Annotated in this window: 53 protein-coding genes, 1 pseudogene and 1 riboswitch (1 of these 55 cut by a window edge); of the genes and pseudogenes, 22 read left to right on the forward strand and 32 right to left on the reverse strand. The window is 70.3% G+C overall.

What is annotated here, in order from left to right:
- Positions 1-269, reverse strand: a riboswitch (cobalamin riboswitch). This riboswitch is flagged as partial in the annotation.
- 37 nt (positions 270-306) lie between these two features.
- The 3 genes from V6M57_RS13085 (at position 307) to V6M57_RS13095 (ending at position 2,172) form a co-directional block, all read left to right on the forward strand.
- Entirely contained in the window at positions 307-519 is a 213-nt protein-coding gene (locus V6M57_RS13085; protein ID WP_332815436.1) for a DUF904 domain-containing protein, read from the forward strand.
- Position 520: 1 nt separating this feature from the next.
- The gene (locus V6M57_RS13090) at positions 521-838 is read left to right on the forward strand and encodes a cell division protein ZapA (RefSeq protein ID WP_332815437.1); all 318 of its coding nucleotides are present in this window, start codon (positions 521-523) and stop codon (positions 836-838) included.
- A 518-nt stretch (positions 839-1,356) separates the two neighbouring features.
- The gene (locus tag V6M57_RS13095) at positions 1,357-2,172 is read left to right on the forward strand and encodes a sulfite exporter TauE/SafE family protein (RefSeq protein ID WP_332815438.1); all 816 of its coding nucleotides are present in this window, start codon (positions 1,357-1,359) and stop codon (positions 2,170-2,172) included.
- Positions 2,173-2,220: 48 nt separating this feature from the next.
- Here the strand turns inward: V6M57_RS13095 and V6M57_RS18540 are convergent.
- Positions 2,221-2,949, reverse strand: a pseudogene (locus V6M57_RS18540) (alpha/beta fold hydrolase); the annotation flags it as partial.
- Between the two features lie 6 nt (positions 2,950-2,955).
- Positions 2,956-3,270, reverse strand: coding sequence for a hypothetical protein (locus V6M57_RS13100; protein WP_332815439.1), 315 nt, complete (start codon positions 3,268-3,270; stop codon positions 2,956-2,958).
- Positions 3,271-3,544: 274 nt separating this feature from the next.
- Between V6M57_RS13100 and V6M57_RS13105 the strand changes: the two genes are divergently transcribed.
- Positions 3,545-7,918 carry an ATP-binding protein gene (locus V6M57_RS13105; RefSeq protein WP_332815440.1) on the forward strand — a complete coding sequence of 1,458 codons (4,374 nt, stop codon included), beginning with the start codon at positions 3,545-3,547 and terminating at the stop codon, positions 7,916-7,918.
- Positions 7,919-7,977: 59 nt separating this feature from the next.
- Here the strand turns inward: V6M57_RS13105 and V6M57_RS13110 are convergent, their stop codons facing one another.
- The 6 genes from V6M57_RS13110 to V6M57_RS13135 all read right to left on the reverse strand — a co-directional run bounded on the left by V6M57_RS13110 (position 7,978) and on the right by V6M57_RS13135 (position 14,709).
- A complete protein-coding gene (locus tag V6M57_RS13110; RefSeq protein WP_332815441.1) occupies positions 7,978-9,144 on the reverse strand; it encodes an ABC transporter substrate-binding protein in 1,167 nt (388 codons plus the stop codon).
- Between the two features lie 25 nt (positions 9,145-9,169).
- Positions 9,170-11,026 (reverse strand): AMP-dependent synthetase/ligase, encoded by a 1,857-nt coding sequence (locus V6M57_RS13115; protein WP_332815442.1) that lies wholly within the window; start codon positions 11,024-11,026, stop codon positions 9,170-9,172.
- A 151-nt stretch (positions 11,027-11,177) separates the two neighbouring features.
- Positions 11,178-11,963, reverse strand: coding sequence for an ABC transporter ATP-binding protein (locus V6M57_RS13120; protein ID WP_332815443.1), 786 nt, complete (start codon positions 11,961-11,963; stop codon positions 11,178-11,180).
- The gene (locus V6M57_RS13125) at positions 11,960-12,760 is read right to left on the reverse strand and encodes an ABC transporter ATP-binding protein (RefSeq protein ID WP_332815444.1); all 801 of its coding nucleotides are present in this window, start codon (positions 12,758-12,760) and stop codon (positions 11,960-11,962) included. The genes V6M57_RS13120 and V6M57_RS13125 overlap by 4 nt, the downstream gene beginning before the upstream one ends.
- Positions 12,757-13,833, reverse strand: coding sequence for a branched-chain amino acid ABC transporter permease (locus tag V6M57_RS13130; protein ID WP_332815445.1), 1,077 nt, complete (start codon positions 13,831-13,833; stop codon positions 12,757-12,759). Before V6M57_RS13130 ends, V6M57_RS13125 begins: the two co-directional genes overlap by 4 nt.
- Entirely contained in the window at positions 13,834-14,709 is an 876-nt protein-coding gene (locus tag V6M57_RS13135; RefSeq protein WP_332815446.1) for a branched-chain amino acid ABC transporter permease, read from the reverse strand. It lies immediately after the preceding gene.
- A gap of 120 nt (positions 14,710-14,829) precedes the next feature.
- On the opposite strand from V6M57_RS13135, the gene V6M57_RS13140 reads away from it, so the two are divergent.
- Both V6M57_RS13140 and V6M57_RS13145 read left to right on the forward strand, forming a co-directional pair.
- Positions 14,830-15,627 carry a crotonase/enoyl-CoA hydratase family protein gene (locus V6M57_RS13140; RefSeq protein ID WP_332815447.1) on the forward strand — a complete coding sequence of 266 codons (798 nt, stop codon included), beginning with the start codon at positions 14,830-14,832 and terminating at the stop codon, positions 15,625-15,627.
- Positions 15,627-16,442 (forward strand): helix-turn-helix domain-containing protein, encoded by an 816-nt coding sequence (locus V6M57_RS13145; protein WP_332815448.1) that lies wholly within the window; start codon positions 15,627-15,629, stop codon positions 16,440-16,442. The genes V6M57_RS13140 and V6M57_RS13145 overlap by 1 nt, the downstream gene beginning before the upstream one ends.
- Here the strand turns inward: V6M57_RS13145 and V6M57_RS13150 are convergent.
- A complete protein-coding gene (locus tag V6M57_RS13150; protein WP_332815449.1) occupies positions 16,439-18,229 on the reverse strand; it encodes an acyclic terpene utilization AtuA family protein in 1,791 nt (596 codons plus the stop codon). The genes V6M57_RS13145 and V6M57_RS13150 overlap by 4 nt on opposite strands.
- A 242-nt stretch (positions 18,230-18,471) precedes the next feature.
- Here V6M57_RS13150 and V6M57_RS13155 point away from each other — a divergent pair, with 242 nt between their 5' ends.
- The 7 genes from V6M57_RS13155 to V6M57_RS13185 all read left to right on the forward strand — a co-directional run bounded on the left by V6M57_RS13155 (position 18,472) and on the right by V6M57_RS13185 (position 26,092).
- On the forward strand, positions 18,472-20,085 hold the full coding sequence (locus V6M57_RS13155; protein WP_332815502.1) for an acyl-CoA carboxylase subunit beta: 1,614 nt from the start codon (positions 18,472-18,474) through the stop codon (positions 20,083-20,085).
- Positions 20,086-20,101: 16 nt separating this feature from the next.
- Positions 20,102-21,256, forward strand: a complete 1,155-nt coding sequence (locus V6M57_RS13160) for an acyl-CoA dehydrogenase family protein (RefSeq protein ID WP_332815450.1) — start codon at positions 20,102-20,104, stop codon at positions 21,254-21,256.
- Positions 21,257-21,306: 50 nt separating this feature from the next.
- Complete coding sequence (locus V6M57_RS13165) at positions 21,307-23,298, forward strand: acetyl-CoA carboxylase biotin carboxylase subunit (RefSeq protein ID WP_332815451.1); 1,992 nt, start codon at positions 21,307-21,309, stop codon at positions 23,296-23,298.
- A 151-nt stretch (positions 23,299-23,449) separates the two neighbouring features.
- Positions 23,450-23,668, forward strand: a complete 219-nt coding sequence (locus tag V6M57_RS13170) for a DUF3079 domain-containing protein (protein WP_332815452.1) — start codon at positions 23,450-23,452, stop codon at positions 23,666-23,668.
- A gap of 210 nt (positions 23,669-23,878) precedes the next feature.
- On the forward strand, positions 23,879-24,961 hold the full coding sequence (locus tag V6M57_RS13175; RefSeq protein ID WP_332815453.1) for a helix-turn-helix transcriptional regulator: 1,083 nt from the start codon (positions 23,879-23,881) through the stop codon (positions 24,959-24,961).
- A 126-nt stretch (positions 24,962-25,087) separates the two neighbouring features.
- The gene (locus tag V6M57_RS13180; RefSeq protein WP_332815454.1) at positions 25,088-25,747 is read left to right on the forward strand and encodes a DsbA family oxidoreductase; all 660 of its coding nucleotides are present in this window, start codon (positions 25,088-25,090) and stop codon (positions 25,745-25,747) included.
- Positions 25,748-25,867: 120 nt separating this feature from the next.
- On the forward strand, positions 25,868-26,092 hold the full coding sequence (locus V6M57_RS13185; RefSeq protein WP_332815455.1) for a hypothetical protein: 225 nt from the start codon (positions 25,868-25,870) through the stop codon (positions 26,090-26,092).
- 34 nt (positions 26,093-26,126) lie between these two features.
- Here V6M57_RS13185 and V6M57_RS13190 read toward each other — a convergent pair whose 3' ends face one another.
- The 9 genes from V6M57_RS13190 to V6M57_RS13230 all read right to left on the reverse strand — a co-directional run bounded on the left by V6M57_RS13190 (position 26,127) and on the right by V6M57_RS13230 (position 35,109).
- On the reverse strand, positions 26,127-27,815 hold the full coding sequence (locus tag V6M57_RS13190; RefSeq protein ID WP_332815456.1) for an isovaleryl-CoA dehydrogenase: 1,689 nt from the start codon (positions 27,813-27,815) through the stop codon (positions 26,127-26,129).
- 41 nt (positions 27,816-27,856) lie between these two features.
- Positions 27,857-28,639, reverse strand: coding sequence for a PaaX family transcriptional regulator C-terminal domain-containing protein (locus V6M57_RS13195; RefSeq protein ID WP_332815457.1), 783 nt, complete (start codon positions 28,637-28,639; stop codon positions 27,857-27,859).
- A 66-nt stretch (positions 28,640-28,705) separates the two neighbouring features.
- Positions 28,706-29,173: a DM13 domain-containing protein gene (locus V6M57_RS13200; RefSeq protein WP_332815458.1), complete on the reverse strand. Its 468-nt coding sequence runs from the start codon at positions 29,171-29,173 to the stop codon at positions 28,706-28,708.
- A gap of 119 nt (positions 29,174-29,292) precedes the next feature.
- On the reverse strand, positions 29,293-30,813 hold the full coding sequence (locus V6M57_RS13205) for a malonate--CoA ligase (RefSeq protein ID WP_332815459.1): 1,521 nt from the start codon (positions 30,811-30,813) through the stop codon (positions 29,293-29,295).
- Between the two features lie 192 nt (positions 30,814-31,005).
- Positions 31,006-31,791 (reverse strand): enoyl-CoA hydratase/isomerase family protein, encoded by a 786-nt coding sequence (locus V6M57_RS13210; RefSeq protein ID WP_332815460.1) that lies wholly within the window; start codon positions 31,789-31,791, stop codon positions 31,006-31,008.
- 4 nt (positions 31,792-31,795) lie between these two features.
- Positions 31,796-31,960, reverse strand: a complete 165-nt coding sequence (locus V6M57_RS13215; RefSeq protein ID WP_332815461.1) for a hypothetical protein — start codon at positions 31,958-31,960, stop codon at positions 31,796-31,798.
- A 29-nt stretch (positions 31,961-31,989) separates the two neighbouring features.
- The gene (locus V6M57_RS13220; RefSeq protein WP_332815503.1) at positions 31,990-33,309 is read right to left on the reverse strand and encodes a malonyl-CoA decarboxylase; all 1,320 of its coding nucleotides are present in this window, start codon (positions 33,307-33,309) and stop codon (positions 31,990-31,992) included.
- Between the two features lie 26 nt (positions 33,310-33,335).
- Positions 33,336-34,166, reverse strand: a complete 831-nt coding sequence (gene lgt, locus V6M57_RS13225; RefSeq protein WP_332815462.1) for a prolipoprotein diacylglyceryl transferase — start codon at positions 34,164-34,166, stop codon at positions 33,336-33,338.
- 22 nt (positions 34,167-34,188) lie between these two features.
- On the reverse strand, positions 34,189-35,109 hold the full coding sequence (locus tag V6M57_RS13230; protein ID WP_332815463.1) for a LysR family transcriptional regulator: 921 nt from the start codon (positions 35,107-35,109) through the stop codon (positions 34,189-34,191).
- 121 nt (positions 35,110-35,230) lie between these two features.
- On the opposite strand from V6M57_RS13230, the gene ilvD reads away from it, so the two are divergent.
- Complete coding sequence (gene ilvD, locus V6M57_RS13235; protein ID WP_332815464.1) at positions 35,231-36,925, forward strand: dihydroxy-acid dehydratase; 1,695 nt, start codon at positions 35,231-35,233, stop codon at positions 36,923-36,925.
- A gap of 77 nt (positions 36,926-37,002) precedes the next feature.
- Positions 37,003-38,499, forward strand: coding sequence for an FAD-dependent oxidoreductase (locus tag V6M57_RS13240; RefSeq protein ID WP_332815465.1), 1,497 nt, complete (start codon positions 37,003-37,005; stop codon positions 38,497-38,499).
- Positions 38,500-38,577: 78 nt separating this feature from the next.
- On the opposite strand, the gene V6M57_RS13245 is transcribed toward V6M57_RS13240, so the two are convergent.
- The gene (locus tag V6M57_RS13245) at positions 38,578-38,820 is read right to left on the reverse strand and encodes a TIGR04438 family Trp-rich protein (RefSeq protein ID WP_332815466.1); all 243 of its coding nucleotides are present in this window, start codon (positions 38,818-38,820) and stop codon (positions 38,578-38,580) included.
- A gap of 117 nt (positions 38,821-38,937) precedes the next feature.
- Here V6M57_RS13245 and V6M57_RS13250 point away from each other — a divergent pair, with 117 nt between their 5' ends.
- Positions 38,938-39,243 carry a c-type cytochrome gene (locus V6M57_RS13250; protein ID WP_332815467.1) on the forward strand — a complete coding sequence of 102 codons (306 nt, stop codon included), beginning with the start codon at positions 38,938-38,940 and terminating at the stop codon, positions 39,241-39,243.
- 177 nt (positions 39,244-39,420) lie between these two features.
- Here V6M57_RS13250 and acs read toward each other — a convergent pair whose 3' ends face one another.
- Positions 39,421-41,406, reverse strand: coding sequence for an acetate--CoA ligase (gene acs / locus V6M57_RS13255; RefSeq protein WP_332815468.1), 1,986 nt, complete (start codon positions 41,404-41,406; stop codon positions 39,421-39,423).
- Between the two features lie 162 nt (positions 41,407-41,568).
- Here acs and V6M57_RS13260 point away from each other — a divergent pair, with 162 nt between their 5' ends.
- Complete coding sequence (locus tag V6M57_RS13260; protein WP_332815469.1) at positions 41,569-42,177, forward strand: YqhA family protein; 609 nt, start codon at positions 41,569-41,571, stop codon at positions 42,175-42,177.
- A gap of 259 nt (positions 42,178-42,436) precedes the next feature.
- On the opposite strand, the gene V6M57_RS13265 is transcribed toward V6M57_RS13260, so the two are convergent.
- Both V6M57_RS13265 and V6M57_RS13270 read right to left on the reverse strand, forming a co-directional pair.
- Entirely contained in the window at positions 42,437-43,276 is an 840-nt protein-coding gene (locus V6M57_RS13265; RefSeq protein WP_332815470.1) for a class III extradiol dioxygenase family protein, read from the reverse strand.
- Positions 43,277-43,292: 16 nt separating this feature from the next.
- Positions 43,293-43,658 (reverse strand): protocatechuate 4,5-dioxygenase subunit alpha, encoded by a 366-nt coding sequence (locus tag V6M57_RS13270; protein WP_332815471.1) that lies wholly within the window; start codon positions 43,656-43,658, stop codon positions 43,293-43,295.
- Positions 43,659-43,854: 196 nt separating this feature from the next.
- Here V6M57_RS13270 and V6M57_RS13275 point away from each other — a divergent pair, with 196 nt between their 5' ends.
- The 4 genes from V6M57_RS13275 to V6M57_RS13290 all read left to right on the forward strand — a co-directional run bounded on the left by V6M57_RS13275 (position 43,855) and on the right by V6M57_RS13290 (position 47,006).
- The gene (locus V6M57_RS13275) at positions 43,855-45,513 is read left to right on the forward strand and encodes an FAD-dependent oxidoreductase (RefSeq protein ID WP_332815472.1); all 1,659 of its coding nucleotides are present in this window, start codon (positions 43,855-43,857) and stop codon (positions 45,511-45,513) included.
- An 11-nt stretch (positions 45,514-45,524) separates the two neighbouring features.
- The gene (locus V6M57_RS13280) at positions 45,525-45,755 is read left to right on the forward strand and encodes a DUF2783 domain-containing protein (protein ID WP_332815473.1); all 231 of its coding nucleotides are present in this window, start codon (positions 45,525-45,527) and stop codon (positions 45,753-45,755) included.
- Between the two features lie 42 nt (positions 45,756-45,797).
- On the forward strand, positions 45,798-46,340 hold the full coding sequence (locus V6M57_RS13285; protein ID WP_332815474.1) for a VOC family protein: 543 nt from the start codon (positions 45,798-45,800) through the stop codon (positions 46,338-46,340).
- 282 nt (positions 46,341-46,622) lie between these two features.
- Positions 46,623-47,006: a hypothetical protein gene (locus V6M57_RS13290; protein ID WP_332815475.1), complete on the forward strand. Its 384-nt coding sequence runs from the start codon at positions 46,623-46,625 to the stop codon at positions 47,004-47,006.
- Positions 47,007-47,009: 3 nt separating this feature from the next.
- Here the strand turns inward: V6M57_RS13290 and V6M57_RS13295 are convergent, their stop codons facing one another.
- On the reverse strand, positions 47,010-48,017 hold the full coding sequence (locus tag V6M57_RS13295; RefSeq protein ID WP_332815476.1) for an aldo/keto reductase: 1,008 nt from the start codon (positions 48,015-48,017) through the stop codon (positions 47,010-47,012).
- Positions 48,018-48,199: 182 nt separating this feature from the next.
- On the opposite strand from V6M57_RS13295, the gene V6M57_RS13300 reads away from it, so the two are divergent.
- Positions 48,200-48,733, forward strand: coding sequence for a hypothetical protein (locus V6M57_RS13300; RefSeq protein WP_332815477.1), 534 nt, complete (start codon positions 48,200-48,202; stop codon positions 48,731-48,733).
- A 101-nt stretch (positions 48,734-48,834) separates the two neighbouring features.
- On the opposite strand, the gene V6M57_RS13305 is transcribed toward V6M57_RS13300, so the two are convergent.
- From V6M57_RS13305 to V6M57_RS13345, 9 genes are all read right to left on the reverse strand, one after another.
- On the reverse strand, positions 48,835-49,047 hold the full coding sequence (locus V6M57_RS13305) for a hypothetical protein (RefSeq protein ID WP_332815478.1): 213 nt from the start codon (positions 49,045-49,047) through the stop codon (positions 48,835-48,837).
- 145 nt (positions 49,048-49,192) lie between these two features.
- Complete coding sequence (locus tag V6M57_RS13310; protein WP_332815479.1) at positions 49,193-49,519, reverse strand: hypothetical protein; 327 nt, start codon at positions 49,517-49,519, stop codon at positions 49,193-49,195.
- Positions 49,520-49,711: 192 nt separating this feature from the next.
- Positions 49,712-50,269: a DUF1439 domain-containing protein gene (locus V6M57_RS13315; protein WP_332815480.1), complete on the reverse strand. Its 558-nt coding sequence runs from the start codon at positions 50,267-50,269 to the stop codon at positions 49,712-49,714.
- 51 nt (positions 50,270-50,320) lie between these two features.
- A complete protein-coding gene (locus V6M57_RS13320; protein ID WP_332815481.1) occupies positions 50,321-51,274 on the reverse strand; it encodes a Gfo/Idh/MocA family oxidoreductase in 954 nt (317 codons plus the stop codon).
- Positions 51,271-52,128 (reverse strand): class III extradiol dioxygenase subunit beta, encoded by an 858-nt coding sequence (locus V6M57_RS13325; RefSeq protein WP_332815482.1) that lies wholly within the window; start codon positions 52,126-52,128, stop codon positions 51,271-51,273. Before V6M57_RS13325 ends, V6M57_RS13320 begins: the two co-directional genes overlap by 4 nt.
- Positions 52,129-52,518, reverse strand: coding sequence for a protocatechuate 4,5-dioxygenase subunit alpha (gene ligA, locus V6M57_RS13330; RefSeq protein WP_332815483.1), 390 nt, complete (start codon positions 52,516-52,518; stop codon positions 52,129-52,131).
- Positions 52,519-52,520: 2 nt separating this feature from the next.
- Positions 52,521-53,444 (reverse strand): amidohydrolase family protein, encoded by a 924-nt coding sequence (locus tag V6M57_RS13335; protein ID WP_332815484.1) that lies wholly within the window; start codon positions 53,442-53,444, stop codon positions 52,521-52,523.
- A 124-nt stretch (positions 53,445-53,568) separates the two neighbouring features.
- Positions 53,569-54,252 carry a 4-carboxy-4-hydroxy-2-oxoadipate aldolase/oxaloacetate decarboxylase gene (gene ligK / locus V6M57_RS13340; RefSeq protein WP_332815485.1) on the reverse strand — a complete coding sequence of 228 codons (684 nt, stop codon included), beginning with the start codon at positions 54,250-54,252 and terminating at the stop codon, positions 53,569-53,571.
- Positions 54,253-54,386: 134 nt separating this feature from the next.
- Positions 54,387-54,958 carry the 3' portion of an amidohydrolase family protein gene (locus tag V6M57_RS13345; protein ID WP_332815486.1) on the reverse strand. Its footprint extends 457 nt past the window's final position, so only the last 572 of its 1,029 coding nucleotides appear in the window; the start codon falls outside the window, past its right edge; its stop codon occupies positions 54,387-54,389.

Here is a 54,958-nt window from a genome sequence, read left to right on the forward strand (position 1 = left end):
CCACCTCGTTGGCCGGTATCCGGGCTGGCGGAGGACGCTTCCATCGCCTTCCCGGCGGCGTGTGTTGCGGCACGCGCGCCAGTGGCTGCTGTGATGGAGCGGGCGCCTGCGCGGGCAGGCGCCTCCGCTTACCGTTGCGGGGGCAGCGCAGGTTGGCTCGCTCCAGGTGCGCGCCGCGGTGCGCGGCGCGTGGCGGAGCAGGCTCCCTGCTTCCCGTTGAACTGCGGCATGCGAACCACACCGCAAGCACCAACGCCGGCGATTCTAGGCGCAAGGGCGGCCCCAACCCTACAATCCCTTACAGCCATGGCCACTGCTTCCCAGGTCGATCAGGTCGCCGAGCGCGTCGAACGCCTGCTCGTGCGCTACGAGGAGCTGCAGCGCACCAACGCGCTCTTGCAGCAGCAGCTGGACGTGCTCACGCAGGAGCGCGATTCGCTCAAGTCCAGGTTGTCGGCGGCGCGCGCGCGCGTCGACGCGCTGCTCGAGCGCCTGCCGGGCATCAATTCGGCGGCCTGACATGCCCGCGACCAAGCAGATCGAAGTGCAGATCATGGGCCAGAGCTACCTGCTCGGCTGCCCGGAAGGTGGCGAGGGCCGCCTGCTGGAGGCGGTCGAGAAGGTCGACACGGCGATGTGCCGCATCCGGGATGCCGGCAAGGTCAAGGCGAGGGACCGCATCGCGGTGCTCGCCGCGCTGAACCTGGCTTTCGACGTGGCCGACCGCGGCATCGCGCCGCCCGCCCGCCCGCGGGGCGAAGGCGAGCCCGATCCGCGCCTGGCGCTGCTGCTGGAACGGCTCGATCGCGCGCTGGGCAACGATGGACGCTTGATCTGAGCGCCCACCCGCGTCCGGCAAGCGCGGACGACATCGATCCTGTCAAGCTCGACGGCCTTTTTCCGCGGTGCGCCGGTGTTTTGCGCCGGACGCCCCCGCCGGCGCGGACCAGCCCCTAGAATGACTTCCGTCTGCAGTGCGTGCCGGGCTTTATATTTCCTTGAACCAATGCTCATCGAGCTCGGGCCTGGAACATACCTGGCGAGCGTGAACGTCTCGCGTCAGATGATCCCAACGCCTGGTTGACCTAGCCCACCTGAACCCCCGGTTCAGGATGCCGGTCCGGTGGCAACTGCAGACACCCCGCTACGTTCGCTCAGAAAACGCTGCGCGTTTTCTGAGCGGTTTTCCAGCTAGATGACGAAGGCCGGAGTGAATCCGGTCTTCGCCGTCATGGAGGGGTCGCGCTGCATGTTATTCCGCGCGACCCGCAGCGGCGATCTGGAAGTCTCCAGATCGCCGCGCAAGCTCAGCGACAATCTCGCCGGTGCGCCGCAAAGGCGTGGAAAAAGTACGGCATGGATCTCGCTCTTCCCCTCATCCTCGAACTGGCTGCGCTCGGCCTGGCCACCGGTTTTCTCGCGGGGCTGCTGGGCATCGGGGGCGGGATGATCATGGTGCCGTTCATCACCCTGATCCTCGGGCAGCGCGGCGTGGGCCCCGAGCTGGCGGTGAAGATGGCGATCGCCACCTCCATGGCCACCATCATCTTCACTTCGGTATCCAGCGTGCGCGCGCACCACCGGCGCGGCGCGGTGCGCTGGGACCTCGTCAAGCGGCTGGCGCCCGGCATCGTGATCGGCAGCATGGTGGGCAGCCTGGGCGTGTTCGCGCTGCTCAAGGGCGACGTGCTGGCGGTCATCTTCGCCGCCTTCGTCGGCTTCTCGGCCACCCAGATGTTCCTGGACAAGAAGCCCAAGCCCACGCGACAGATGCCCGGCACCGCCGGTACCGTCGCGGCGGGCGGCGCCATCGGCTTCCTCTCAGGGCTGGTGGGCGCCGGCGGCGGCTTCATCAGCGTGCCGTTCATGACCTGGTGCAACGTCGCCATCCACAACGCCGTCGCCACCTCGGCCGCGCTCGGCTTCCCGATCGCGGTGGCCAACGTGGCCGGCTACGTGGCCAGCGGGCTGCGGGTCGAAGGCCTGCCGCCGGGTTCCTTCGGCTACATCTGGCTGCCGGCGCTGGTGGTCATCGCGCTGGGCAGCGTCAGCACGGCGCCGCTCGGCGCCCGCGCCGCCCACGCGCTGCCGGTCGGCAAGCTCAAGCGCCTCTTCGCCACCATCCTCTATTCGCTCGCCGCCTACATGCTCTACAAGGGGCTGGCCGGCTGAGGCCTCGCGCGCCTGCTGCGCCACCTCGCGCAGCACCTGCAGCACCAGTTCGGGTTGCGTCAGCTGCGGGAAGTGCCCGCTGCGCCGCGCGACCACCTGCCGGCCCAACGGCGACAGCTGGGCCAGTTCGCGCTGGCGCGCCTTTCTCCGCCGCAACGCCTCGGCCGGCACCAGCCAGGTCGGCGGTTCCCGGCCGCCGCTGACGACGGCCAGGGGCACGGGCGGGAAAGGCCCGGCGGACTCGACCTCGCGCACCGACTGCCCGATCCACTCGATCTCCGATCGCAGGTTGGCGCGCAGCAGGCGCTGGGGCACGGACAGCAGTTGCGCCAGCGCCCGGGCCAGCCGGCTCTCGTGCCCTTCGAAGACTTCGTGATCGCCGGGATGCGTGGCGTCCAGCAGGACCACGCCCGCGACCTGCGCCGGGTGGCGCCGCGCGAACAGCTGGGCATGCAGGCCGCCGAGCGAGTGGCCCACCAGCAGATAGGGCGGGGGCACGGCCAGCGCCGCCAGCAACTCGCCCAGCGAGGCCACGACGGCGCTGGCCGGCTGGGGCCTGCGCGCCGGCGTGCTGGCGCCGGCGCCGCAACGGTTCCAGGCCAGCGTGCGGCCGACCGACTCGATGCCGGGATAGAGCCGGCCCCAGCCCTCCAGGGTGACGCCGGCGCCGCTGAGCAGCACCAGCGCCGGCGCGCCGTCGCCCGAGAGCACGTATTCCAGCGCACCGCCCGGCAAGGCCAGTCGGCGCCGGCGCGGCAGCGATCGAGGCAGCAGCACCCCGGCTCAGGCCCCGCCGATGCCGCGGACCACCTTGCCGGTGCCCTCGCACTCGGGGCAGGGGCCGCCGTTGAGCTGGCCCGTGCCGCCGCAGGCACGGCAGAGATCCTCGCCGGTACTCGGCGTGCCGGGCGGCGCCTCGTCGCCGGGCGCCATCGGCGGCGTCGGCCCGGACGCCTGCGCACCGCTGGACGGTTGCGCCGCACCCGGGGACGCCGGCCTGCGCGACCCGATCTCGATCGAAGAGCCCGGGTCTTCCTCGCCGGCAACGGATTCGCTCAGGTCGATGGGGCCGGTTCCGGCGGTTCGTGGATCAGCCATGGCGTTCTCGCGGAAGGGTTGCCCCATGCTAGGCGCGCTGGCCCCGGCGCACCGTAGGACGGCACCGGCGGGCACCCTGCCCCGGTTGCACAGAGATACCTCAAGGCAGAGCTGCATCGCGCCTAGACTGCGGGCCTCGCCGAGCAAGGGGCCGCCGCCAGCTCTTCCGCCCGCCGGGCGCGAGCTGGCTCGGCGTTTGACAAGCCGTCGCAATCGGCAGACAAAAGCGGCTTCGCAGCGGCTGGGGCATCAAGCAGCGCCTTCACACCACGCCATGACCGAACCCACGGGCCTGCCCGAAGCGACCTCCGTCCACGCCGTGCCGGCGGGCGGATCGCTGCTGTCGGGTCCCACCGCCAAGGCCGAATCGATCGCCGACAGCGACCTGGCGGCGCTGGTCTCGGCGCACGACTGGGCGTCCACCCCGCTGGGCCCGCCCGAGCAGTGGCCGCAGAGCCTGAAGACGGCGGTGCGCCTGCTGCTCGGCTCGCGCTACCCGATGTTCGTGTGGTGGGGCCCGCGGCTGATCGCCATCTACAACGACGCCAACGCCGCCTTCATGGGGTCGCGCCACCCCTGGGCGCTGGGACGCAGCGCGCGCGAGACCTGGGCCGAGATCTGGCCGGTGATCGGGCCGCAGATCGATGCGGTGATGGAGCGCGGCGAATCGACCTGGAACGACCGCGTGCGGCTGATGCTGCATCGCAAGGGCTTCGCCGAGGAAACCTATTTCACCTTCTCCTACAGCCCCTGCTTCGACGACCAGGGCGAGGTCGGTGGCGTCTTCTGTGCCTGCGCCGACGAGACCGGGCGGGTGCTGGGCGAACGGCGCCTCAGGAGCCTGAGCGAGCTGGCGGCGGCGCCGCTGCACGCACGCAACCCGCGCGAGGCCTGCGAGAGCGCGGCGCGCGCGCTGGCCGGCAACGCGCACGACCTGCCGTTCGTGCTGTTCTACCTGCAGGACGGCGACACCGCGCGGCTGGCGGCGTGCGCCGGCGTGGACGACGCCCGGCTGGCCGTGCCGGAGATCCGCTTCGACTCGCCGCAAGGCCCGTGGCCGCTCGCGGCGGTCGCGCAGCGGCACGAGCCGCTGCTCGTGCCCGGGCTGGGCGCGCACGCCGAGGTGCCGGCCGGGCCCTGGCCCGGCCCTGTGCAGGACGCGATCGTGCTGCCGCTGCCGGCTTCCGCGCCGGGCGTTCCCGCCGGCTTCATGGTCGCCGGGCTGAATCCGCACCGTCCGCTGGACGGCGACTACCGCGACTACCTGGGACTGCTCGCGCAACAGGTCGCCAGCGCGATCGCAACGGCCCGCAGCTTCGAAGTGGAACAGGAGCGCGCGCGCGCGCTGGCCGAGCTGGACCGCGCCAAGATGGTCTTCTTCTCCAACGTCAGCCACGAGCTGCGCACGCCGCTGTCGCTGGTGCTCGGGCCGGTGGGCGACCTGCTCGATGCCGGCGTGCTGCCGCCGCCGGTGCGCGATTCGCTGCGCGTCGCCCAGCGCAACGCCCACCGCCTGCAGCGGCTGGTCAACACGCTGCTGGAGTTCTCGCGCTTCGAGGGCGGGCGCGTGCAGGCGCACTTCCGCCCGCTCGACCTGGCCGCGCACACCGCCGGGCTGGCGGCCTTCTTCCAGTCGGCCGCCGCGCGCGCCGGGCTGGCGCTGGACATCCGCTGCGAGCCGCTGCCCAAGCCGGTCTACGTGGACCGCAGCCTGTGGGAAAAGATCGTCTTCAACCTGGTGTCGAACGCGATCAAGTACACGCTGGCCGGCCGCGTGGAGGTGCGGCTTCGCCCGGTGCGGGGCGGCGTGCGGCTGGACGTATCGGACACCGGCGTCGGCATTCCGTCGCAGGCGCTGCCGCATGTGTTCGACCGGTTCTACCGCGTCGAAGGCGTGCGCGGCCGCAGCATCGAGGGCACCGGCATCGGCCTGGCGCTGGTGGCCGAACTGGCCCGCCTGCACGGCGGCACCGTGCAGGCGCAGAGCCGCCTCGGCGAGGGCAGCACGTTCAGCGTCGAACTGCCCTGGGGCAGCGCGCACCTGCCGGCCGACCAGGTCGAGGCCGCGGGCGAGCCGCCCGTGCTGGAGCCGCCGCGCGGCTGGCTGGACGAAGTCGACGGCTGGCCGGAAGCGGACGGCAGACAGCTGCCGGTGGACTCCGCCTTCGCGCCGCTCGGGGTCGCCGAGCCCGACCCGCAGCCGGCTTGGGGCCGCGCGCTGGTGCTGGTGGCGGACGACAACGCCGACATGCGCAACTACCTGGCCAACCTGATCGGGCAGGAGCACGAGGTGCAGGTGGTCGGCGACGGCTGGCAGGCGCTGCAGGCCATTGCCGCGCGCCAGCCCGACCTCGTGCTGACCGACGTGATGATGCCCGGCCTCGACGGCTTCGGCCTGCTGCGGCGGCTGCGCGAAGAGCCTTCCACGGCCGCCCTGCCGGTGGTGATGCTGTCGGCCCACGCCGGCCATGCCGCGCGCCTGCAGGCGCTGGACGCCGGCGCCGACGATTTCCTGGTCAAGCCCTTCCACGCGCGCGAGCTGCTCGCGCGGCTGTCGGCCACGCTGCGGCTGGCGCAGGTCCGCCGCGAGGGCCTGCAGCGCGAGCACGCCCTGCGCACCGAGATCCAGGACCTGCTGGAGAGCATCACCGACGCCTTCGTCGCGGTCGACGGGCAATGGCGCTTCACCTACGTCAACAGTGCCGCCGAAGGCATCTTCGGCCGCTCGCGCGAGAGCATGCTCGGGCGCAGCTACTGGGAACTGTTCCCGAGCGTGCTCGGCTCGGCGTTCGAGGAGCCGCTGCGGCGCGCCATGCGCGAGCGCGTCGCGCTGACCATCGACGGGCCGTACGACCCGCTGGCCGGCTGGTTCGAGGTCGGCGCCTATCCGCTGGCGTCCGGCGGGCTGGCCTGCTCCTTCCACGACGTGCTGCAATCGCGGCTGATGGAGCGCGGCATCCGCGAGAGCGAGTCGCAGCAGCGTTTCCTGGCCGAGTTCGGCGAACTCATGCAGCGCTTCACCGACCCCGAGTCGGTGCTCGATGCCGCCGTGCGGGCCCTGGCCGAACACCTGCAGGCCGACCGCTGCTGCTGGGTGCTGGTGGACGAGGACGAGGACAGCATGGACATCCGCGGCGAGTACCGGCGCGAAGGCATGCCATCGATCCTCGGGCAGGTCAGCCTGAAGGCGTTCGGTGGCGAGCAGCTCGCCCTGTACCGGGCCGGCCGGGCCTTCGTGGTCGACGACGTCGAAACCGATCCGCGCATCGCCGGCCGGCGCGAACCCCACCGCGCCCAGCACACGGCGGCCAACCTCTCGTCCGGCATCCTGCGCGCTGGTCGGCTGGTGGCCGGCATCGCGGTGCAGCAGCGGCAACCACGCACCTGGACCGAGTCGGAGGTGTCGCTGGTGCAGGCGGCCGCGCAACGCTGCTGGGAAGCCTTCGAGCGCGCCCAGGTCCAGCTGCGCCAGCGCGAAGCCGCGGAGGCGCTGGCGCAGGCGCTGGCGGCGCTGCAGCAGGTCGAGCGGCGCAAGGACCAGTTCATCGCCACGCTGGCCCACGAGCTGCGCAACCCGCTCGCGCCCCTGCGCAACGGCGTGCAGCTGCTCGAACTGGGCGGCGGCCCGGACGGCGGCGCCCGGGTGCAGGCCATGATGCGGCGGCAGATCGACCAGCTGGTGCGGCTGGTCGACGACCTGCTGGAGGTCTCGCGCATCACTTCCGGCAAGGTGGTGCTGCAGCGCGGCCGCCTGTCGCTGCACGAAGTGCTGGCCGGCGCGGCCGAGACCAGCCGACCGGTGCTGGACGCGGCGCGCCATTCGCTGCACGTCGACATCGAGGGGGTGGCCGCGGTCGAGGTCGACGGCGACCCGCTGCGCCTGGGCCAGGTGTTCGCCAACCTGCTGAACAACGCCGCCAAGTACACCGACCCCGGCGGCCACATCGCGCTGGCGGCATGGACCGACGGCGACCAGGCCGTGGTGCAGGTGCAGGACAACGGCATGGGCCTGGCCCGCGAGATGCTGGAGGAGGTGTTCCAGCCCTTCGTGCAGGCCGACCGCTCGGCGGCGCGCGCCCAGGGCGGGCTGGGCATCGGCCTGTCGATCGTGCGCAGCCTGGTGGAGCTGCACGGCGGCGTGGTGGGCGCGCAGAGCGAGGGGGCCGGCCAGGGCAGCACCTTCACGGTACGCCTCCCGGTGCTGCCGCCGCGGGACCGCGATGCGCCCTCCCCCGCCGCCGAGCCGGCCGCGCCGCACCCTGAGGCCCAGGGTCCCTCGGTGCTGGTGGTCGACGACAACCGCGACGCCGCCGACAGCCTGGGCGCGATGCTGGAGATGATGGGCGCCACCACCCGCGTGGTCTATGGCGGGCCGGACGCCTTGTCGGCGGCGCAGCAGGAAACCCCGCGGCTGGTGCTGCTCGACCTGGGCATGCCCGGCATGGACGGCTACGAGGTCGTGCGCCGCCTCGCCGGGCACCCGCAGCGGTCGCGGATGCACATCGTCGCGCTCACCGGCTGGGGCCAGGCCGAGGACCGCCAGCGCACCCGCGAAGCCGGTTTCGACGAGCACATGGTCAAGCCGGCCGAGATCGACGCGCTGGAAGCGCTGCTGGCACGGGTCAGCGGGTCGTCCGTCGCGGCCTAGGCGCAGGAACGACAAGGCCGGGCAGCGCCCGGCCTTGCTCGCGGGTCAGGCCCTTGCGCTCAGGGCTTGACGTACTCGGAAATCACCTTCCACTTGCCGTCCTGGATCTGCGACAGGCGCGACAGGTCGTTGCCGAGCCGCTTCTTCGGGCCGTAGCTGGCCGGCGCGCTGCCGAAGATGTCGGCCGGGTAGCTCATGCTGTCCATGACCTTGACGAAGCTGTCGGTGGTGAGCTGTCCGCCCGCCCGGGACGCCGCCTGCGCGAAGGCGTCGATCGCGTTGTAGCCATAGACCGAGAACACGGTGGGGTCTTCGTTGAACTTCGTCTTGTACTTGTTGGCCCAGAAGCGGATCGGCTGCGAGGCCTCGTCCAGGTAGGGATGCTGCACCGTCATGGTGGCGTACAGCCCGTTCATGGCCGGCCCGCCCAGCTTGTGGATCAGGTCGGTGTAGGCGGCGCTGGAGCCCAGGAAGGTGGGATTGAAGCCGGTCTTGCGCGACTCCCCGATGGTGCCGATGGTCTCGCGGATGATGGTGCCCAGCACCACCAGTTCGCAGCCGGCCGCCTTCATGCGCGCCACCTGCGAGGAAAAGTCGGTGGCGCCGCGCTTGAAGGTGGTCTTCTCGGCGAACTCCATGTTCAGCGTCTTGAGCGCCGCCTCGCCGCCGCGCATGACCTCCAGGCCGAACTCGTCGTCCTGGTAGATGGTGCAGACCTTCTTCGCGTTCTTCTCCTTCACCAGCTTGGGCAGGGTGATGCGGATCTGGTCGTAGTAGGTGGCCGCGAACGAGTACTTCAGGCGGTGGAACGGCTCGTACATCTCGCGTGCCGCCGTGACGGGGAAGAAGTTGATCACGTTCTTCTGGAACTGCACCGGCATGGCCGCCATGTTCTGCGCCGTGCCGATGTGCGCCACCATCGCGAAGATCTTGTCCTGGTTGACCAGCTTCTGCGCCGCCAGCACCGCCTTGCGCGGGTCGTAGCCCGAGTCCTCGACGATCAGGCGGACCTTGCGGCCGTTGATGCCGCCCTGCTCGTTGAGCTCGTCGACGCGCAGCATCATGCCCAAACGCACCTGCTTGCCGAAGCCGGCCAGCGGCCCCGACAGGTCCTGGATGGAGCCCAGGACGATCTCGTCCTTGGTGACGCCCTGGTTGCTGTTCTGCGCGCCGGCGAGGCCGGCCGCCAGGGCGAGGGCCGCGGCGGCGGCGAGCTTGCGTTTCATGCTTTTTCTCCTTCGGGTCGGTTGGCTATCGGTACATCGCTTCGATCTGGGGCGCGTACTTCTTCTCCACCAGCTTGCGCTTGAGCTTCATGGTGGGCGTGAGCTCCTCGTCTTCGGCGGTGAGCTGCGTGTCCAGCAGGAAGAATTTCTTGATCTGCTCGACCCGGGCGAACCGGGCGTTGACGCGATCGATCTCGGCCTGGATCAATTCTTGGACTTCGGGTGCACGTGTCAAGCTGGCGTAATTACTGAAGGGCACGTCGCGGTCCTGCGCGTACTTCTCGACGTTCTCCTGGTCGATCATGACGATCACCGTGAGGTAGGCACGCCGGTCGCCGATCACCACGGCGTCGGTGATGTAGGGCGAGAATTTCAGTTCGTTTTCCAGCTCGCTCGGCGTCACGTTCTTGCCCCCGGCCGTGATGATGATGTCCTTCATCCGGTCGGTGATGCGGAAGTAGCCGTCGGCGTCGACCGTGCCGACGTCGCCCGTGTGCAGCCAGCCGTCGGCATCCAGCGCCTCGCGGGTCTTCTCCGGCTGGTTCAGGTAACCCATGAACACGTTCGGCCCGCGCACCAGGATCTCGCCGGTGGCGGGGTCCAGCCGGACCTCGTTGAAGCCGGCGGCCGGACCGATCGAGCCGGGCTTGATGCGGCTGGCGGGCACGCCGGTGGAGGCGCCGCAGGTCTCGGTCATGCCCCAGACCTCCAGCATCGGAACGCCCAGCGACAGGTACCACTTCACCAGTTCGGGCGAGATCGGCGCGGCGCCGGTCACCAGGAAGCGGGCGCGGTGGATGCCGATCAGCTTGCGCACGTTGTCCAGCGCCAGCCAGCGCGCCAGCGTGAACTGGACCTTCAGCCAGGCCCCGACGGAGCGGCCTGCCAGCACCCGGTCGGCGATCTCGCGGCCCACGCCGATCGCCCAGGCGTAGGCGGCGCGCTGCAGCGGCGTGGCCTCCTTGAGCGCGATGGCCACGCCGGAATAGAACTTCTCCCACACGCGCGGCACCGCCGTGAACACGGTGGGCGCGATCTCGCGCACGTTCTCCGGCACGGTCTCCGGGTTCTCGACGAAATTGAGCTTGGCGCCGGTGTAGAGCGAGAAGTACTCGCCGCCCATGCGCTCGGCGATGTGGCACAGCGGCAGGAAGCACATGCACTCGTCCTGCCCGGTGCGCGCGATCAGCGTGTTCAGGCCGCGCGCCTCGTACACCAGCCCCTGGTGGCTGTGCATCGCCCCCTTGGGCTTGCCGGTGGTGCCGGAGGTGTAGACCAGGATCGCCAGGTCGCCGGGCTTGCAGCCGGCCGAGCGCTCGGCCACCGCGTTCGGGTGCTGCGCGTTCCAGGCGCGGCCCTGCTCGCGCAAGGCGGCCAGGCTCATCACGGCCGGGTCGTCGAGGTCGCGCAGGCCCTCCATGTCGAACACCACGATCCTGCGCAGCGCGGGAAGGCGTTCGCGCACCGCCAGCGCCTTGTCGAGCTGCTCGTCGTCCTCGACGAACAGGACGCTGGTGCCGGAGTCCTCGCACAGGTACTGCACCTGGTTGGCCGCGTCGGTCGGGTAGATGCCGTTGGACACCCCGCCGCAGGACAGCACGGCCAGGTCGGACAGCACCCATTCCATCACCGTGTTGGACAGGATCGAGGCGGTGTCGCCGCGCCGGAAGCCGAGCGCGAGCAGCCCGCCGGCGATCTCGCGCACCGCTTCGCCGACCTGCGACCAGGTGTGGCTGCGCCAGATGCCCAGCTCCTTCTGCCGCAGCCAGACCTGCGGTCCGCGCTGCGCCACCGCGTTCCAGAACAGCGCGGGGATGGTGTCGCCTTCCAGCACGACCTCGGTGCGGGGCTGGATGCGGGAGAGGTCCCAGAGGTTGCTCATGGTCGATCAGCCCCGTTCCCCGCCATGCCGGGCTCGACGGAGCCTGCCCCGGACTCGATCCGGGGGCATCCCTCGCCCGAAGGTCGATCGCGCGCGACCAAAGCGCCGGGGATGGATTGCGGATCAAGCCCGCAATGACACGGATCTGCCTTCATCGCCACGTCTTCTTCTTCTTCCACCGCCGCTCCCCGCGCGCCCCGGCTTCCTTCATCCCGAGATAGAACTCCTTGATGTCCTCCTTCTCGCGCAGGCGGGCGCAGGTGTCCTCCATCACGATGCGGCCGTTCTCCAGCACGTAGCCGTAGTCGGCGGCGTTCAGCGCCATGTTGGCGTTCTGTTCCACCAGCAGGATGGTGGTGCCCCGCTCGCGGTTGATGCGCACCACGATCTCGAAGATCTCCTTGGTCAGCCGGGGCGACAGGCCCAGGCTGGGCTCGTCGAGCAGGATCAGCTCGGGCGCGGCCATGATGGCGCGCGAGATCGCCAGCATCTGCTGCTGGCCGCCCGACAGCAGTCCGGCGTCCTGGCCGGCGCGCTCCCTCAGGATCGGGAAGTAGTGGTAAACGGCCTCGAGGTCGCGCGCGATGCCGTCCTTGTCGCTGCGCGTGTAGGCGCCCATGGCCAGGTTGTCGCGCACCGACAGCAGCGGGAACACCTCGCGGCCCTCGGGCACGTGCGACAGGCCCAGCTGCACCACCTCGGCCGGGTCGCGTGCGGTGATGTTCTCGCCCTTGAACTCCACGTGGCCCTTGAGCGGGTCGATGATCCCCGAGATGGTCTTGAGGATGGTGGTCTTGCCGGCGCCGTTGGAGCCCAGCACGGTGGCGATCTCGCCGCGGCGCACCTGCAGGCTGACGCCGCGGATCGCCTTCACCGGGCCGTAGGCCGACTCCACGTTGGCGAGCCTGAGCACCGGGACATCGCCTGGCCCGGTCATGCCGCCACCCTTCGCAGCGAGGCCACGTCCTCCACCGAGCCCAGGTAGGCTTCGGCCACGCCGGGATGCGCCTGCACCTCGGCCGGCGTGCCCATGGCCAGCACCTCGCCCTGGTTCATGGCCAGCACCCGGTCGGACACGCGGGAGACCAGCGCCATGTCGTGCTCCACCATCAGCACGGTGATGCCCAGCTCCTTCTGGATGTCCTGGATCCAGAAGGCCATGTCCTCGGTCTCCTCCACGTTCAGGCCGGACGAGGGCTCGTCCAGCAGCAGCAGCGTGGGCTCGGTGCACAGGGCGCGCGCCAGTTCCACCACCTTGCGCACGCCATAGGGCAGGCCCGCGACCATGGACTCGCGGTGGTGCTGCAGGTCCAGCAGGTCGATCACGCGCTCGACCTTCCCGCGCGCCTCGATCTCGGCCGCGCGCGCCTTCGGCGTGAACAGCAGGTCGGCCCACAGGCCGGTGCGCCGGTGCGTGTGGCGGCCGATCAGCAGGTTCTGCAGCACCGTCGCATGCTCGAACAGTTCGATGTTCTGGAAGGTGCGGGCGATGCCCAGCTGGGCGATGCGGTGCGGCGGCTGGGAGGTCAGCGGGCGCCCGTCGAACTCGATGGCGCCCCCGGTGGGCTGGTAGATGCGGCTGATCAGGTTGAACACCGTGGTCTTGCCGGCGCCGTTCGGCCCGATCAGCGTGAACACCTCGCCGCGCCGCACCTCGAAGCTGACGTCGTTGACCGCCAGCACGCCGCCGAAACGCACCGACAGGTTCTTCGCCGAGAGCAGGACGTCGCTCACCTCAGCCTCTCTGACTTCTGGAAGGACTTCTGCCGCCGGAACATGCCCTGGCGGTAGAAGGGGAACAGCTGGAACCAGGTGCGGATCTTCAGCCAGCGGCCGTACAGGCCCAGCGGCTCGAACAGCACGAACGCGATCAGCACCGCCCCGTAGACCACCGCCTTCAGGCCCGGCGCGTTGCCGATCGCCTCGGGCAGGAAGTCCTTCACGGCCGAGATCGCCTGCGGCAGCCCGATCAGGAAGATCGCGCCCAGGAAGGCGCCATGCAGCGACCCCAGCCCGCCGATCACCACCATCAGCAGCAGGTCGATCGACTGGATGATGTTGAACTGGTCGGGTGAGAGGAAGCGGATCTGGTGCGCGTAGAGGGCGCCGCCGATGCCGGCCAGCGCCGCGGAAATCGCGAAGCTCAGCGTCTTGTAGTACGCGAGGTGGATGCCCATGCCCTGGGCCGAGATCTCGGAATCGCGGATGGCCACGAAGGCGCGGCCGGTGGGCGCGCGCAGCAGGTTCCGGCACGCCAGCGTGGCCAGCACCGCGGTGGCCAGGCACACGAAGTAGAACGAGGTCGCGCCGTCGGCCGCCCAGCCGAAGGCCCTGGGCACGTCGACCGCAAGCCCCGAGTTGCCGCCGGTCACCGACTCCCAGCGGGCGAAGCCCTCTTCCACGATGAAGCCGAAGGCCAGCGTGGCAATGCCCAGGTAGATGCCCTTGACGCGCAGCGCGGGCAACCCCACCACCACGCCCACCGCGGCGGACAGCAGGCCGGCCACGGCCATCGCCAGCGGGAACGGCCAGCCCATGTTGGTCAGCACCGCCTGCGCATAGGCGCCGGCCCCGAAGAAGGCGGCATGCCCCAGCGAGAACAGGCCGGTGAAACCCGCCAGCAGCATCAGGCCCAGGCCCACGATGCCGTAGATCAGCACGAAGGTCAGCTGCGCCAGCACGTACTCCGACAGCAGCCAGGGCGCGGCGGCCAGCACCAGCCCCAGCAGGCCATACCAGAACGCATGGCCGCCGTGCTGGGCCAGGCGGATGTCCTGGGCGTAGTCGGTCTTGAAAACGAAGCGCATCTAGACCTTCTTCCGGAGCTTTTCGCCGAACAGCCCGTTCGGCATGACCACCAGCATCAGCAGCACCACGATGTAGGCGGCGATGTCCTTGAAGCCTTCGGGCAGGTAGAAGCCGGACAGCGATTCCACGATGCCGATGATCAGCCCGCCCACGATGGCGCCGGGCAGGCTGCCGAAGCCGCCGACCACCGCGGCCGGGAAGGCCTTCAGGCCGATGAAGCCCATGTTGGCGTGCACGAAGGTGATGGGCGCCAGCAGCAGGCCGGCAATGGCGGCGACCGCGGACGCCAGCCCCCACACCAGGCTGTTCAGGCGGCGCACGGGGATGCCCATGTAGTAGGCCGCGAGCTGGTTCTGCGAGGCCGCCTGCATCGCGATGCCGACCTTGCTGTAGCGGAAGGTGGCATAGAGCAGCGCGCACAGCGCCGCGGTTGCAACGATCACCACCACCTGCTCGGCGTTGATCACCAAACCGCCCAGCTTCCAGATCTGGTTCTTGTAGGGAACGGCCAGCGTGTGCGTCTCGGTGCCTATGCCCGGGATCATGGTGATCGCGCCGCGCGCCACGTAGCCGATGCCGATGGTCAGCATCACGATGGAGAACGCCGGCTGGCCGAGGATGGGGCGGATCACCAGGCGCTCGAGCAGCACGCCGAACAGCCCCATGGCGGCGATCGCCGCGATCACCGCGAGCCAGAACGGCACGCCCATGAAGGCCAGGGCGGCGAATCCGCCGAACGCGCCGAGCATCATCAACTCGCCCTGCGCGAAGCTGACGGTTTCGGTCGCCTTGTAGATGAGCACGAAGCCCAGCGCGATCAGCCCGTAGATGCACCCTTGCGCGATGCCGCTGATCACCAGTTGGAGGAATTGCACTGCGCCCCGCGTCCCTTTCCTTGTCGCGCCGGTTATAGCCGTGCAGGGGCGCGAACCCTACAGGGTTCGTCCGGAGAGGCCGCGATTGCGGCGGCGTGCGGCGCCCTGTCTAATGCCCGCATGGAAAGCGCCGTGCGGATCGACAAGCAAGGGCCAGTCACCCTCGTGACACTGGACCGGCGAAACGTGCGCAACGCGGTCGACAAGGACACCGCCACCCGCCTGCACGAGGCCTTCCTCGCCTTCGAGTCGGACGAGCAGGCGTGCGTGGCGGTCTTCCACGGCGACCACGGGCATTTCTGCGCCGGCTGGGACCTGCAATACGGCGCGAGGCTGGCGGCGCAGGCCGGCGACGTCTTCGGGGACCTGGATTTCGCACCGGACGACTCCAGCCCCGCCGGGCCGATGGGGCCCACGCGCTTGCTGCTGTCCAAGCCGGTGATCGCCGCGGTCAGCGGCGCCGCGGTCGCCGGCGGGATGGAGCTGGCGCTGTGGTGCGACCTGCGCGTGATGGAGGAGGATGCCTATTTCGGCGTGTTCTGCCGCCGCTTCGGCGTGCCGCTGATCGATGGCGGCACGGTGCGCCTGCCCCGGCTGATCGGCATGGGGCGCGCCATGGACCTGCTGCTCACCGGCCGCAAGGTGGAAAGCGCCGAGGCGCTGCAGATGGGCCTGTGCAACCGGGTGGTCCCTCCGGGCCAGGCGCGCGAAGCCGCGCTGGAACTGGCCCGCCGGATCGCCGCCTTCCCGCAGGCGACGCTGCGCGCCGACCGGCTGAGTGCCTACCGCCAGTGGGGCCTGCCCTTGCAGCAGGCGCTGCACCAGGAGTGGCTGGGCGGGGCGCCCTGCATGGCCGAGGGGCTCGAGGGCGCGCTGCGGTTCGCGGCCGGCGAAGGCCGGCACGGGGAATTCGGGTGATGCCTTGCGCCACCGCCCGGGTCCTTTTCCCGCGCCGGCTGGCGAGCGCGGAGCGCATGATGTGGATCACGCCGGGGCGGGTGTTCTACGCCGGTCTGCTGGGCGAGCCCTCGATGCACACGCGCGGCTGCCTGACCGTGCACGTCGCCGTCGAGGCGCCGCTGAAGGTGTGCGTGGCCGGCGGGCCCTGGCAGTCCGCCGAGGTGGCGGTGGTCCCGCCGGGCACGCCCTACCGGGTCGCCTGCGATGGCCGCCACGCCATCGGGCTGCTGGTGGAGCCCGAGACGGTGGACCCGGAGGCGCTGCCCGAACTGCTGCGCGCCTCGGGTGCGGTCCACGCGCCGGACTTCGCGGCCCGCGTCCGGCAGCGCCATGCGTGGATGGTCGCGGCCGGCGCCGACCTCGGCCTGCGCCCCGCCGACTTCGATCCCCTGTTCTTCGGCGCCCCGCTGGCGCCGCGCGCGCTCGACCCCCGCATCGCGGCCGTGCTGGAGCGCTTGCGGGCCGAGCCGTCCGCCGCCCTCTCCGCGCACGAATGCGCCCGCCAGGCCGGCCTGTCGTTCTCGCGCTTCCTGCACCTGTTCCGCGAGCAGGCCGGCGTGCCCTTCCGCCGCCTGCGCAGCTGGAAACGCGCGCGCAGCCTGCTGCACCACGTCACCAGCGCGCCGCCGCTGGTGGACCTGGCGCTGGACATCGGCTATCCCGACTCCAGCCACTTCAGCCACTCGATCCGGCAGAGCTACGGACTCAAGCCGCGCGACATCGTGGCGGGGTCGCGCAAGCTGCGCGTGATCGCGCAGGGGGCTCCCGCCTAGGCAGCCGCCTGCGCAGCCACCGGCGCCGGCACCCACACCGGCAGGTCCAGCAGGATCTGCGCGAAGCCCTTGCCGAGCGGATCGAACCGCGGCGAGCCCGGCCCGCCACCGGCCAGCGCGCCCTGCAGCAGGAAATTCATCGCATGGATGCCGGGCAGGTGGAAGCGCTCCACCGGGCCTTGCACCAGGTGCACGAAATGCGCCTGCACCACCGCCGGGGTGAGCCGGTCCCACAGCAGTGGCCACCACTCGGGACGCCGCGCGATCACGCCGATGTTCGAGAGGTCGCCCTTGTCGCCGCTGCGCGCCCAGGCCAGCCGCACCAGCGGCACCTCCACCAGCGCTTGGCCCGGCGGATCGCGCCAGGACGGCGGCGCGGGCAGCGGCTCGGGCGCAGGGCCCTCCTCCTGCACCACAAGGTCCACCGGCAGCACCTGTCCGTCCAGCACCACGCGCACCGGCACCTGCCGCTTGTCGAGCAGGAAGGAAAAGGACTTGAGCAGCGGCGAGGGCGAAGGCCGCCCGCCGGCCGGCAGGGTGGTGCCGGGCGACCAGGAGGTGCCGGCCGGCGCGATCTCGCGCGCGAACAGCTCCAGCGCCCGCTTGTCCGGGTGGTCCGCCACGATGCGCACCATCACCTCGCGGGCGGCCGGCGCGCGCGAATGGGGGCCGTAGAGCGACTCGTTGCCAAGCAGTTCCACGTGCGTGGCCGTGTAGTCGCCCAGGCCCGCCTCGGCCAGCAGTGCGCGCGTGCGCGCCAGGATCGCATCGGCGGTCCGCCGGGCCTTGGCGGCCGCATCGATCCCCACGATGACCAGCGAGCCGGCGCAGCGGTATCCGTCCGGGCGAGTCGCCGACACCTTGTAGTGCATCCCCGGGGCGCGGCCGCGCGCGCCCGTGACCCGCACCCGGTCGCCGCCGGCCTGCTCGATGCGCACCTGCCGGAAATCGCAGGCCACGTCCGGCAGCCGGTAGGCCCCCGGATCGCCGATCTCGTACAGCATCTGCTCGGCCACGCAGGCCGCCCGCACCAGGCCGCCGGTGCCGGGTGGCTTGGTCAACTCGAACGCACCGTCGGCCGTGCATTCGACGATGGGGTAGCCGATGTGTGCCCAGTCCGGCACCTGGTCCCAGTCGGTGAACAGGCCGCCGGTGGCCTGGCAGCCGCATTCGATGACGTGGCCGGCCAGGCTGCCGCCGGCGAGCCTGTCGTAGTCCAGCGGCGACCAGCCGAATTCATGGATCAGGGGTCCCAGCGTGACGGCGCTGTCGACGCCGCGCCCCGTGATCACGATGTCGGCGCCGGCCGCCAGCGCCCGCGCCACCGGGAAGGCGCCCAGGTAGGCATTGGCGCTGAGCACCCGGGCCGGCAGCGGCTCGCCCGTGAACATGTCCCGCACGCCCGCTTCGCGCAGGGCCGGCAGCAGGGCCGCCACGTCGTCGCCCTCGACCACGGCAATGCGCGGGGACAGGCCCAGCGATGCGGCCAGCGCGCGCAGCGCCTGCGCGCAGCCGTGCGGGTGGATGCCGCCGGCGTTGCTGACGACCTTGATGCGGTGCCGCATCACCTGCGGCAGCACCTGCTTCATGGCCACGTCGACGAAATCGGTGGCGTAGCCCCGCTCCGGCTGCTTCGCCCGCGCCGCCGCCAGGATCGCCATCGTGGTTTCCGCCAGGTAGTCGAAGACGAGGTAGTCGATGGCGCCCCCGGCCACCAGCTGCGGCGCCCCCACGCTGCTGTCGCCCCAGAAGCCCGAGGCCCCGCCGATCCGCACGGTCTTGTCCATGGCGCGAGGGTAGCGCCGCCGCCCGGACGGCGCTTGCGTGGAATGGCTGCCGATGACCCCATCGTCATCGCCGGGCACGCACCGCGGCCGGCCCATTGGCTCGACTTCGAGCCCCGGACCTCGGGCTGGCCAACGTGCGCCCCACCCAGCAGAGCTACCCGCTCGCCTTCCGGCTGCCCAGGTGGTGCGCCAGCCAGTTGGCGCAAGACGGCCGGCAGGGCGGGCGCTACGCTGCCCCCGGCATGCCGGTCATCGAATCCACCCTCGCTCCTTCCAGCGCCGCCTTCGCCGCCAACCGCGAGCACATGCTGGGCCTGCTGCAGCAGGTGCGCGACTGCGAGCAGCGCACCCAGGCCAGGTCCGCGGCCTCGCGCCAGCGCTTCGAGCAGCGCGGCCAGCTGCTGCCGCGCGACCGGCTGGCGCTGCTGCTGGACCCCGGCGCGCCCTTCCTCGAGCTGGCGACCCTGGCCGGCCTGGGCCTGGACACGCCCGACCCGGCGCGCAGCGTGCCGGGCGGCGGGGTGATCGCCGGCATCGGCTTCGTCAGCGGCATCCGCTGCATGGTGCTGGTGTCCGACGCCGGCATCGATGCCGGCGCGCTGCAGCCGATGGGGCTGGACAAGATCCTGCGGGTGCAGGAACTGGCGCTGGAGAACAAGCTGCCCTACGTGCAGCTGGTCGAATCGGCCGGCGCCAACCTGCTGGCGTACCGGGTGGAGGACTTCATCCGCGGCGGCGGCACCTTCCGCAACCTGGCGCGCCTGTCGGCGGCGGGCCTGCCGGTGGTGACCGTGACCCATGGCTCATCCACGGCCGGGGGCGCGTACCAGACCGGCCTGTCCGACTACATCGTGCTGGTGCGCGGCCGCTCGCGCGCCTTCCTGGCCGGCCCGCCGCTGCTCAAGGCCGCGACCGGCGAGATCGCCACCGAGGAGGAACTGGGCGGCGCCGTCATGCACACCTCGGTCTCCGGGCTGGGCGACTACCTGGCCGAGGACGACCGCGACGCGCTGCGCATCGCGCGCGACATCCTGGCGGGCATCGACTGGGATCGCGCCGCGCCGGCCCGCCGCGACTTCGAGCCACCGCGCCACGACCGCGAGGAGCTGCTGGGCCTCATGCCGGCGGACCTGAAGCGCCCGGTGGACATGCGCCAGCTGATCGCGCGGCTGGCCGACGGCTCGGAGTTCCTGGAGTTCGGCGCGAACTACGGCCCCGGCACCGTCTGCGGCCACCTGCGCCTGGAAGGCTGGCCGGTCGGCGTGGTCACCAACAACGGACCGATCGACATCGCCGGCGCCAGCAAGGCCACCCACTTCATCCAGGCCTGCTGCCAGTCGCGCACGCCCCTGCTCTACCTGCAGAACACCACCGGCTACATGGTGGGCAAGGCCTACGAGGAGGGCGGGATGATCAAGCACGGCTCCAGGATGATCCAGGCCGTGACCAGCGCCGGCGTGCCGCAGGTGACCGTCCATTGCGGCGCCTCGTACGGCGCCGGCAACTACGGCATGTGCGGCCGCGGCTTCGCGCCGCGCTTTGCCTTCAGCTGGCCGAACGCGCGCACCGCGGTGATGGGCGGCGAGCAGGCGGCGCAGACCATGCGCATGGTCACCGAGGCCGCCATGCGGCGCAAGGGCGCCGTGGACGAGGCCAGGCTGGACGAGCTCGAGCGCCGCATCGTCGAGCGCTTCGACAGCCAGATGAGCGTGTTCGCCACCAGCGCGCGGCTGCTGGACGACGGCGTGATCGACCCGCGCGATACCCGCGCGGTGCTGGCCGAGGTGTTCGCGATCTGCCGCGAAGCCGAGGCACGCCGGCCGCAGGCCATGCAGTTCTCGGTGGCGCGGCCGTGACGAAGAGGAGAGCCCCATGCAACTGACGCACGAACACGAGCAACTGCGCAGCACCATCCAGCGCTGGATCGCCGAGCAGGTGAACCCGCACGTGGACCAGTGGGAGCGCGAGGAGACCTTCCCCGCCCACCAGGTCTTCCGGCAGATGGGCGAGTTGGGCCTGCTGGGCCTGACCAAGCCGCAGGAGAACGGCGGCTCGGCGCTCGACTGGTCGTACGCCGCCGTGCTGGCGGAAACGCTGGCCGAGATCCACTGCGGCGGCGTGCCCATGGCGATCGGGGTGCAGACCGACATGTGCACGCCCGCACTGGCCCGGCACGGCAGCCCCGGGCTGCGCAGCGAGTTCCTGGCGCCGGCGATCGCGGGCGAGATGGTCGGCTGCCTGGGCGTCTCGGAGGTCGGCAGCGGCTCCGACGTGGCCTCGATCAGGACCACCGCGCGCAGGGACGGCGGCGACTACGTGATCAACGGCGGCAAGATGTGGACGACCAACGGCACCCAGGCCGACTTCTGCTGCCTGCTGGCCAACACCTCCGACGGCGCGGCCCACCGCAACAAGTCGCTGATCGTGGTGCCCATGGACACGCCCGGCATCACGGTGGCCAGGAAGATCCGCAAGATGGGCATGCACGCGTCGGACACGGCGCAGCTCCATTTCGACGACGTGCGCGTGCCCCAGCGCCACCGCATCGGCGAGGAAGGCATGGGCTTCATGTACCAGATGGAGCAGTTCCAGCACGAGCGGCTGTGGAGCGCGCTCAACGCCTGCGGCGGCGCGCGGCGGGCGATCCGCGAAACCATCGCCTACACCGCCGGGCGCCAGGTGTTCGGCCGCTCCGTGCTGGACCACCAGTGGGTGCACTTCCGGCTGGCCGAGCTGCAGACCGAGGTGGAAGCCCTGCACGCGCTGGCCTGGTCCGGCGTGGAGATGCTGGTGCGCGGCGAGGATGCCACCCGCCTCGCGACCATGGCCAAGCTGAAGGCCGGCCGCGTGGTGCGCGAGGTCGCCGACGGTTGCCTGCAGTTCTGGGGCGGCATGGGCTACACCGACGAGGCGCCGATCTCGCGGCTGTTCCGCGACCTGCGGCTGGTCTCGATAGGCGCCGGCGCCGACGAGGTCATGCTGCAGATCCTGGCGAAGTTCATGGGCACTTTCCCGAAGAACGGCTGATGAATGGGCCGAGGTCGGCGATCCGGCATCTGCGCCGAAACGATGGCGAAATGAGCTTCCAGAAGATCCTCATCGCCAACCGCGGCGAGATCGCGCTGCGGATCATCCGCACGGCGCACCGCCTGGGTTACCGCACGGTCGCGGTGTATTCGACGGCCGATGCGCAATCGCCGCACGTGGCGGCGGCCGACGAGGCGGTGTGCATCGGCGAGCCGGCGCCGGCGCAGTCGTACCTCGACGTGCAGGCGCTGCTCGAGGCCGCGCGCAGGACGGGCGCCGACGCCGTCCACCCCGGTTACGGCTTCCTCGCCGAGAACGACCGCTTCGCCCAGGCCTGCATCGATGCCGGGCTGGCGTTCATCGGCCCACCGCCGGCGGCGATCCGCGCCATGGGCGACAAGGCCGCGGCCAAGCGCCGCATGGCCGCGGCCGGCGTCCCCTGCATTCCGGGCTACGAGGGCGAAGACCAGGCCGGCGAGCGCCTGTTGCAGGAAGCCGGTCGCATCGGCTGGCCGGTGATGATCAAGGCCACGGCCGGGGGCGGCGGTCGCGGCATGCGGCTGGCGCGTTCGGCCGGCGAATTCCCGGACCTGCTGCGCAGCGCGCAATCGGAAGCGCAGCATGCCTTCGGCGACGCCACCGTGCTGCTGGAGCGCGCGATCGAATCGGCGCGCCACGTCGAGATCCAGGTGTTCGCCGACCGGCACGGGCAGGTGGTGCACCTGGGCGAGCGCGACTGCTCGGTGCAGCGGCGCCACCAGAAGCTGATCGAGGAAGCGCCTTCGCCGGCGGTCGGCGCGGCGCTGCGCGAACGCATGGGTGCGGCGGCCGTCGCCGCTGCCAGGGCCATCGGCTACGAAGGCGCCGGCACGCTGGAGTTCCTGCTGGACGCCGGCGGCCGCTTCTGGTTCATGGAGATGAACACCCGGCTGCAGGTGGAGCACCCGGTGACCGAAGCGGTCACCGGGCTGGACCTGGTGGAGTGGCAGCTGCGGGTGGCCGCCGGCGAGCTGCTGCCCTTGCGGCAGCAGGACATCCGCTTCCAGGGCCACGCCATCGAGGTGCGCCTGTGCGCGGAAGATCCGGCCCGCGGCTTCCTGCCGCAAAGTGGCACGCTGCTGCGCTGGCAGCCGCCGCCGGGGCTGCGCGTCGAGCACGCGCTGGCCGACGGCAGCGCCGTGCCGCCCTGGTACGACTCCATGATCGCCAGGCTGGTCGCGCACGGCGGCACCCGCGAGGAGGCACGCCGCAAGCTGCTGCGCGGACTGCAGGAGCTGGTGGCCCTGGGCGTGCCCACCAACCAGGCCTTCCTGGCGCGCTGCCTGCGGCACCCGGCTTTCGTGGCCGGCGAGGCCACGACCGCCTTCATCGGTGCGCATGAGCCGCAGCTGCTGGCCGCGTCCGGTGACGCCCGCGCGCGCACCGTGGCCGCCTGGCTGCTGGTGGCCGATCCGCCGCGCCGCCCGCAGCGGCCGGCGCCTGCGCTGGCCCTCCGGCTGCGCTTCGATCTCGACGGCACGCCCGTGCAGGCCCAGGTGGCGCAGACTTCGCCCGGCCGCTTCGGCATCCGCTCCGGCGACGGGCAGCACGAACTGGAACTGGTCGCGCTGGAAGCCGGAAGCGCCCGCGTGGCGGTCGACGGCGTGCAGGAGCACGTCGCCTTCGCCAGCACCCGGGACGGCCTGTGGCTGCATTTGGGCGGGGAGCCGCACCGGGTGCTCGACCGCACGCGCGAGCCGCTGCGGCGCGGCGGCGCCACCGCCACCGACGGCCGGGTGCGAGCCGCCCTGAACGGCCGCGTCGTGGCGGTGCGGGTTGAAGCCGGCCAGGCCGTGGAGGCGGGGCAGCCCCTGCTGGTGCTGGAAGCGATGAAGATGGAACACGTGCACGCGGCGCCGATCGCCGGCACCGTGCAGGCGGTGCTGGCCGGCGTCGGCGAGCAGGTGCCGGCCGGCCACCTGCTGGCGGAAATCAGGCCCCCCGGCCACACGCCGGGCGGGGGAGCCGGCGAAGCAGGCCCGCCCCCGGGGAGCCCCGCATGACCCTGGAGCAGCTCTGGGAGGCCTGCTGGGACACGGCCGGGTAGGACGGGCCGGTCGCACCGGGTCCCGAATCGGCACCCCCTTGCGGAAGATCAAGACCAGGCGCTCCGCCCGGCCGCACCATGGCATCAGCGACCCAGCCGCCACCGCCATGGCTACCAAGAGGTTTCCCATCCACCCTGCCCACCCCGAGCGCACCTGCTGGGGCTGCGACCGGTACTGCCCGTCGCACGACATGGCCTGCGGCAACGGATCGGACCGCACGCAGCATCCGGTCGAGCTGTTCGGCGAGGACTGGGCCGCCTTGGGCCTGGACCCCTTCGAGGCCTTCCCGGTCGAGCCGGACAAGCCCGAGCCGGCCAAGGCCTGAGTCTGCCGGCGCAGGCCCCGCGGGCCCTGGGCGCCGGTTCCGATATCCCCGGCCGATCGCGCCCGGGTTGACCGGCGACAATCCGCAAGCTGTTGTGCGTGCGCCCCGCGTGCGCCGGGAAGACCAACCGGCGCTCGGATTCCTGTTGCGATCGGGCCGGTTCATCCGCATCATTCGTGACAGGAAGCAAGCAATCCGGAAGGCTGTGCAGTGATCGACCTGGTCCCCCGAATCTATGACGCGGGTTGCGGGCAATCCAGCTGGAACGACGTCATGGCCGACGTCTGCCGGCAGCTCGGCGCGACCGGCCACCTGACCTACCAGCTGTCCAAGGACCCGGGCACGGGCAGTTCCGCCGTGCTGTCCAACGACGGCTTCGCCCCCGAGGTGCTGGAGCGTTACTTCGGGCACTACGTGGGCTGCAACGTCTGGGCCGCCAGCGACGCCATGGTGCCCGGCGCCGTGTTCACTTCGTCGATGCTGTACCCCGACGAACGCCTCAAGCAGACCGAGTACTGGAGCGGCTGGCTGCGCCACGTCGAAGTGTTCTACGTGGTGGGCGGGATCATCCATGACGACGCGCACTCGCGCACCAAGGTCAGCTTCGTGCGGCCCGAGGGCGGCCAGCGCTTCGGCGATCGGGAGAAGCGCCTGCTCGAGACGGTCGCGCCGCATTTCCAGGGCGCGCTGGGCGCGCAGCAGCAGCTGTCGCGGGCGCGCGCGATGCTGCATGCCATGGACGAGCTCGACCAGGGCGTGGTGCTGCTCCAGCATGACGGGCGGGTGGTCCACATGAATGCCTGCGCAGGCGTGCTGCTGGGCACCCAGGAGGCCCTGCGCATCGTGCGCGGCCGGCTCGAATTCGCCTCGGGCGCGCACAGCGAGCAGTTCCGTGCGCTGGCCCGGACCGATGTGCAGCTGGCGCGCTCGCGCACCGAGTACCTTCGCCTCGAGGGCAAGGGCGGCCAGGCCCTGCACGCCGCCCTGGTCCGGCTGCCCGACGACGTCGCCGGATCGCGGCGCCTGGCGCTGTTCATCAAGCGGCAGCCGAGGGGCGGTACCCCGGCCGGCGCCTTGCGGGAGCTGTATGGGCTGACCCGCGCCGAAGCCGAGCTGGCCAGCTCGCTGGCCGCCGGGCAGTCCCTGGCCGAGCTGGCCGATGCCCGCGACGTGAGCCTGCATACGGTCCGGACCCAGCTCAAGTCGGTGCTGCAGAAGCTGCAGGTGCGGCGGCAGGCCGAAGTGGTCCAGATCGTCGGCAGCCTGGTGCATCGCCACGACGAGCTTCCGTAGCGCGACAGCCGGACCCTCCTCGCCTGCCCGCGACCCCGGGCGACGGCGCATCGCCGGCCGATCGGGCCCACCTCGCACGCGGCCCGGCCGCGAGCGGGGTTCCTGCCGCGCCGCTACCATGCCCCCATGACCCCGCTCAAGATCGACATCGTCTCCGACGTGGCCTGTCCCTGGTGCGCCGTCGGGCTGGCTTCGCTCGAGGGGGCGCTGCGCCAGCTCGGCGACGAAGTGCAGGCCGAGCTGCACTTCCAGCCCTTCGAGCTGAATCCGCAGATGGGCCCCGAGGGCCAGGACATCACCGAGCACCTGAGCCAGAAGTACGGCTCCACGGCGCAGCAGCAGGCGGACACCTGGGCGGCGCTGCGCGAGCGCGGGGCCGCGGTGGGCTTCGAGTTCCGCAAGGAAGGCCGCGGCCGCGTCTGGAACACCTTCGACGCGCATCGCCTGCTGCACTGGGCCGGCACCCAGTCGCCGCAGGCACAGCTGGCACTCAAGAAGGCGCTGCTGCGCGCCTACTTCACGCAGGCGCGCAACGTCTCCGATCCGGCGGTGCTGCTCGAGACCGTGGAAGCGGCCGGTCTCGACCGCAGCCGGGCCAGCGCCATCCTGGCGGGCGATGAATTCGCCCGCGAGGTGCGCGAGCAGCAGGGCTTCTACGCGCGGCAGGGGATCCGTGCCGTGCCTTCGGTGATCGTCAACGACCGGCACCTGATCCAGGGTGGGCAGCCGCCCGAGGTGTTCGAGCAGGCGCTGCGCCAGATCGCCTCCCAGCCCGCCACCGCATAGCCGCCGCGGGTCGGCCGCCGATCGCCGGGCCGGCAGCCGCCCCCCGCTGTGGGACGCCGCCGACAGCAGATCAGCCCGAGCGCTGGCAGCCAGCCGGCCGGCGGCGGCTAAGTTGCGCGCATGGAAACCCTGCTGCAGCCTGACTCCGGCCCGCGCCCGGTCCCCAGCGAGTTGAACGCGCAAGCGCGCGGCCTGTTCGCCGCCGGCTGGTACGCCACCCGCGATGAAGGCCGGGTCGTGCATCCGGCCGACCAGACCGAACAGATCGTCTCGATGGCCACCTGGCGCTCGCTGCGTGAACTGGGGACCGCCGGCAACGACGCCACGACACCGGCCGTCGCCTGAGCTGCAAGGCTCGGGGCGCTGCGCGCCTCTTTTTTCAGCCCATCGTTTCCACGCGCGGGGTCGCGCGTTCGATCAGCGCCCCCACGTCCACGCCGCGCGGCAGGGTGCCGTAGTTGCGGTGGCCGCCATCGGCCAGGCGCGAGGCGCAGAACGCGTCGGCCACGGCGGCCGGCGCATGCTGCACCAGCAGCGCCGCCTGGATGCCCAGCGCCATGCGGTCGACCAGGTCGCGCGCCCGGTATTCGGCGTCGGCCGGGTCCTGGAGCAGGCCCTGGATGCCGTCGACCCATCGGTCGAGCGCCGCGCTGGCGCCGCGCGCCTTTCCGACCTCGGCGAAGTACGCGTCCACCACGCCGGGCGTCTTCTGCATGGCCCGCAGCACGTCCAGGCACTGGATGTTGCCGCTGCCCTCCCAGATGGCGTTGACCGGCGATTCGCGGAACAGGCGCGGGAACGGGCTGTCCTCCATGACGCCGCTGCCGCCGACGCACTCCATCGCCTCGTAGACCAGGTGGGGCGTGCGCTTGCAGATCCAGTACTTGCCCACGGCCGTGCACAGGCGCACCAGCAGGTCCTCGTGCGGATCGTCGCGATGATCCAACGCGCGGCCGATGCGCAGGGTCAGCGCCAGCGAGCCTTCCTGCTCCAGCGCCATGTCGGCCAGCACGTTGCGCATCAGCGGCTGCTGGTTGAGCACGCGGCCGAAGGCCGAACGCACGCTGCAGTGGTGCAGCGCCTGCGACACGGCCTGGCGCTGGCCGGCCGAGGAGCCCACCATGCACTCGAAGCGCGTCATCGCGACCATCTCGATGATGGTGCGCGCACCCCGGCCCTCCTCGCCCACCATCCAGCCCAGCGCGCCGCGCAGCTCGGTCTCGCTGGAGGCGTTGGACACGTTGCCCATCTTGCGCTTCAGGCGCAGCACCTGCAGCGGGTTCTTGCTGCCGTCGGGCCGCCAGCGCGGCACCAGGAAGCAGGTCAGGCCGCCGGGGGCCTGCGCCAGCACCAGGAAGGCGTCGCACATCGGGGCCGAGACGAAGTACTTGTGGCCGACCAGCTCGTAGGCCTGGCCCTCGCCGCCCGCGCCCAGGGGGTAGGCGCGCGTGGTGTTGGCGCGCACGTCCGAGCCGCCCTGCTTCTCGGTCATGGCCATGCCGATGGTCAGGCCCGCCTTCTGGCTGTCCGGCACGTTGCGCGGGTCGTAGTGGCGGGCGGTGATCTTCGGCTCCCACAGCGCGGCCAGCGCCGGCGTGCTGCGCAGCGAGGGCACCGCCGCGAAGGTCATGGCGATCGGGCAGCCGTGGCCGGCCTCGGCCTGGGTCTGCAGGTAGACGTGGGCGGCGCGCGCGACGTGGGCACCGGGCTTGGGGTCGGCCCAGGGCGACGAGTGCAGCCCGTGCTCGATCGCCGTCTTCATGAACCGGTGGTAGGCCGGATGGAAGCGCACCAGGTCGACCCGGTTGCCGAAACGGTCGTGCGTGTCCAGTTCCGGCCCGAAGCGGTTGGCCTGCGCGCCCAGGTCCAGGTACTCGGCCGATCCCGTGAGCCGGCCGAAGGCGGTGAGGTCCTCGTGCGCCCAGCCGGCGCCTTCGCGCCGGACCGCCTCGACCAGGGCCTTGTCCTGGGTGTACATGTCGTAGTCGGCGAGCTCGGTCGACACATTGATCACCTCGTGGGTGTCGGCGAGCCAGGCGTGTTGCGCGAAGGGTTCGGGGGCGTTCATGGCGGGTCTCCTGGGAAGGGATGATGGACCGTTGGCGGCGATCAGGCAGCCGCCAGGAATCGCTGCCAGAGGGCCTGGCCGGCGGCGTCGAAGCGGATCACGGTGTCGGTGAAGGCGCGGCGGGCCCGCACGTCCACCAGCGGGTCGGGCAGCAGCGGGTCGAACACGAGTTCGCGGATCGCTTCGTGGCCCAGCAGGAACGCCTCGCGCGCAGCGGCCTCCGGCTCCAGGCCGGGCGAGCGGGCCAGCCACTCGGACAGGCGCTGGCGGGTCTTGCGGTAGCGGCGGTTGAGCGCGGCGCCGTCCCACAGCCGCCGCGCCTGCCGCTCGCGGGCCGCGTCGAAGTCGCGGGCCACGAAGACGGCGATGTCGGGGCCCAGGCCCAGCTTGTCGAGCCGCTCTCGCACCCCGGCCGCGCCCTGGGCCAGGTTGTCCGGGCGCAGGTACAGGCCGCGCTCGAGCTCAGCCAGCCCCAGCAGGCCCAGCGCGCGCTCGCGCGCCCGCAAGGCCTTGCGGTCGCTGCGGCCCAGGCCGGCGACGTGGACGGCGATCCAGCCGCCCTGCCAGTCGCCCACGCGCTGCTCGGCCTGGCGCCATTGCGCGACGTCGGCGGCCAGCGCTTCCGCCGGCGGCCCCAGCACGTAGTTGCCGCGGCCCTCGGCCACGATCAGCCCGGCCGAAGCCAGCCGGGCCAGGGCGACGCGGGCGCTGTTTTCCCGGATGCCGAACAGGGCGCAGGACGCCACCGCCTGCCGCGCGCTCAGGGGCGCGCCGCCGGCGCCGAGCAGCAGGTTCAGGATGAGGCGGCGCGCGCCGGGGGACATGGGCGGATGTTACTTGTCCGTGCAGGAATCGTCAAAACGCGTAATGAACGCGGGGCCGGGGCGGGCTTACCGGTAGCGCGCGGAACTGATGAACTGGCTGAAGGACTCGCACCAGACGATCACCGTGTCGTACTGCGACACGTCGACCGACTCGGGCACCGGCACCACGAAGTTCTCGAAGGTGCGCACGTCGCCGATCCGGACCATCCTCGGCTTCACGCGCGCGAAGTCCGCCTCCGTTTCGACGAACTCCGGCGACAGGTAGAGCTTGTAGTCCGGCCCGGGCGCCAGCTTGCCCGCCAGCGCGATGCTGCGCGGCCCGACCGACACCGTCCCCTCGCCCCAGTGCAGCAGGTCGCTGTCCGCAAGGTCGCGGCGGAACTGCCCGGAGTAGCTGGCTTGCCGCGCCGCCGCCGCGACTTCGGACGAGGACGGCGCCCGGGGGGCGGTGAGCACCGGCAGCAGGTAGATGCCGAGCGCAAAGCCGACGGCGAACACCGCGGCGTGCGACACGAGCAGCAGGAGCTTCTTCATGGCGCCGGCCCCGTCGGAATGGCAGTGTCCGCACTCTACCGGGGTGCAGCCCCTGATCCAAGCGGGACCTGCGCCCTGGCGAGCCCCTGGGCCCGCGCCCGCTCAGCCGTGCGCGCCGCCTACGAGAACAGCCCCTTGTACTGCTCGCGCAGCAGGTTCTTCTGCACCTTGCCCATGGTGTTGCGCGGCAGCTCCTGCGCCACGAAGCAGCGCTTGGGGATCTTGAAGTTCGCCAGTTGCGCCTTCAGGGTGGCGACGATGCGGTCCGCATCGAGCCTGGCGCCGGGCCTGGGAATCACCACCGCCACGCCGACCTCGCCGAAATCCGGGTGCGGCACGCCGACCAGCGCGCTCTCGGCCACGCCGGGCAGCTCGTTCATGAAGCCTTCCACCTCGGCCGGGTAGACGTTGTAGCCGCCGCTGATGATCAGGTCCTTGCTGCGGCCGACGATGGTGACGTAGCCGCGCTCGTCGATGCGGCCCACGTCGCCCGTTTTGAACCAGCCGTCGGCGGTGAATTCCTCGGCGGTTTTCTCCGGCATGCGCCAGTAGCCCTTGAACACGTTGGGTCCGCGCACCTGGATGCCGCCGATCCCGCCCGTGGCCACTTCGCGGCCGTCGTCCGCCACCACCCGCAGGCCCACGCCCGGCAAGGGAAAGCCGACCGTGCCGCCGCGCCGCTCGCCGCCATCGTAGGGGTTGGAGGTCAGCATGATGGTTTCGCTCATGCCGTAGCGCTCCAGGATCGTGTGGCCGGTGCGCTCGCGCCATTCGTTGAAGGTCTCGATCAGCAGCGGCGCCGAGCCGGAGATGAACAGGCGCATGTGCCCTGCCGCCTGGCGGTCGAGCCCCGGCTCGGCCAGCATCCGCACGTACAGCGTCGGCACGCCCATGAACACGCTGGCGCGCGGCAGCGCCGCGATCACCTTCTTCGGGTCGAACTTCGCGAACCAGATCATCCTGCTGCCATTGAGCAGCGCGCCATGGATGGCGACGAACAGGCCGTGCACGTGGAAGATCGGCAGCGCGTGCACCAGCACGTCGCCCGGCGTCCAGCCCCAGTAATCCTTGAGCACCCGGGCGTTGGACAGCAGGTTGCCGTGCGTGAGCATCGCGCCCTTGCTGCGCCCGGTGGTGCCGCTGGTGTAGATGATGGCCGCCAGGTCGTCGGCGCGCTTCACGGCCGGCTCGTGTCGGTCGGCGTGCTGGGCGGCGCGGTCCAGCAGCGAACCGGTGCGGTCGTCGCCGAGCGTGAAGACGTTCTGCGTGCCGGCCTGGAAGGCGATCTTGCTCACCCAGCCGAAGTTCTTCGGCGTGCAGACCACCACGGCGGGCTCCGCGTTGCCGACGAAGTACTCGATCTCGGCGCTCTGGTAGGCGGTGTTGAGCGGCAGGAACACGTAGCCGGCGCGCAGCGTGGCCAGGTACAGCATCATGGCCTCGACCGATTTCTCCACCTGCACCGCGATGCGCGAGCCTTCCGGCAGCTGCAGGGATACCAGCAGGTTGGCGATCATGGCCGTGCCGCGATCCAGGTCGCGCCAGCTGTAGGCCAGCTCGTCGTCGGTCTCGATGGCGATGGCATCGAGGTCGTCCGGGAAGGCCGCGCGCAGGGCGGCGAAGAGGTTTTCGTTGGTCATTCGTTGACTCCGGTTCGATTCAGCCCAAGCCCGTTGTCATTGCGGGCCTTGCCCCGCAATCCATCTCCCGAAGCCCCTGCAGCCGCCGTGCGCAAGCCCGTCGGCGGGAGATGGATCCCGGCTTTCGCCGGGATGACACGGGAGCGCGGAAGAAGGCCAAGGGACAGGCTTGCGTCAAGAGACAGGCTTGCGTCAAAAGACAGGTTTGCGCTTGTCCAGGAACGCCGCCACGCCCTCGCGATGCTCGGCAGAGGGAGCATAGCGGTAGGCGGCCGCGAGTTCGGCCGCTGCGGCGGCGGCCCGCTCGGGATCGTGCTGCTCGCGCAGCGCCCGCAGGGTGCGCTTGTTCAGGCGGGCGGCTTGCGGGGCCAGCGCCGCGATGCGGGCGGCCAGCGTGTCGCAGCGCGCGGCCAGCTCCGCCGGCGGCACCAGGTGCTGCAGGAACCCCCTGGCCTTCATCTCCGCGGCGTCGAATGCGGCGGCTTCGAGCAGCATCTGCCGTGCCGTGCCTTCGCCCGCCGCGCGCGCCACCAGCGCCGCCTCCCTCGGTGCCATCGGGAACCCGAGGCGGGCGATCGGCGCGCCGAAGCTGGCGTCGCCGGCCGCCAGCCGGATGTCGCAGCAACTGGCGATCTCCATGCCGGCCCCCATGCAGGCACCGGCGATGCACGCCAGGACCGGTACGTCGCAGTCCAGCAGGGCCTGCAGCGCGCCCCACACGTCCTGCTCGTGGAAGTCGCGCAGCGAGGACTCGGCGAAGCGGAATCCGGCGTACTCGGAAATGTCGCCACCGGCGCAGAAGGCACCGCCCTCGCCCTGCACCACCACGCAGCGCACCGAGGCGTCCTGCTGCAGCTGCTGGAAGATGGCGCGCAGCTGGCGCCACATCGCGCGCGACATGGCATTGAGCTTGCCCGGGTGCGACAGCAGCACCCGGGCGACCGGGCCTTGCGATTCGAGCTGGATCCGTCCTGGCAAGGCGTCAGGTCCCCATGGCGCTCATCGCCCGCAGTTGCGAGAACCCATCCAGTGCCACCGCGGACCCGGCTTTGCCGGGCCGCTGGCGGGCCTTGCAGGCCGCGGGGCTGACGGCGGCGGCCGCGGCTGCGCGCAGCACGGCGCGGCGCCGCATGGGAAGGAACTGCATGAACCGGACTCCGATGGCCTTTGCGGACCTCAACCGTACAGGTCCTCGATGGCACCCGCTATCGGGATTTCTCCGCGCGCCAGCATGGCCCGGTGCTTGTCCAGCCGCTTCAGGTCGTACAGGTAGTTCACCATCAGGCCGAACGACTGCTTCAGGCCCTTGGGCGAGGGATCCGCCGCCCAGTTGAGCCTTTCCACGCGCGCGCCGTTGCCCAGGTGGAAGCGCGCGACCGGGTCGCACGGCCGGCCCCTGTCCATCTCGCGGGCCAGGTAGCGCCCGGCCCAGGCCAGCAGCTGCGCGCGCTGCGGCGACTTGGGACCCAGTGCGAGCGGGTCGTCCAGCGCCGCCATCAGTTCGGCCGGCGCGCGCTTGTTCATCCAGGCGCGCAGGCTGGGGATGGGCGAGAGCGTGGCGAAGGTCTTCAGCCGCGGGAACTCGGCCTTGAGCGTCTCCACCACCCGCTTGATCAGGGAGTCGCCGAAGCTCACGCCGCGCAGCCCGGGCTGGGTGTTGCTGATCGAATAGAAGATCGCCGTCGTGGCGCGCACCAGGTCGGAAGGCGGCCCGGCTTCGTCCAGCAGGGGCGTGATGCTGTCCGCCATGCGGTCCATCAGCGCCACCTCGACGAAGATCAGCGGCTCGCCCGGCAGGCGCGGGTGGAAGAAGCCGTAGCAGCGCCGGTCGCTGTCGAGCCGGTTCTTCACGTCGGCCCAGCTGCGGATGTCGTGCACCGCCTCGTACTGGATGAGCTTTTCCACCAGCGAGGCGGGCGAGTCCCAGCTGATGCGCTGCAGTTCCAGGAAGCCGACGTCGAACCAGGTCGAGAACAGCCCCTCCAGTTCCGCATCCAGCGGCAGCAGGCGGCGGTCCGACTTCAGTTGCGGCAGCAGCTGCGCGCGCAGGTCGACCAGGAAGCGCATGCCCTCGGGATAGCCGGCGAAGCGTTGCAGCAGGCGGGTGCGCGGCGACATGAAGGCGCGCCGCAGCCGGATCTCGGCCTGCGCCTCCTCGGGTGTGCCGAGCGCCGCCTCGTACTGCTCGCGCGCCGCCTTGACCTGGGCCGCGTCGGGCGCGAACTGCTCGCTCACCAGCAGCCAGCAGTCGCGCCGCTCGTCCGCCGGGGCTTTGGCGTACCAGTCCGCGAAAGCGCGGGCGAGCCGCGCGCCCTCCACCTCGCTCACGCGCGGATCGACCACGGCCTGCAGCTCGGAGAGCACGCGGCGCAGCGCACGCGGCGACAGCGCCTCGGGATGGCGCCGCAGCGTGGCCTTCAGGCGCTCGCCGGTCGAGCGCGGCGCGGTGGCCGAGGCCGGCGCCGGCGTGTCCAGCCCCGGCCGCAGCGCGGCCATGCCGCGGCTGATCCAGTCGCTCGCCTTCACGCCGGCACTCCGGCGCGCGGGCGCCGCTGCGCCCACAGCCACAACCCGATGCCGAAGGCGATCATCGGCACGCACAGCCACTGGCCCATGCTCAGGCCGGTCTGGTCCTTCAGCCACATCAGGTACGCGTCGGGTTCGCGGAAGAACTCCGCGATGAAGCGGAACACGCCATAGCCGATCAGGAACATGGCCGAGACCTGGGCCTCGCGCCGCTCCTTGCGCGCGTACAGCCACAGCAGCACGAACAGCAGCACCCCTTCCAGCAGGAACTGGTAGACCTGCGACGGGTGGCGCGGCGCCATCGAGCCGCTGTGCGGGAACACCATGCCCCAGGGCAGCGACGGGTCCGCGAAGCGGCCCCACAGCTCCCCGTTGATGAAGTTGCCGACGCGGCCGGCGGCCAGCCCCAGGGGCACGCAGGGCGCGACGAAGTCCATCACCTGCCAGAACGGCTTGCCGCGCGAACGCGCGAACCACCATTGCGACGCGATCACGCCCAGCATGCCGCCATGGAAGCTCATGCCGCCCTGCCAGATGAAGAAGATCTCCAGCGGGTGGGCCGCGTAGTACGCCGGCTTGTAGAACAGGCAGTAGCCGAGCCGCCCGCCGGCGATCACGCCCAGCACGCCCAGGAACAGCATGTCCTCGATGTCGCGCCGGCTCCAGGCCCCGGCGCCCTGCAGCGACGCGAAGGGCGGGTGCCGCAGGCGTCGCGTGGCCAGGAAGTAGAACAGTCCGAACGCAGCCAGGTAGGTCAAGCCGTACCAGTGCACGGCCAGCGGGCCGATCTGCAGCGCGACCGGATCGATCTTCGGGTACATCAGCATCCGGCCATTGTGCCCGCAGGCCTCAGCCCCCCGCCGCGACCTGCGCGCGCGCGAACGCGATGAAACGCGACAGTGCGGCACCGGGGCCGGGGCGCCACGCCAGGCTGGTCTCGCAGCGCGGCACCTGGCGGGCGGCGGCGCCGCCGATGGCCCGGTAGACGACGCCGGCGCGCTGGAACTGCCGCACGCTCTCGGGCACCCAGGCCAGCCCCAGCCCGGCCGAGACCAGGTTGACGATGGTCTGCATCTGGATCGCCTCCTGCGCCACCACCGGCTCGCGCCCGGATGCGTGGTACAGGCCGAACAGCGCGTCGTGCAGCGAGGGCAGGATGCGGCGCGGGAACAGCACCAGCGGCTCGGCCAGCACGCGCGACAGCGGAAGGCTGCGCGCCACGGCCAGCGGGTGCGACTCGGGAATGGCCAGCACCAGCGGCTCCTGGGCGATGCGCAGGTGCTCCAGGCCGGCCGGGGCGAAGCCCGGCGAGTGCAGCAGGAACCCTGCGTCGACCTCGCCGCCGGCGATGGCGGGCAGCTGCACGTCGGCGGTGGCCTCGACCAGGTCCAGCCGGGTGCGCGGGTGCTCGTCGCGATACGCCTGGACCCAGCGGGGCAAGAAGGTGAAGCCGACGGTGGACACGAAGGCCAGCCGCAGGTGGCCGGCTTCGCCTTCGGCCGCCGACCGTGCCACGGCCGGCAGCGCGCGCGCCCGCTCCAGCAGCGCCACGGCCTGGGGCCACAGCGCTTCGCCGGCTTCGGTCAGCTGCACGCTGCGGCGCGTGCGGTCGAACAGCCGCACGTCCAGCAGCCGCTCGAGCTGGGCGATCGCCTGGGTCAGCGGCGGCTGCGTCATGTGCAGCCGGGCGGCCGCCCGCCCGAAGTGCAGCGTTTCGGCGACGGCGACGAACTGGCGCCACAGGCGCAGTTCGATGACGGGTTCTTTCATATGCCAAGCATATCAATGAGCCACTGAAAATGGATTGGAACGAATAAGCGTCGGACCGCATACTTGCGGGTTGCACGGGCGGCCCGCATGCCGCTCACTGCCCCTTCCTTCCGGAGACCCCATGGCCGAGCAACCCATCCGCCTGCACCTGCGCAGCGACCACATCACCCAGGGCAAGTCCCGCGCACCCAACCGCTCCATGTACTACGGCATGGGCTACAAGGAAACCGACTTCGGCAAGCCGATGGTCGGCGTGGCCAACGGCCACAGCACCATCACGCCCTGCAACAGCGGCCTGCAGAAGCTGGCCGACGCGGCCGTGCAGGGCATCGTCGAGGCGGGCGGCAATCCCCAGGTGTTCGGCACGCCGACCATCAGCGACGGCATGGCGATGGGCACCGAAGGCATGAAGTACTCGCTGGTCAGCCGCGAGGTCATCGCCGACTGCGTGGAGACCTGCGTGCAGGGCCAGTGGATGGACGGCGTGGTCGTGATCGGCGGCTGCGACAAGAACATGCCGGGCGGCCTGATGGGCATGCTGCGCGCCAACGTGCCGGCCATCTACGTCTATGGCGGCACCATCCTGCCGGGCAAGTGGAAGGGCCAGGACCTGAACATCGTCAGCGTGTTCGAGGCGGTGGGCCAGAACGCCGCCGGCAAGATCAGCGACCATGAGCTCAAGTGCATCGAGCAGCACGCGATTCCCGGCACCGGCTCGTGCGGCGGCATGTACACCGCCAACACCATGTCCTCCGCCTTCGAGGCGCTGGGCATCTCGCTGCCCTTCTCGTCCACCATGGCCAACCCGCACGACGAGAAGCAGAACTCGGCGAAGGAGTCGGCCAAGGTCCTGATCGAGGCCATCCGCAAGGACATCAAGCCGCGCGACATCGTCACGCGCAAGTCGATCGAGAACGCGGTGGCGGTGATCATGGCCATCGGCGGCTCCACCAACGCAGTGCTGCACTTCCTGGCGATCGCGCATGCGGCCGGCGTGGAGTGGACCATCGACGACTTCGAGCGGGTGCGCCAGAAGACTCCGGTCATCTGCGACCTCAAGCCCTCGGGCCAGTACCTGGCGGTGGACCTGCACCAGGCCGGCGGCATCCCGCAGGTGATGAAGATCCTGCTCAATGCGGGCCTGCTGCACGGCGACTGCATCACCATCACCGGCCAGACCATCGCCGAGGTGCTCAAGGACATCCCCGACCAGCCGCGCGCCGACCAGAGCGTGATCCGGACGATCGACAAGGCGCTGTACAGGCAGGGCCACCTGGCCATCCTCAAGGGCAACCTGTCGCCGGAAGGCTCGGTCGCCAAGATCACCGGCCTGAAGAACCCGGTGATCACCGGCCCGGCGCGCGTGTTCGACGACGAGCAGTCGGCGCTGCAGGCCATCCTGGACGGCAAGATCAAGGCCGGCGACGTGATGGTGCTGCGCTACCTCGGACCCAAGGGCGGCCCCGGCATGCCGGAGATGCTGGCGCCCACCGGCGCGCTGATCGGCGCCGGCCTGGGCGAGAGCGTGGGCCTGATCACCGACGGCCGGTTCTCCGGCGGCACCTGGGGCATGGTGGTCGGCCACGTGGCGCCGGAAGCGGCGGCCGGCGGCAACATCGCGCTGGTGCAGGAAGGCGACTCCATCACCATCGACGCGCACCAGCTGCTGCTGCAGGTGAACGTGTCCGACGAGGAACTGGCCAGGCGGCGCGCGACGTGGAAGGCGCCGGCGCCGCGCTACACGCGCGGCGTGCAGGCCAAGTTCGCGTTCAATGCGGCGAGCGCCAGCAAGGGCGCGGTGCTCGACCTGTTCTGATCGGCTTTCGTCGCCGCCGTCCTACACCCGGCGGCACGGCCGCTTCCTAGCATGGGGGCTCCCCACAGGAGACCCCCATGGACACCACCTCGGTGTGGCGCGCCACCGCGCCCGGCCCCGGCTACGCGATGCTGCAGGGCGACCGGTCCTGCGACGTGCTGGTGGTGGGCGGTGGCATCACCGGCGTGACCACGGCCCTGCTGCTGGCCGGGCAGGGCCGCCAGGTGGTCCTGCTGGAGGCCGGGGAGATCGGCAGCGGCACCACCGGGCATTCCACCGGCAACCTCTACGTCACCACCAGCCTGGGCTTGTCGGCGATCGCCTCGTCATGGGACGAATCGGTGGCCCGGGAGGTGGTCGACCGGCGCGGCGCGGCCATCGACTTCATCGAGCAGCGGTGCAGGAGCCTGCCGGGCGCCGCGTTCACGCGCTGCCGGCACCACCAGTACGCCCGCTTCGCGCAGGACCAGCCGTCCATCGAGAAGGAGCACCAGGCGCTGGCCAGGGCCGGCTGCGCGGTCGCCCTGGAGCACGCGCTGCCGGGCGGCCTGCCTCCGCCATCGGGTCCGGTGCTCGTACTGGCCGACCAGGCGCAGTTCCAGCCCCAGGCCTACCTGCGCGGCCTGGCTGCGCAGGCGGCGGAGTCCGGCGTTTCGCTGCACGAGCAATCGCGCGTGCTGGAGCTGGACGCCAGGGCCCGCACCGCGACCACCGCCAGCGGGACCGTCAAGGCCGCCGAGATCGTGCTGGCCACGCATTCGCCCAAGGGCGTGCACCTCGTCCAGGCCGAGATGCCGGTGCACCGCGAATACGCCCTGGCCTTCGAAGCCGGCGACGTGGACCCCGGCGCCGGCATCTTCTGGTGGCAGGGCGACGAGAGCCTGTCGATCCGCATGCACGAGCACGAGGGGCGCCGCTACCTGGTGGTGGTCGGCCCCGCGCACAAGGTCGGCACGCACAACGCCAAGGCGGCGCTGATGGCGGTGCAGGCCATGGCCAACAGCTACCTGAACCCCGGCAAGCCCGTGCATCGATGGTCGGCGCAGAACTACCGGTCCCATGACGGCCTGCCCTACATCGGGCGCGACCGCTCCGGCTGCTTCATCGCCAGCGGCTTCGCCACCGACGGGCTGACCTGGGGCACGGTGGCGGCGCAGGGCATCGCGGCGCAGCTGGCGGGCCGGGCCGACGCCTTCATCGACCGCTGCTCGCCGGGGCGCTTCACGCCGGCCAAGGGCGCCAGGGCGCTGCTGGAGGAGAACGCCACCACCGTCCGGACGCTGGTGCAGGGCTATCTCACGCACGGCCAGCAGGAACACCTGGCCAGCCTGGCGCCCGGCGACAGCGCGATCGTGGAGGCGGAAGGCGAGGCATTCGCGGCCTGGCGCGCCCCGGACGGCGAACTGTTCGCCGTCTCGCCCGTGTGCACGCACCTGGGCTGCAAGGTGCGCTGGAACAGCGTGGAGACCAGCTGGGACTGCCCCTGCCACGGCAGCCGGTTCCGCCCGGACGGGACCGTGATCGAGGGGCCGGCGCTGGCGCCGCTCAAGCGCAGGCAACTGGCGCTGGGCTGAGTCCGCTGAAAGGGAAATGGGGTCGGCCAGGCCGTAGCGGGTCGCACGCAGCGCCGACGCCAGACTTGCGCGGGATCGTCAGCGTTTGCGGCGCGGCGCCATGCCCAGGTTCTCGCGGCTCCTGTCGATGCGGGCCTGGCGCCTTGCGTTCTCCCGCTGCACGGCCTTCTTCTTCGTGTAGCCCGACCAGTCGGCCCAGGTCCACCAGGCCGCGGCCAGGCCGAACGGGGCCAGCACCGCCCACCAGGGCCATTCGGCCACCGGCCCGATCGCCAGGTACTTGAGGGCCAGCAACACGATCCCGAGACCGAGGAACAACATCACTTCTCTCCGCAAAAACCCGGTCTTTCCCGCGTCACTGGGAACCCGGAAGGGTCAACCGCTGTCGGTACAATGGCGTTGAGCACTGTAACCCAACCACACACAGAGGATCGCCCGATGAAACGTGCCTTGTTCGCCCTCGCTGCCATGGTCGCCGTGGCCGGTCCGGCTTTCGCCGACCAGGCGCTGGCCCAGGCCAAGAACTGCATGGCCTGCCATGCCGTGGACAAGAAGCTGGTCGGCCCGTCGTACAAGGACGTCGCCAGCAAGTACGCCGGCCAGAAGGACGCCGTCGACAAGCTCGCCGTCAAGATCCAGAAGGGTGGCTCCGGTGTCTGGGGCCCCGTGCCCATGCCGGCCAACACGCAGGTCAGCGAGGCGGAAGCCAAGAAGCTCGCCGCCTGGGTCCTGACCTTGAAGTGACCTGAACCGCAAGAAGAAAAGCCCGCTTTCGCGGGCTTTTCTTTTTGCTCTGTTCAGGTCATCCCGGCGAGCGAAGCGAAAGCCGGGATCCACGATCGACGCCTGCGCGCATTCGTGGATGCCGGGTCCAGCCCGGCATGACACAGCGCTGCTCCCGCTTTGCCGGAAACGGCGTTTTCAGTTCTTCTCTGCCAGCTGCTCCAGGATCGCAGGGTTCTCCAGCGTCGTCGTGTCCTGCGTGATCGCCTCGCCTTTGGCGATCGACCGCAGCAGGCGCCGCATGATCTTGCCGCTGCGGGTCTTGGGCAGGTTCTCGCCGAAGCGGATGTCCTTGGGCTTGGCGATCGGGCCGATCTCCTTGGCCACCCAGTTGCGCAGCTCGTTGGCGATCCGCTTGGCCTCCTCGCCCTTCGGGCGGGGCCGCTTGAGCACGACGAAGGCGCAGATCGCCTCGCCGGTCAGCTCGTCGGGGCGCGCCACCACGGCGGCTTCGGCCACCAGGTCGGTCTTGGCGACCAGCGCCGACTCCACCTCCATGGTGCCCAGGCGGTGGCCCGAGACGTTCAGCACGTCGTCGATGCGGCCGGTGACACGGAAGTAGCCGCGCTCCTTGTCGCGCACCGCGCCGTCGCCGGCCAGGTAGGTGCGCCCGCCCATTTCCTCGGGGAAGTAGGTCTTGCGGAAGCGGTCGGGGTCGCCCCAGATGGTGCGGATCATCGCCGGCCAGGGCCGCTTGATCACCAGCATGCCGCCCGAGCCGTGCGGCAGTTCCTTGCCGGTCTCGTCGACCACCGCGGCCATGATGCCCGGCAGCGGCAGCGTGCACGAACCGGGCACCAGCGGCGTGGCACCCGGCAGCGGCGAGATGACGTGGCCGCCGGTCTCGGTCTGCCACCAGGTGTCGATCACCGGGCAACGCTCGCCGCCGACGTTCTTGTAGTACCACATCCAGGCTTCCGGGTTGATCGGCTCGCCCACGCTGCCCAGGATGCGCAGCGAGGACAGGTTCCAGTTCCTCGGATGCACCTTGGGATCGCTCTCGGCCGCCTTGATCAGCGACCGGATGGCCGTGGGCGCCGTGTAGAACACGCTGACCTTGTGGCGCTCGATCATCTGCCAGAAGCGCCCGGCGTTCGGGTACGTCGGGATGCCCTCGAACATCACCTGGGTGCAGCCGGCTGCCAGCGGTCCATAGACCACGTAGCTGTGGCCGGTGACCCAGCCGATGTCGGCGGTGCACCAGAACACGTCGTCGGGCCGGATGTCGAACACCCAGTCCATGGTGAGCTTGGACCACAGCACGAAGCCCGCCGTGGAGTGCTGGACCCCCTTGGGCTTGCCGGTCGAGCCGGAGGTGTACAGCACGAACAGCGGATGCTCGGCGCCCACCGACACCGGCGGGCACTGGTCGGACTGGCCCTGGATCGCCTGGTCGAAAGTCTTGTCGCGGCCCGCCACCATGTTGCAGGCGGTCGGCGTGCGCATGTACACCAGCACCGACTTGATCGTCTCGCAGCCGCCCATGGCGATGCCCTCGTCGACGATGGCCTTGAGCGGCATCTCCTTGCCGCCGCGCATCTGGTAGTTGGCGGTGATCACGGCCACCGCGCCGGCGTCGATGATGCGTTCGTTCACCGCCTTGGCCGAGAAGCCGCCGAACACCACGCTGTGGGTAGCGCCGATGCGGGCGCAGGCCTGCATGGCGATGAGCCCTTCCACCGTCATGGGCATGTAGATGAGCACGCGGTCGCCCTTCTGGATGCCCTGCGCCTTCAGCGCGTTGGCGAAGCGGCTGACGCGCAGCAGGAGATCCTTGTAGGTGTACTTCGTGACCGTGCCGTCGTCGGCCTCGAAGATGACGGCGGTCTTGTTCTCCACCGGGGTGCCCACGTGCTTGTCCAGGCAGTTGGCGCTGGCGTTGAGCTCGCCGTCCTCGAACCACTTGTAGAACGGCGCCTCCGATTCGTTCAGCGTCCGGGTGAACGGCTTGGTCCACACCATGTTGTCGCGCGCCAGCCTGGCCCAGAAGCCCTCGAAATCCTGTTCGGCCTGCCTGAACAGGGCCTCGTAGGCGGCCATGCCGGAGATGCGGGCGCCGCGCATCGACGCTTCTGTGGGGGGAAAGACGCGGTTCTCGACGAGGACCGATTCGATGGCGCTCATGCTCTTGTCTCCGGGGTTGGTTGAAAGATGGCGGGCACTGTCATACGGACCACTTACAGGCCACTGACTGCCGCGAGCTTACAAGCTACCGCGAAGCCGCGGAGCTGTCATGGGGCAAAACTACAATGCCGGCCCGCCTTTCGCATCACCCAAAAGACCACAATGCCCCAACGCAACCCGCTGCGCAGCGGCCCGCTGCGCCCCCTGCCGAACCTGATCTTCGCCAGCCGCTGGCTGCAGTTGCCGCTGTACCTGGGGTTGATCGCCGCACAGGCGGTCTACGTGTTCCATTTCTGGGTGGAGCTGGTGCACCTGCTGGAGGCCGCCTGGGGCAGCCAGGACGCTCTGCAGAAGCTGGTGGGCAGCATCGGCTACAAGGCCGACGCGCCGATCGCCTCGCTGAACGAGACGGTGATCATGCTGGTGGTGCTGGCGCTGATCGACGTGGTGATGATCTCCAACCTGCTGATCATGGTGATCGTCGGCGGCTACGAGACCTTCGTCAGCCGCATGAACCTGGAGGGCCACCCCGACCAGCCCGAGTGGCTGAGCCACGTGAACGCCTCGGTGCTCAAGGTGAAGCTGGCCACCGCCATCATCGGCATCAGCTCGATCCACCTGCTCAAGACCTTCATCAACGCGGACAACTACACCGACCGCGTGCTGATCGCCCAGACGGCGATCCACATCACCTTCCTGCTGTCGGCCATGGCGATCGCCTACACCGACAAGATCATGGCCAACGCGGCGGCGGCCGGCGCGCACCACTGAGGCACGCGGCCGCGAGGGGCGCTCGTTCTCCGGCCTTGCCGGCGCACGCCCTGCGATGTCATTCCGGCGCACGCCCCCCGGGTGTCATTCCGGCGCAAGCCGGAATCCATCTCCGACTCCCTGGACACGCACGTGCGTGCCCGATGCGGAGGATGGATCTTCGCCGGGATGACAGGTGGGGCGACGTGCGTGACTCGCGACCGGAGGATAGGTCTCGGCGTTCGCCGGGATGACGAACCGGGGGTCCCCCGCGCGCTTTCTACGACACCGCCTCCAGCGCCAGCAGCCCGGCCGCCGTGTTCGAGATCGGGATGTGGTAGTTCGAGTGCACCTTGCGCACCGGCCCCGACACCGCCCCGCGGGCGGCGATCCACATCAGCAGCTCGATCCCCTGCGTGCCGGTCTTCTCGACCAGCTCGTGGACGCTGAACCGGGTGGCCCATTCGGGCTCGTTCACCAGGCTGTCCATGAACTTCAGGTCGAAGGGCTTGTTGATGAAGCCGGCGCGCGCGCCATCGAGCTGGTGCGACAGGCCGCCGGTGCCGATGACGACCACCCGCTTGTCGCTGTCCCAGGACCGGATCGCCTCGCCCACCGCCTGCCCCAGCGCATAGCAGCGCCTGGCCGAGGGCAGCGGGTACTGCACGGTGTTGATGCACACCGGCACGATCGCGACCGGGCAGTCCCCTTCCGGCCAGAACAGCTTGAGCGGCAGCGTGACGGCGTGGTCGACCAGCATCTCCTGGCAGGTGGTGATGTCGAATTCGCGCTCGACCAGGTGCTCGATCAGGTGCCACGACAGGTCCGGCTCGCCGCGGAACGGCGGCAGCGTGGGGATGCCCCAGCCTTCGTCGGCGTTGCGGTACTCGGGTGCGGCGCCGACCGCGAAGGTCGGCATCTTGTCCAGGAAGAAGTTCAGCCCGTGGTCGTTGTAGAAGACCACCGCCACGTCCGGCCTGGCCCCGGCCAGCCACTGCCGGACCGGGCCGTAGCCGTCGAAGAAGGGCTTCCAGTAGGGCTGCTGCTGCAGGCCTTTGGCGATTGCGCCGCCGATCGCGGGCACGTGCGAGGTGGCGAGGCCACCGAGGATGCGGGCCATCTTGCGTGTCTCCCGGTCAGTTGGCAAGCGTGTCGGGCTGCTCGTTGGCCCGCACCAGCATGGCCTTGAACTCGTCCTTGCTCATGCCGGTCTGCGCCGCGCCCAGGTCCTGCACGTCCAGCCCCAGGATGCCGGCGAACTTGGCCAGGTAATAGACGTTGCCGCCGGCCGCCAGCAGGCCCGGCACGTCGCGCTCGCGGATCGCGCGGGCCTGTCCCTCGTCCAGCCCGTAGCGCTGCATGTAGCCGGATTCGTCGGCGCGGAAGGCCTCGCGGTTGGCAGCCTCGTTGAAGGAAAAGCACATGCGGTTGAGCGCATAGCCCTTGCGGGCCTGGCGCCCGTCGAACAGGGTGGTGCCGGGGATGGGTGGGTAGCGGTCCATGGTGCGGAGGCGAGTTGAGCGGCGTCCGCCCACTATTCCGCCGCCCTGCGCGGCGGGCTCTGATCCAGGTCAAGTCGGGCGTCGACCTTGACGTAAGTCAACTCTCCCGCGATTACGATTAGTGAAACGCATTACGCAATAGTAAATTGCCACCCGCACCCGCCGGGCGGTGCGGACACCACCAGGAGACGCCTGCATGGGAACCTACGCGTACCCGCGCTTTCCCTACCGACCCCCGACGGACCTGCGGTCCGAGCCGCCGCAGCGGCGGCCCCTGATCGTCGTGGGGGCCGGTCCGGTGGGGCTGGCCGCCGCGATCGACGCGCGCCTGCAGGGCATCCCGGTGCTGCTGCTGGACGAGGACGACAGCGTGTCGATCGGCTCGCGCGCGGTCTGCTACGCCAAGCGCGCGCTGGAGATCCTGGATCGCCTGGGCGTGGGTGATCCGCTGGTCGACAAGGGGGTGGGCTGGAACGTCGGCCGCACCTTCTTCGGCGAGGAGGAGGTCTACCGTTTCGACCTGGTGCCGGAGCCCGGCCACAAGCGCCCCGGCATGATCAACCTGCAGCAGTACCACCTGGAGGAGGCACTGGTCGCCCGCGCCGTCGAGCTGGGCGCCGACCTGCGCTGGAAGCACAAGGTGGTCTCGATCCAGCCGGCCGGCGACCACGTGCGCCTGCAGGTGGAGACGCCCGACGGCCTGTTCGCGATCGAAGCCGACTGGCTGGTCGCCGCCGACGGCGCGCGCAGCCCGATCCGCCGCATGCTGGGGCTGGAGGTGGACGGCCGCATCTTCATGGACCGCTTCCTGATCGCCGACGTGGTGATGAAGGCCGACTACCCGGCGGAGCGCTGGCTGTGGTTCGACCCGCCCTTCCACCCGAACCAGACGGTGCTGCTGCACAAGCAGGCCGACAACGTCTGGCGCATCGACTTCCAGCTCGGCTGGGACGCCGACCCCGAGGAGGAGAAGAAACCGGAGAAGGTGATCCCGCGCCTGAAGGCCATGCTGGGCGAGCGACCCTTCGAGCTGGAGTGGGTCAGCATCTACACCTTCCAGTGCCGCCGCATGAAGGATTTCCGCGCGAACCGCGTGCTGTTCGTCGGCGATGCCGCGCACCAGGTCTCGCCGTTCGGCGCGCGCGGTGCCAACTCCGGCTTCCAGGACGTCGACGACCTGATGTGGAAGCTGCGGCTGGTGATGGCCGGCCAGGCCCCCGATCGCCTGCTGGACAGCTACAGCCAGGACCGCATCCACGCCGCCGACGAGAACCTGCTGAACTCCACGCGCTCGACCGACTTCATCACCCCCAAGAGCCGCGCCAGCAAGACCTTCCGCAACGCGGTGCTGCACCTGGCGCGCGAGCATGCCTTCGCGCGCCAGCTGGTCAACTCGGGGCGGCTGTCGGTGCCCAGCTTCCTGACCGAATCGCGCCTGAACACGCCCGATACGGAAGCCTTCGGAGGCCAGATGGTCCCGGGCGCACCCATGGACGACGCGCCGCTGCGCGTGGACGGGCGCGACGGCTGGCTGCTGGACCAGGTCGGCCGGGGTTTCCGCCTGCTGGTGTTCGCACCCACCGCGCAAGCAGTGCCGCCCGGCTGGCGCGACAAGCTGGCGGAACTGGCGCACGACGCCATCCCGGTCCTGCCACTGCTCATCACGCCCGAAGGCGGCGCGCTGCCGGATTTCACGGTGGCAGCCGACCCGGCCGGGCTGGCGGCGCGCCGCTACGACGCGCGCGGCGGTGCCGTCTACCTGATCCGCCCGGACCAGCACGTGGCGGCGCGCTGGCGCACCTTCGATGCCGCCCGCGTGCGCGCCGCCGTGGCCCGCGCCACCTGCAACGACTGAAGGAAAGATCCATGCCGCTGCAACTCGCCCCAAACATCGCCGAACCGGGCAAGCGCTACTTCCGCGACTTCAGCCCGGGCGACGACTTCTACGAAGCGCTGATCGACGCCCACCGCGACCTCAGCGACGAGCAGAGCGAGCAGCTCAACGCCCGCCTGCTGCTGCTGCTGTGCAACCACATCGGCAACCTGTCCGTGCTGCGCGAGGCCTTCGCCCTCGCCCGCAAGGGACTGGACGCCTGATCCAACCCACCCCCACCCCCCCCAGAGAAGGAGACAACACCCATGCCCATCCGCAAGATCCACCACGTCGCCTACCGCTGCAACGACGCCAGGGAAACCGTCGAGTGGTACGAGAAGAACCTCAACATGAAGCTGGTCCTGGCCATCGCCGAGGACCAGGTGCCGTCCACGCGCGACCCCGACCCGTACATGCACCTGTTCATGGACGCCGGCAACGGCAACGTCATGGCGTTCTTCGAGATCCCCAACTCGCCGCCCATGGGCCGCGACCCGAACACGCCCAACTGGGTGCAGCACATCGCCTTCGAGATCGACAGCATGGAAGAGCTGGAGGCGGCCAAGGCCCGGCTCGAAGCCAACGGCATCCCGGTGATCGGCATCACCGACCACACCATCTTCCAGTCGATCTACTTCTTCGACCCCAACGGCCACCGGCTGGAACTGGCCGTCAACACCGGCACGCCGGACATGTACAAGCGGCTGGACGAGGTCAAGTACGAGATGGTCGAGGAGTGGGCCCGCACCAAGCGCGCCCCGAAGCACGCGGCCTGGATGCACGAGAAGGAATTCGCGACCCCCGCCTGAGGGCTATCGCGTCCTTGCGGCGCCAGCCCTGTCATTACGGCGCCAGCCCTGTCATTACGGCGCCAGCCCTGTCATTACGGCGCCAGCTGTCATTGCGGCCCCAAGGCCTGTCATTGCGGCCCCGAGCCGCAATCCATCTCCCGCCCGCGGCAAGCCGGTGCGCATGCGAGCGGCGGGAGATGGATCCCGGCGTTCGCCGCGATGACAAAAGCGGTGCATCCCGCCCCGGAACCCCTGCGCCGCACGACAATCCACTTCCAGTCACGCTACAGGAGTGGAACCATGTTCGCCGCCGTCTGGATCCTGGGCCTGCTGGCCCTGGTGCTGTGGAGCCTCACCCTGTGGGGCGTGCACGCGCTGTGGACGGCACTGGCGGACGTCAGCTGGGACGTGGCGGTCAACCGCCTGCCCACGCTCCAGCTGCCCCCGGCGCTGGAGCCCTGGTTCGGCGACGCCTGGCGGCAGTGGCTGGAAACGATAGGCCCCTGGCTGGAGCGCGCCGCCCCGGCCATGGATTCGGTCACCGGCTGGGCCGCCAGCGCCATGCCGGTGCTGATCTGGATCACCTGGGCGGTGGGCGCCTTCCTGCTGCTGCTCGTCACCGCGGCCTTTGCCGGGGTCGTCTCCTGGTGGCGCCGCCGGCATCAGCCGGCCGTGCGTGCCTGAGGGCTATCCGGCGAACTCCTCGGTGTCCACTTCCGAGCGCGACTGCACGCCGTAGCGGTTGCCGCTGACGGTCTGCTGGTTGACGTGGGCCTCCAGCCGCCCGACCAGTCCGGCGTCCAGCTTCACCGCCCCTGCCCCCAGGTCCTCGCGCAGGTGCTCGACGCTCGTGGTGCCGGGGATCGGGATGATGTCGCGGCCCTTGTGCAGCAACCAGGCCAGCGCCAGCTGCGCCGGCGTGCAGCCGGCCTCGCGTGCCAGCGCCTTGTAGCCGGGCAGCAGTTCCCGGTTGCGGGCAAACGCCTCCGGCTCGAAGCGGGGCATGGCGCGGCGGATGTCCTTGGCATCGAGTGCGCCGACGTCGTGCACCGCGTCGCACAGGAAGCCACGGCCCACCGGGCTGAACGCCACGAAGGCGACGCCCAGCTCCCGGCACGCATCCAGCACCGCGATTTCCGGGTTGCGGGTCCACAGCGAATACTCGGTCTGCAGCGCCGTGATCGGGTGCACCGCGTGCGCCTTGCGCAGCGTCGCCGCCGAAACCTCCGACAGGCCCAGCGCGCGCACCTTGCCCTGCTCCACCAACCGGCTCATCGCGCCCACGCTCTCCTCGATCGGCACCTTCCGGTCCCAGCGGTGCAGGTACCAGAGGTCGATCACGTCGGTCTGCAGGCGGCGCAGGCTGTCTTCGCAGTTCCTGCGGATCGCCTCCGGCCGGCCGTCGATCACGCGCCGCACCACGCCGTCCTCGCCGGCCACCCCGGCCATGCCGCCCTTGCTGGCCAGCGTGAAGCGGCTGCGATGCGGCCTGAGCACGCGCCCGAGCAGCGTTTCGTTGGCGCCGAAACCGTACAGCGCCGCGGTGTCGAACAGCGTGACGCCCGCATCCAGCGCCGCCAGCAGCACCCGCTCGCCCTGTTCGGGCGACGGCGGGGTGCCGTAGGCGTGGCTGAGGTTCATGCAGCCGAGGCCGATGGCGGAGACGGTGAAGGGACCCAGGAGTCGTGTTTGCATGGCGTTCGTCAAGTCGTGGGAAGCAAAAGGTGCATCCTAAGTGCAGCCTCGCAGGTCGACGTGCGGCATGGCTGACAGCACGGTCGGCGCGCGCTGGCAGGCCGATGGGCGGATCGGGTCTGCCCTGGCGCAAGCGCTCGGCTTATCGTGGGTCCTCGACGATTCCAACCAAGGAGCGCTTCATGAAGGAAGATCGCAGCGACAAGCCGATGGCCAAGGGCCAGGGCACCGACAAGCACAAGGCCGCGACCGGCACCGGAGCGGTGCTGGGCGGCGCAGCCGGCGGAGTGGCCGGTGGCACGGCGGCCGGCGCCGCCATCGGCGGCATGACCGGGCCGGTGGGGGCCGCGGTCGGTGCCGCGGCGGGGGCCGTGGCCGGCGCACTGGCCGGCAAGGGCATTGCCAAGGCGGTCGACCCCGCTGCCGAGGACAAGTACTGGCGCGACAATTACGCCAGCCGGCCGTACATCGCCAGCGGCTCGACCTACGATGACTACGGCCCGGCTTACCGCCATGGCGTCGAAGGCTACACGCGCTACCCCGACCGCAGCTTCGACGAGGTGGAGCCGGACCTGAGCCGTGACTGGGGCACCTCGCGCGGCAGCTCCACGCTGGAGTGGGAACGCGCCCGCCATGCCTCGCGCGACGCCTGGGACCGCGTGAAGAATGCCGCCGAGCGCGCCATGCCGGGCGATTCGGACCGCGACGGCCGCTAGGTCACGCCACGCACCCAGCAAGAAAAGGGGGCCGCCCGGCCCCCTTTTTCGTCGTCGTCACGGAAGAATCGGCGGCAGCGTTCCTGGTTTCCGGGGCGTTGTCAGGATGCCTGCTGGCCCATGGCGAACACGGACACGGGAATTCGCCGGGCGAGTTCCTCGGCCGTCTGCGACAGCCAGTTGAGGCGCTTCTGCTCCTCCAGCGCGGCCTTGCGCTCCTGCGCCAGTTCCTTGGGGGTGAGTTCCTTCTCGTCCTCGATGATGATGTGGATGTCCTGCTCGGCGGCGGCCGAGGTGCTGTCTCTCTTTGCCATGGCCCGCATTGTCCGGTTTTCGCGCCCGATCGTGCGCAAAAAGATGCAGATACCCTCACTCAGGCATTGCCCTGCCGCTTCCACTTGACAGGCAGGCGCCGACGTATCCGTGGGCGCGGCAGCCGGCGGCCGCCGGCTCGCAAGGCTACAGCTCGTGGGCGCAGGAGCCGCCTGCCGACTTCGCGCTGTCGTCGGCGGCCGGGCTGCCATCGTCCAGCGTCGTGGTGATCGAAATCTGTTCGACCACCGGTGCCGGAGCGAAGGTGGAGACGACCGTCGCGGCGACCGCCTGCGATTCGTCGGCCGAAACCGGGGGAGCGGCCGGTGGCACGAAGAGCGCGGCGACGGCCAGGCCTGCCACCAGGGCGGCTGCGCCCGCTCCAGCCCAGCGGGGGCGGTGCTGGCCGGCATCCCCCGGCCGGGTGATCGCGCCCTCCTCCATTGCTTTCTGATGACGAGCCAGGTAGCACATGGGGACCTCCTGCGTCGGTCGAGGCTTGAGCGGCCAGTATGACCATCCCCCGTACCGTTGCAAGGCACACTGCGGGCCACCTTGTCAATCGCCGGCCTCTTCGGCATCACGAAGTTACGGGCAGCTGGCGCAGGTCCATGATCCGGCCGGCCCGTCAAAACACGCATGTTGTCGGCTCGGATGCCGTGGCGTTCACCTGCGCCGCTTGGGACCGAAGATCACTTCCAGCCCGTCGTCGTGGACCTTGAGTTCCTCGGGCTCGAAGCCCATGGTGTCCGGCAAGGCGAGTTCACCCGGGGAGAACCGGTGCAGCACGATCTCGCCCACCTGGGCCGCCAGCGCGGGCACCAGGCCCTGCACGAATTCCACGGCATCGCGCGGCAGGCCCGGCCAGCGCACGTCCAGGACCTGCGCGCCGTGGGCCCGCACGGTCTGGTCGGTGGCCTCGTAGCGCAGGGCGAACACGAGGTCCATCTCGCCGGGGGGAAGCTGTCCGTCCGGCAGGCCATCCGCCTGTGCCAGCAACGCGGCGCCCAGCCGGTTGCGCGAGGGCAGCAGCAGCAGGCGCGGGGCGCTGACCTGCAGCTGGAGCAGTCCCGCCACGCCGAGCCGCACCGGGAAGCGCGCCGACAGCATCTTGTGCAGCTGGCCCGCGGAGATCCGGTGGCGCGGCCGGGGTGCCTCGTCCTGGGCCAGCAACCGGCCGAAGGGAAAGCCGGCGAGGTTCGCGAGAATCAGGCGACGGTTCATCGCGCCCATTCTCCGCCGCCGTTCAGGCGATCGGGCGACCGCCCGCCTCGATCAGGACAGCTGCTGCTCCAGCTGGTGCAGCACCTCGTAGCACGGCAGCACTTTCGCCACGCTCGCATTCGGCTCGCGTCCTTCCCGGATGGCGGCGACGAACTCGCGGTCCTGCAGCTCGATGCCGTTCATGGACACGTCCACCTTGGACACGTCGATCTTCTCGTCCTTGCCGTTGAACAGGTCGTCGTAGCGCGCGATGTAGGTAGCGGTGTCGCCGATGTAGCGGAAGAAGGTGCCCAGCGGGCCCTCGTTGTTGAACGACAGGCTCAGCGTGCAGATGGCGCCGTTCCCGGCCTTGAGCTGGATGCTCATGTCCATCGCGATCTTCAGCTCGGGGTGGATGGGCCCCTGGATCGCATTGGCCTTCACCACCGGGCTGCCGGTCTGGTACTGGAACAGGTCCACCGTATGGGCGGCGTGGTGCCACAGCAGGTGGTCGGTCCAGCTGCGCGGCTGGCCCAGCGCGTTCATGTTGGTGCGGCGGAAGAAGTAGGTCTGCACGTCCATCTGCTGGATGCGGAACTCGCCGGCCCGGATGCGCCGGTGGACGAACTGGTGGCTGGGGTTGAAGCGGCGGGTGTGGCCGCACATCGCGACCAGGCCGGTCTTCTGCTGCAACTGGACCACCGCACGGCCGTCCTCCAGCCTGTCGCACAGCGGAATCTCGACCTGCACGTGCTTGCCGGCCTGCAGGCAGGCGATCGACTGCGCCGCGTGCATCTGGGTGGGCGTGCACAGGATGACGGCGTCGACGTCGGCGCGCGCCAGGCTCTCGTCCAGGCGGGTGGTCACATGGCCGATGCCGTACTTCGCAGCCACTTCCTTCGTCTTGTCCAGCTCACGGCCGATCACCGAGGTGACCTGCACGCCGTCGATCAGCTTCAGGGCGTCCAGGTGCTTCTGGCCGAAGGCGCCGGCGCCGGCCAGGGCGATGCGGAGGGTCTTGCTCATGCTTGGTTCTCCAGGATCAGGTGCCCGACGGCGGTGTTCGATGCGGGCACATGGTAGAAGCGGTGCTTCACCTTCGGCTTGCCGCCGCCGGCGACATCGGCCATGGCACCGCGCGCGATCAGCCACATCACCAGCTCGATGCCTTCGCTGCCGGCTTCGCGCACGTACTCGATGTGCGGCACCTCGGCCAGGCCTTTCGGGTCGTCGATCAAGCGATCCAGGAACTGGTTGTCCCATTCCTTGTTGATCAGGCCGGCGCGCGGGCCCTGCAGCTGGTGGCTCATGCCGCCGGTGCCCCAGATCTGCACGTTCAGGTTGTCGTCGAAGCTCTCGATCGCCTTGCGGATCGCCTGCCCCAGCATGAAGCAACGCTTGCCGCTGGGCACGGGGTACTGCACCACGTTGACGGCAAAGGGGATGACCTTGAACGGCCAGGCCTGCGGCTGGCCGCACATCAGCGACAGCGGCACCGTCAGGCCGTGGTCCACGTCCATCCGGTTGACGATGGTGAGGTCGAAGTCCTGCTGGATCACCGACTGCGCGATGTGCGAGGCCAGCTCCGGGTGGCCTTCCACCCTGGGCACCGGTCGCGGGCCCCAGCCTTCGTCGGCGATCGGGAACTCGGCCGCGGTGCCGATGGCGAAGGTCGGGATGATGTCCAGGCTGAAGGCGTTGGCGTGGTCGTTGTAGACCAGGAACACGACGTCCGGCTTGTTGGCCTTGATCCACTCGCGCGAGGGCTCGTAGCCGGCGAACACCTTCTGCCAGTACGGCTCCTGGTCCTTGCCCAGGTCCATCGCGGCGCCGATGGCCGGCACGTGCGAGGTGTAGACGGATGCGGTGATGCGAGCCATTTATTTTTTCTCCCCGATGGTGCGGTTGCCTTCCGGCGAGCGGCCGCCGGCGACCATCATGTCGCGGTACTGCTCCTCCGTCATGCCGGTCATGGAGCCGGCCATCTGCTGGAAGCTCTTGCCGTCGGTGGCGCCGATCTTGGCCAGGAAGTAGATGTTGCCGCCCAGCGCGATGCAGCGGTTCAGGTCGCGCGCCAGCACGGCCTGCTTCTGCTCCTCGGTCATCGCCCACTCGTCCAGGTAGGCGCGCTCGTCGGCCTTGAAGCGCTCGCGGTTGTCGGCCTTCATCAGCGACATGCAGAACTGGTTGAGCCAGTAGCCCTTGCGGCTCTGGTCGGCGTCGAAGATGGTCGTGCCGGGCACGTCCTTGTAGGGTTTGTCGAGGGGCATGGTCAACCTCCTTGGGAGCGTTCGGGCCAGTACAGCCGGGTCGGGTTGTCCACCAGCAGCTTGCGCTGCAGTTCGGGCGTGGTGGCGATGTGCGGGATGAAGTCCACCAGCAGTCCGTCGTCGGGCATGTGGTTCTTCAGGTTGGGGTGCGGCCAGTCCGTGCCCCACAGCACGCGGTCGGGGAAGCTCTCGACCACCTTGCGGGCGAACGGCACCACGTCGCGGTAGGCGTTGCGCTCGCCCTGCAGCGCCGGGGGGCCGCTGACCGACAGCCGCTCGGGGCAGCTCACCTTGCTCCAGACGTTGGCATGTTCGCGCATGAACTTCAGGAACAGCTCGAACTCGGGGCCGTCGACCGGCTGGCCCACGTCGGGGCGACCCATGTGGTCCACCACCACCGTGGTCGGCAGGCGGGTGAAGAAGTTCCACAGCTCGGGCAGGTCCACCGCCTCGAAGTAGATCACCACGTGCCAGCCCAGCGGCGCGATGCGGCTTGCGATCTCCATCAGCTCGTCGCGCGGGGTGAAGTCGACCAGACGCTTGACGAAGTTGAAGCGCACGCCGCGCACGCCGGCGGCGTTCATCTCCTCCAGCTCGCGGTCGGTGACGCTGCGCCGGACCGTGGCCACGCCCCGCGCCCTGCCGGCGGAGGCCTTCAGCGCGTCGACCAGGGCGCGGTTGTCGGCGCCGTGGCAGGTGGCCTGCACGATGACGTTCCGGTCGAAGCCCAGGTGGTCGCGCAGCGCGAACAACTGGTGCTTGCCGGCGTCGCAGGGGGTGTACTTGCGCTCGGGGGCATACGGGAACTCGGCGCCCGGGCCGAACACGTGGCAGTGCGCGTCCACGCTGCCGGGGGGCAGCCGGAACTGGGGCTTGCTGGGGTTGGCATACCAGTCCAGCCAGCCGGGGGTCTTGGTGAATTCCATGGTGGTGGGTTGCTCCCAAGGCCGTGTCATGCCGGGCTTGACCCGGTATCCATCTCCTGCGCGTGAACACGGGTCGGGAGATGGATTGCGGGTCGAGCCCGCAATGACAACGTTCCGGGGTGATTCAATCGATGTACTTCAGCCCCGCCTTCTCCAGCGGCTCGCGCATCTTGTACATGTCCAGCCCCAACTCGCCCGAGGCAAACCGGGCGCGCTTGGCGACTTCGTTGGCCTCGCGCGCGGCGGCGGCGTCCAGGGTCTTGCGCGCCATCGCGGCAGGCACCACCACCACCCCGTCGTCGTCGGCCACGATCACGTCGCCGGGATGGACGATCATGCCGGCACACACCACCGGGATGTTCACCGAGCCCAGCGTGGCCTTGATCGTTCCCTTGGAGCTGATCGCCTTGCTCCACACCGGGAAGGGCATCTCGGCCAGGGTCCGGATGTCGCGCACGCCGGCGTCGATCACCAGTGCGCGCGCCCCGCGCGCCTTGAACGAGGTGGCCAGCAGGTCGCCGAAGTAGCCGTCGGTGCAGGGGGCGGTGACGGCCGCCACCACGATGTCGCCGGGCCGGATCTGCTCGGCCGCCACGTGCATCATCCAGTTGTCGCCGGGCTGCAGCAGCACGGTCACGGCCGTGCCGGACACCTGCGCGCCGGCATAGATCGGCCGCAGGTAGGTGGCCATCAGGCCGACGCGGCCCATGGCTTCGTGCACCGTGGCCGAGCCGTAGTGGCCCAGCTTGTCGGCGGCTTCCGGATCGGCCCGCTGGATGTTGCGGTAGACGACGCCTAGTTCATGCATCTCGGTCTCTCCTGCTTGCTCGTCACGCCATATGGCCTGTCATTGCGGGCTTGACCCGCAATCCATCTCCGTGCCTTCGCAAGCAACCGGCGATGGATGCCGGGTCAAGCCCGGCATGACACCTCATGAGTCTGCTACTGCCCGCGCGCCTTCAGCAGCTTGTCCAGCCGCGGGAACACCCGCCGCGTGTTGCCTTCGAAGATCGCCTGCTTGTCCTGCGCCGACAGCAGGGTCGACGCGTCGATGTAGCGCTTGGTGTCGTCGTAGTAGTGGCCGGTGGTCGGGTCGATGCCGCGCACCGCGCCGATCATCTCGCTGGCGAACAGCACGTTCTTCACCGGGATCACCGTGTTGAGCAGGTCGATGCCCGGCTGGTGGTACACGCAGGTGTCGAAGAACACGTTGTCCATCACGTGCGTGTCCAGCAGCGGCTTCTTCAGCTCCTGCGCCAGCCCGCGGTAGCGGCCCCAGTGGTAGGGAACGGCGCCGCCGCCGTGCGGGACGATGAAGCGCAGCGTCGGGAAGTCCTTGAACAGGTCGCCCTGGATCAGCTGCATGAACGCCGTGGTGTCGGCGTTGATGTAGTGCGCCCCCGTGGTGTGGAAGCAGGCATTGCAGCTGGTGCTGACATGGATCATCGCGGGCACGTCGTGCTCCACCATCTTCTCGTAGATGGGGTACCACCACTTGTCGGTCAGCGGCGGCT

The sequence above is a fragment of the Ramlibacter sp. genome (assembly GCF_036676645.1).
Lineage (GTDB): Bacteria > Pseudomonadota > Gammaproteobacteria > Burkholderiales > Burkholderiaceae_C > Ramlibacter.

Bases quoted from the DNA above. Each gene is read 5' to 3' on its own strand.
- V6M57_RS13085 (WP_332815436.1), top strand. From the start codon at position 307: ATGGCCACTGCTTCCCAGGTCGATCAGGTCGCCGAGCGCGTCGAACGC.
- V6M57_RS13090 (WP_332815437.1), top strand. From the start codon at position 521: ATGCCCGCGACCAAGCAGATCGAAGTGCAGATCATGGGCCAGAGCTAC.
- V6M57_RS13095 (WP_332815438.1), top strand. From the start codon at position 1,357: ATGGATCTCGCTCTTCCCCTCATCCTCGAACTGGCTGCGCTCGGCCTG.
- V6M57_RS13100 (WP_332815439.1), bottom strand. From the start codon at position 3,270: ATGGCTGATCCACGAACCGCCGGAACCGGCCCCATCGACCTGAGCGAA.
- V6M57_RS13105 (WP_332815440.1), top strand. From the start codon at position 3,545: ATGACCGAACCCACGGGCCTGCCCGAAGCGACCTCCGTCCACGCCGTG.
- V6M57_RS13110 (WP_332815441.1), bottom strand. From the start codon at position 9,144: ATGAAACGCAAGCTCGCCGCCGCCGCGGCCCTCGCCCTGGCGGCCGGC.
- V6M57_RS13115 (WP_332815442.1), bottom strand. From the start codon at position 11,026: ATGAGCAACCTCTGGGACCTCTCCCGCATCCAGCCCCGCACCGAGGTC.
- V6M57_RS13120 (WP_332815443.1), bottom strand. From the start codon at position 11,963: ATGACCGGGCCAGGCGATGTCCCGGTGCTCAGGCTCGCCAACGTGGAG.
- V6M57_RS13130 (WP_332815445.1), bottom strand. From the start codon at position 13,833: ATGCGCTTCGTTTTCAAGACCGACTACGCCCAGGACATCCGCCTGGCC.
- V6M57_RS13140 (WP_332815447.1), top strand. From the start codon at position 14,830: ATGGAAAGCGCCGTGCGGATCGACAAGCAAGGGCCAGTCACCCTCGTG.
- V6M57_RS13145 (WP_332815448.1), top strand. From the start codon at position 15,627: ATGCCTTGCGCCACCGCCCGGGTCCTTTTCCCGCGCCGGCTGGCGAGC.
- V6M57_RS13150 (WP_332815449.1), bottom strand. From the start codon at position 18,229: ATGGACAAGACCGTGCGGATCGGCGGGGCCTCGGGCTTCTGGGGCGAC.
- V6M57_RS13155 (WP_332815502.1), top strand. From the start codon at position 18,472: ATGCCGGTCATCGAATCCACCCTCGCTCCTTCCAGCGCCGCCTTCGCC.
- V6M57_RS13160 (WP_332815450.1), top strand. From the start codon at position 20,102: ATGCAACTGACGCACGAACACGAGCAACTGCGCAGCACCATCCAGCGC.
- V6M57_RS13165 (WP_332815451.1), top strand. From the start codon at position 21,307: ATGAGCTTCCAGAAGATCCTCATCGCCAACCGCGGCGAGATCGCGCTG.
- V6M57_RS13170 (WP_332815452.1), top strand. From the start codon at position 23,450: ATGGCTACCAAGAGGTTTCCCATCCACCCTGCCCACCCCGAGCGCACC.
- V6M57_RS13180 (WP_332815454.1), top strand. From the start codon at position 25,088: ATGACCCCGCTCAAGATCGACATCGTCTCCGACGTGGCCTGTCCCTGG.
- V6M57_RS13185 (WP_332815455.1), top strand. From the start codon at position 25,868: ATGGAAACCCTGCTGCAGCCTGACTCCGGCCCGCGCCCGGTCCCCAGC.
- V6M57_RS13190 (WP_332815456.1), bottom strand. From the start codon at position 27,815: ATGAACGCCCCCGAACCCTTCGCGCAACACGCCTGGCTCGCCGACACC.
- V6M57_RS13195 (WP_332815457.1), bottom strand. From the start codon at position 28,639: ATGTCCCCCGGCGCGCGCCGCCTCATCCTGAACCTGCTGCTCGGCGCC.
- V6M57_RS13200 (WP_332815458.1), bottom strand. From the start codon at position 29,173: ATGAAGAAGCTCCTGCTGCTCGTGTCGCACGCCGCGGTGTTCGCCGTC.
- V6M57_RS13205 (WP_332815459.1), bottom strand. From the start codon at position 30,813: ATGACCAACGAAAACCTCTTCGCCGCCCTGCGCGCGGCCTTCCCGGAC.
- V6M57_RS13215 (WP_332815461.1), bottom strand. From the start codon at position 31,960: ATGCAGTTCCTTCCCATGCGGCGCCGCGCCGTGCTGCGCGCAGCCGCG.
- V6M57_RS13220 (WP_332815503.1), bottom strand. From the start codon at position 33,309: ATGGCCGCGCTGCGGCCGGGGCTGGACACGCCGGCGCCGGCCTCGGCC.
- lgt (WP_332815462.1), bottom strand. From the start codon at position 34,166: ATGCTGATGTACCCGAAGATCGATCCGGTCGCGCTGCAGATCGGCCCG.
- V6M57_RS13230 (WP_332815463.1), bottom strand. From the start codon at position 35,109: ATGAAAGAACCCGTCATCGAACTGCGCCTGTGGCGCCAGTTCGTCGCC.
- ilvD (WP_332815464.1), top strand. From the start codon at position 35,231: ATGGCCGAGCAACCCATCCGCCTGCACCTGCGCAGCGACCACATCACC.
- V6M57_RS13240 (WP_332815465.1), top strand. From the start codon at position 37,003: ATGGACACCACCTCGGTGTGGCGCGCCACCGCGCCCGGCCCCGGCTAC.
- V6M57_RS13245 (WP_332815466.1), bottom strand. From the start codon at position 38,820: ATGTTGTTCCTCGGTCTCGGGATCGTGTTGCTGGCCCTCAAGTACCTG.
- V6M57_RS13250 (WP_332815467.1), top strand. From the start codon at position 38,938: ATGAAACGTGCCTTGTTCGCCCTCGCTGCCATGGTCGCCGTGGCCGGT.
- acs (WP_332815468.1), bottom strand. From the start codon at position 41,406: ATGAGCGCCATCGAATCGGTCCTCGTCGAGAACCGCGTCTTTCCCCCC.
- V6M57_RS13260 (WP_332815469.1), top strand. From the start codon at position 41,569: ATGCCCCAACGCAACCCGCTGCGCAGCGGCCCGCTGCGCCCCCTGCCG.
- V6M57_RS13265 (WP_332815470.1), bottom strand. From the start codon at position 43,276: ATGGCCCGCATCCTCGGTGGCCTCGCCACCTCGCACGTGCCCGCGATC.
- V6M57_RS13270 (WP_332815471.1), bottom strand. From the start codon at position 43,658: ATGGACCGCTACCCACCCATCCCCGGCACCACCCTGTTCGACGGGCGC.
- V6M57_RS13275 (WP_332815472.1), top strand. From the start codon at position 43,855: ATGGGAACCTACGCGTACCCGCGCTTTCCCTACCGACCCCCGACGGAC.
- V6M57_RS13280 (WP_332815473.1), top strand. From the start codon at position 45,525: ATGCCGCTGCAACTCGCCCCAAACATCGCCGAACCGGGCAAGCGCTAC.
- V6M57_RS13285 (WP_332815474.1), top strand. From the start codon at position 45,798: ATGCCCATCCGCAAGATCCACCACGTCGCCTACCGCTGCAACGACGCC.
- V6M57_RS13290 (WP_332815475.1), top strand. From the start codon at position 46,623: ATGTTCGCCGCCGTCTGGATCCTGGGCCTGCTGGCCCTGGTGCTGTGG.
- V6M57_RS13295 (WP_332815476.1), bottom strand. From the start codon at position 48,017: ATGCAAACACGACTCCTGGGTCCCTTCACCGTCTCCGCCATCGGCCTC.
- V6M57_RS13300 (WP_332815477.1), top strand. From the start codon at position 48,200: ATGAAGGAAGATCGCAGCGACAAGCCGATGGCCAAGGGCCAGGGCACC.
- V6M57_RS13305 (WP_332815478.1), bottom strand. From the start codon at position 49,047: ATGGCAAAGAGAGACAGCACCTCGGCCGCCGCCGAGCAGGACATCCAC.
- V6M57_RS13310 (WP_332815479.1), bottom strand. From the start codon at position 49,519: ATGTGCTACCTGGCTCGTCATCAGAAAGCAATGGAGGAGGGCGCGATC.
- V6M57_RS13315 (WP_332815480.1), bottom strand. From the start codon at position 50,269: ATGAACCGTCGCCTGATTCTCGCGAACCTCGCCGGCTTTCCCTTCGGC.
- V6M57_RS13320 (WP_332815481.1), bottom strand. From the start codon at position 51,274: ATGAGCAAGACCCTCCGCATCGCCCTGGCCGGCGCCGGCGCCTTCGGC.
- V6M57_RS13325 (WP_332815482.1), bottom strand. From the start codon at position 52,128: ATGGCTCGCATCACCGCATCCGTCTACACCTCGCACGTGCCGGCCATC.
- ligA (WP_332815483.1), bottom strand. From the start codon at position 52,518: ATGCCCCTCGACAAACCCTACAAGGACGTGCCCGGCACGACCATCTTC.
- V6M57_RS13335 (WP_332815484.1), bottom strand. From the start codon at position 53,444: ATGGAATTCACCAAGACCCCCGGCTGGCTGGACTGGTATGCCAACCCC.
- ligK (WP_332815485.1), bottom strand. From the start codon at position 54,252: ATGCATGAACTAGGCGTCGTCTACCGCAACATCCAGCGGGCCGATCCG.